We start from the raw sequence: 44,639 nt of genomic DNA on the forward strand, positions 1-44,639 counted from the left end.
CTGCAGCAACAACGAGCGCGAGAGCAACGGCGCCACCACGGAAAAGGAGGGGTTTTCCGTGGTCGCGGCGACGAGCAACACGGTGCGATTTTCCACTGCCGCGAGCAACGCGTCCTGCTGGGTCTTGGAAAAGCGATGCACCTCGTCGATAAAAAGCACGGTGCGGCGGCCATGGATGAGTTCTTGGCGCGCCCGGGTGATGACCTCGCGCACCTGCTTGACTCCCGAATCCAAGGCGGATAGGCCCACGAAGTTTTGGCCAATCGACTTTGCGATCAGCGAGGCGATGGTGGTCTTGCCAGTACCGGGAGGGCCATACAAGATGACAGAAGCCTCGCCGGAGCCTTCGATCAGCCGGCGCAGGGGCTTCCCTTCTTCAAGTAGGTGGCCTTGACCTACAACCTCATCGAGGCTCTGTGGGCGCATCCGGGCCGCCAATGGCGAGCCGGAATGGGTGGCAAAGATTTCTTGGCCAGGCAGCGGCGCGGATGCCTCTGCCCCGCCGGGTGCTGGGCCAAACAGAAAATCCTGGCTCATGGCCTAGCCTTCACGCAGACGGCTGGCTACGGTCTGGCCAAACTGCGCAACCGGTTCGCATGCGGCGGAATCGCACTTGGCGGAGTACCGCGCCAACGCCTCGAAGGTCTCGTACAAGTCGCGGCGGATGAGAATTTCCTCCTCGCTAAATGGACCCTGGTCTGCAGGACGCAGCAAGGAATGGCGTGCGTCGTGCTCGATGCCTGCGGAGCCTTCCGAAAGGGCCACAACGCCCTCGATACCGCCGGCGTACATCGTGGTCACGCTGGACAAAGCCCAGCCGATGAGCGAGGCGACGATGAGCTCGTGAAGCTCGCTATCGTCAGCGAGACGCGGCCACACCTGCACCACGCGGCGTTGCCAGGCGGAGATGAAAATCTCGGCCTCTTCATCCGAGATCGGACGCGCGAAAAGGAACTGCGGGAAGCCGGCGATGACACAGGCGACGTCGAAGCCGACGTTGCGATAACCCGCCCACTCATAATCCAAAAAGGCTAGGTTTTGGGAAACGATGACGTTATCGGGTGACAAATCAAAAGGCGTAAATGCGCGCTCGCGACCGATGGACAGCGCGCTTGCCGCCTGTTGCGCAAGCTCCACAAAGTCTGCGGGCGCTGGCAGGCCAGCATCGGCCAGGATGTCTGCGCCAATCAAAATCGAGCGCTGCAGGGATTCATCGCGCAGCGACTGATGCTCGGCGTATTCCGGGTGCTGGCGCAGCATGCGGTTAAGCAGCGTCTCGTAGTCCTGCTCGCGGTCTGCGGTACCCGCATGCATCTGGCCCAAAGAACGTCCCAGAGAACGCAGGATCTCCTTGCGGTCCTCGTCCTGTGCCTGGATGAGAACGTCGGCCAAGGTGTCGCCCTCACCGACGTCGGAAAGCACCAAAATGCGACGATCCAGATCATGAGCAAAAAGCACCGGGCCCGGGCGCACGTCCTCGCTCAAAGCGGTGGTGAACTGGTAGGCCACGACCTCGCGGAGAAGCGCGGCGTCATCAATAGCATGCCCGGTAGAAGGGTTGTATTTGATGACCACGGAGCGGTGCGGCAAAAATGCCGTCGGAGTCATCCGCGCGCGCAAGACGGTGGCGTTGCCCGAACCGCCTAGATCAGTTACCTGCGTAAACTCGGCAACCCCGCCGTAACGGCGCGAAAGCAACTCGGCGGCCATCTCGACGACCTCGTCTTGGGTATAGGCCGTGTCAGTAACGCCCGTATTCTCCGTGGTCACTTCATCTTCCTTTACTTGATCGCTGAGCTCTATGTCAGCCGCGCTCGCAGCAAAAGCGGGGCACCGCCTCATGCGGTGTGGTGAAACACTTTCCCGCAGCTTCGGCCCTGCCCCGCTTTAAAAGCAAGCTTTAGCGCTTACTTCGCTGCAGCCTTTTCTTCTGACTTCTTTTCCGGCTTGAAGTCGACGCCAGTCTCCTTGCGCTGTGCGGCAGGGATCGGTGCCGGGGCGTCGGTTAGCGGATCGACGCCGCCGCCGGACTTCGGGAAAGCAATGACGTCGCGGATGGAGTCAAAGCCGCCGAGCAGGGACACGATGCGGTCCCAGCCGAATGCGATGCCGCCGTGTGGCGGTGCGCCGTACTGGAATGCGTCGAGCAGGAAGCCGAACTTCTCCTGTGCTTCTTCCTCGCCGATGCCCATGACGTCGAAGACACGCTTTTGCACATCCTGCTGGTGGATACGGATGGAACCGCCGCCGATCTCGTTGCCGTTGCAGACGATGTCATAAGCGTAAGCGGTTGCCTCGCCCGGGTTCTGGTCGAAGGTGTCGAGGTACTCCGGCTTCGGGGAGGTAAAGGCGTGGTGCACGGCCGTCCACTTGGAGTGGCCCAAGGCAACGTCACCGGATGCGGTGGCGTCGGCAGCTGGCTCGAACAGTGGTGCGTCGACGACCCAGGTAAAGGCCCAGTCGCCTTCCTTGATGAGGTCGAGCTTGCGCGCGATCTCGCCACGGGCTGCGCCGAGCAGAGCGCGGGAAGACTTGGTGTCGCCTGCGGCAAAGAAGATGGCGTCGCCAGGCTTTGCGCCCACGTGAGCGGCGATGCCCTCGCGCTCGGCGTCGGTGATGTTTTTGGCCACTGGGCCGCCCAGGGTGCCGTCCTCAGCAATGGTGATGTAGGCAAGGCCCTTAGCGCCGCGCTGCTTTGCCCACTCCTGCCAAGCGTCGAACTGGCGGCGCGGCTGGGATGCGCCGCCTTCCATGACGACGGCTCCGACGTACTCGTTCTGGAATACGCGGAAGGAGGTGTCCTTGAAGAACTCGGTGCACTCGACGATCTTGATGTCAAAGCGCAGGTCCGGCTTATCGGAGCCGTAGTACTTCATGGCATCGGCGTAGGTCATACGCGGGATCGGAGTGGTGATTTCGTAGCCGATGAGCTTCCACAGCTCGGAGACGATCTCCTCGGCCAGTGCGATGACGTCGTCCTGGTCCACGAAGGACATCTCGACGTCGAGCTGGGTGAACTCCGGCTGGCGGTCAGCGCGGAAATCCTCGTCGCGGTAGCAGCGCGCGATCTGGTAGTAGCGTTCCATACCGGCGACCATAAGCAGCTGCTTGAACAGCTGCGGCGACTGCGGCAGGGCGTACCAGGAGCCTGGCTTCAGGCGTGCTGGGACCAGGAAGTCACGGGCGCCTTCTGGGGTGGAGCGGGTCAGGGTTGGGGTCTCGATCTCGGTGAAATCGTGAGCGTCGAGCACCTTGCGGGCTGCACGATTTGCCGCAGAGCGCAGACGCAGCGCGTCACCCTGGGTCTTACGGCGCAGATCCAGGTAGCGGTACTTCAGGCGCGCTTCCTCGCCGACCTCTCCAGAGGTGGATGGGTCATCGATCTGGAAAGGCAGTGCTGCGGACTTGTTGAGGACCTCCAGCTCGGTGACGTTGACCTCGATCTCGCCGGAAGGCAGGTTCGGGTTCTCGGAGCCTTCTGGACGCGGCTCGACGACGCCGGTTACCTTCACGCAGTACTCAGAGCGCAGGTCGTGTGCGTGCTCTGCAACTTCGGATTCGCGGAAGACAACCTGGGCGATGCCGGATCGGTCACGCAGGTCAATGAAGATAACTCCACCGTGGTCGCGACGGCGGGAAACCCAACCGGTGAGAGTAACGGTCTCGCCTGCGATGTCCTTGCGGAGCTCGCCGGCCAAATGAGTGCGCAGCACTAGTGTTCAGTCCCTTCTATTTCGATTTTTCACCCTCTCCCGCCACGCGTAGACAGCACGCGCCGGAGAATGGCAAAACTTGAACGCGCCCAAGTCTACAACCCCGCCTAGTATTTCGTTTCGATGAGGCAGCTACAGAAAGTATCTATATTTTCTGGCGGCACAATGCGCTGGACATATGGCATTATCAATGGCATGACATTTCGTTCGGATGCAGAATTCAACAACACCCGCGCCCGCTCTGGTGGCGGCGGGCGCCGCGGCGGCACCATTGCGGCAGGGGGCGGCCTGGGCACTCTCGTCCTCATCGGTTTGTTCCTGATCATGGGCGGAAACCCATCCGATCTTGATCAGTACTTCGGCACCGAGAATGACCAGGGCCAAATAGCGCAGGAAGAAAACGGCACAGACGCAAACGGCACCCCCACCGGAGAGCTTGCCCACTGCCAGACCGCTGAGGACGGCAACAAATACGACGACTGCCGCATCATGTACGCCGCCCAGTCCATCGACCGCGTTTGGGCGGACCAACTTCCAAAGCAGGCCGGGCTGGAATACACCGAACCCGGAATGGTCATCTTTCACGGCGCCACCACGTCCGGCTGCGGCCAAGCATCGGCCGCCACCGGCCCGTTCTACTGCCCGAGTGATCAGACGGCCTATTTCGATACCGCCTTTTTCGATCAACTCACCCAATTCGGCGCCGAGAACGCACCCCTGACGCAAATGTATATCGTGGCCCACGAGTTTGGTCACCACATTCAAAACCTCGAGGGAACGCTGGGTCTTTCCAATTACAACCAGCCGGGCGAGGATTCCAACGCCGTCAAGATTGAGCTGCAGGCAGACTGCTACGCAGGCATCTGGGCAAACTATGCCGATGACAATACGAACATGGGCTTGCAAGAGATTTCGCAGCAGCAGCTCGAGAACGCAGTGACCGCCGCTGCCGCTGTTGGCGATGACAACATCCAGCAGCGCTCCGGCGGCCAGGTCCGCCCCGATCAGTGGACACACGGTTCTTCCGAAATGCGCTCCAAAGCCTTCTTAGCCGGCTACCAATCAGGCGAGATGGCGCGGTGCGACTACCTCGAGCGCAATGCTTATAACGGCTAAACGCTTATAGCGCCTAAAGTCTAGTTCCCGCTTAAAAATGACAGGGGTGCGTGGAATTTCCCACGCACCCCTGTTGTTGACATGTCATATACACTAAAGTTCTAAGCCACACTCAAGGGAGCAGCATGCAATTCGGAATCTTTAGCATCGGCGATGTCACCGCGGACCCAACCAACGGCATCATCCCCAGCGAGGCCGAGCGCATCCGCAATATGACCGAGATTGCGCTCAAGGCCGAGGAGGTTGGCCTCGACGTCTTTGCCACCGGCGAGCACCACAACCCACCCTTCGTGCCCTCCTCACCGACTACCCACCTGGCATATATCGCCGCACAGACAAAGAACCTGCAGCTATCCACCTCCACGACGCTTATCACCACCAATGACCCGGTAAAGATCGCCGAGGACTATGCCTTCCTGCAGCACCTTTCCGGCGGCCGCGTAGATCTCATGATGGGCCGCGGCAACACGGGCCCGGTTTATCCGTGGTTTGGCAAGGATATCCGCGAAGGCATCCCACTGGCGGTGGAGAACTATCACTTACTGCGCCGGCTGTGGCGCGAGCCGGTGGTTAATTGGACGGGCAAGTACCGCACGCCTCTACAGGGGTATACGTCTACCCCGGCGCCCCTTGACGGCGTACCGCCTTTTGTCTGGCACGGCTCCATCCGCTCGGTGCAGATTGCCGAGCAGGCCGCCTTCTACGGCGATGGCTTCTTCCACAACAACATCTTCTGGAACAAGGAGCACACCGCGAAGATGGTGGACATTTACCGCCGCCGCTTCGAGTCCTACGGTCACGGCCGAGCGGATCAGGCCATCGTGGGCTTGGGCGGCCAGGTCTTCATCGGCGAGACCGAAGCCGAGGCGAAGAAGTTCTTCCGCCCCTACTTCGATAACGCACCGGTGTACGGCCACGGTCCTTCCCTGGAGGAGTTCACCGCGCGGACGCCGCTGACTGTAGGCACGGTGGAGCAGGTCATCGAGCGCACCATGCAGTTTGCCGATTGGGTGGGCGATTACCAGCGCCAGCTTTTCCTCATCGATCACGCGGGCCTGCCGCAGGAGGTAGTGCTGAAACAGATTGAAATCTTAGGCACCCAGGTGGTTCCGGAGCTGCGCCGCCGCATGGAGGCCCGCCGCCCGGAGCATGTGCCTTCAAATCCGCCTACCCACGCAAGTCTGAAGGCCAACCCCGCCGCACCCCATTTCAAGGTCAACCCCGGAGAGGAGAACTAGATGCGTTCACTGGTCGTTGTTACCGCAGGGCTATCCACGCCGTCATCAACGCGCGCGCTTGCCGACGCCCTCTCCCAGGCCGTGTGCTCCCAGGTCGGCGCCCGAGGCGAAGGCGTGGAGACCACCATGATTGAACTCCGTGAGCTTGCCACCGAGCTCGCCGAGGCCATGACGAACTGGGGCTCCACCACTCCCCGCCTAGATGAGGCAAAGCGCGCACTATCGACGGCGAGCGCACTGATTGCGGTGACCCCGATTTTCCAGGGCAGCTACTCGGGCCTTTTCAAGCTCTTCTTCGACACACTCGATCCGCACGCCTTGGAGCACCTGCCCACAGCGATTGCAGCCACGGGCGGGTCTTCGCGGCATGCGTTGGTGCTCGACTATGCATTGCGTCCGCTGTTTAACTACCTGCATGCCACAGTGATCCCCACCGGCGTCTTCCAAGCCACCGAAGACTTCGGCACCGCAGAAGGTACACGCAACGCCCAGCGCATCGAGCGCGCGGCCAAGGAGCTTGCCGATCTCATCGTGGCTCCCACCGACCGCGTCGCAGGACTAGCCGCCCCGAACGTGGCAGAGCCTTCCCCACGTCCCACCGGATTGGACGTGGAAGAAGAGTTCACGCCGTTTAGCGCGCTGCTGAAAGGCCACGACGGCACCGCCTAGCCACAGCGTCATCTAGCAGCACCGCGCACCGGGGTTGGCATCCTGCTCGGCGTAGCGGGCACGCCAATATTCGCGCTCGGTTGGAATCACGGCGTCGGGATGATGCGCTTTAAGGTGAGCGCAGTACTTCGCGTAGGCGTGATCGCCCATGAGCTCGCCGACGTACCAGGTGATTTTCTTGAGCGCGCTAATCACTAATGCCCTCCAGTTTCTTCGAAGCTCATGTTGTACTGCGCGGCTACTTCCTTCTCCCGCTTGGTCGGCATCATTCCACGAGGCAGGAACAGCGTGGACGGGATGTCCTCGGTCTCCGAATCCACTGGCTCGATACCGGCTACGCGCTGCTTGACCGCCTTGATACACGACATCACTGCCGCACCAATAACGGCTAGGACAAGCACGGCGAAGAGGATAGATAGACAGCCTTGGATGAAGGTATTACGCACCACTGCGTCAATTTCTTCGACGGACTTTGCAGACCCGAACTCGCTAAGCCCCTGAGCCGCGGCGTCTTTGAAACGCGCGTGGTTAGCCCAATAGCCGATGGTCGGATCGGAGCTGAAGATCTTCTGCCAGGACGCGGTCATGGTCACGATGAGGTCCCAGGCCAGCGGGATAAGCGGAATCCAGACCCACTTATAAAGACCCTTCTTGACCACCACGACCACGACGAGTGCGAGCGCCATCGCAGCTAACAGCTGGTTCGCGATGCCGAAGAGCGGGAAGAGCACGTTGATGCCGCCTAGCGGATCGGTAACGCCCATGATGAGGATGGCGCCCCACAGCACACAGACGATGAAAGTAGAAAGGTAGGTGCCGAGCTTCCAGCTTTGGTCGCGGAACTTGCCCAGGCCCGGGATGCCGCCCAAGGAGTCGGGCATCATAAAGCGTGCCACGCGGGTGCCAGCGTCCACCGTGGTGAGGATAAACAGCGCCTCGAACATGATGGCAAAGTGGTACCAGAAAGCCTGCATGGCTGGATTGCCCAGCATCTGCGTCATGATTTCGGACATGCCATAAGCCAGCGTTGGCGCGCCGCCGGTACGGGAAACGATGGACTCCTCGCCCACTGCCTGGGCTGCGGCGGTTAGCTGCTCGGCGGTGATGCCAGCGCCGGGCAGGTTGAGGGTGCCTACGAAGTCGGCCGCACCTTCCGCAGTGCCCTGTGTCTTCGGCGCTGGAGAGTTCATGGCGAAGTACATGTGGCGGTCAATGATGACCGCGGAGATAAGCGCCATGACCGCGACGAAGGACTCCATGATCATGCCGCCGTAACCGATGGCACGCATGTGGGATTCCTTCTCAATGAGCTTTGGCGTGGTACCCGAGGAGATCAGCGCGTGGAAGCCAGAAAGTGCGCCGCACGCAATGGTGATAAACAGGAACGGAAAGAGGTTGCCGGAGAAGACTGGGCCATTTCCGTCCGTGGCGAAGCTGGTCACTGCCGGCATGTGCACGGACGGGCGCTCAATCACGATGGCGATGGCAAGCAGCGCGATGACGCCAATCTTCATGAAGGTAGACAGGTAGTCACGCGGGGCAAGCAGCAGCCAGACCGGCAGGATAGCTGCCACGATGCCATAGCCAATGATGGCAAAGGCTAAGGTCTCCTTGGACCAGGTAAACATGCTGGCACCGAGCTCAGTATCGGAGACCCAACCGCCGCCGATGATGGCGGCAAGCAGCAGGATGACGCCAATGACGGAGACCTCAGAGACCTTGCCAGGGCGGATGTAGCGCAGGTAGAGGCCCATGAACAAAGCGATGGGGATGGTCATCGTGATGGAGAAGACGCCCCACGGCGAATCCGCCAAAGCGTTGACCACGATGAGCGCCAGCACTGCGATGATGATGATCATGATGGCGACGGTGGCGATGATGCCCGCGATGCCTCCAATTTTACCCATCTCATCGTTGATCATTTGGCCCAGCGAGCGGCCCTTGCGCCGCGTGGAAACCCACAACACCAGGTAATCCTGTACCGCGCCCGCAAAGACGACGCCGAGGACGATCCATAGTGTGCCCGGGAGATAGCCCATCTGCGCCGCCATGACCGGGCCGACCAGCGGGCCCGCGCCGGCAATAGCGGCGAAGTGATGGCCAAAGAGCACGCGGCGATCGGTAGGCAGGAAGTCCTTACCGTCATTGGCGTACTCGGCAGGAGTCGCACGACTATTGCGCGGCTTTACCACCTTGTACTCAATAAGGCGAGCGTACAGGGTATATCCGATAATGTAGGAGCCAACGGCGGCCAGGACCAACCACACGGAGTTGATGGTCTCACCGCGGTGGAGAGCGAGCACTCCCCAACCGGCAGCCGCAGCGATAGCGGCAATCAAAATGACGATCTTCTCAACGTTGCCGATGACCTTTTCCGGCTTTACGTCGATGGGCTGTGCCTGGCCGTCGACTTCAACAAATTCGATGTCGGACCGCGGTTCGGGTCCGGTCTTGATACTCACGATAATCTCCCGAGGAATCAGACAGAGCAGATGAAAGAACTTTTATCCAGCCACAGTTGTTAGGCACGCTGAATTGCTTAACTATTGTGAACCGAGATACTAATCAGTATTCATTGTGTGCAAAGGTCACACAATAAAATTCAATAATTTCTATCGGCTTATCCCCAAAAATCGCTTGACCTTGGTCACACCCACCCCGAGGGGTTAACAACGCTGCCTCCACGTAGTGAACTACTGCCAAAGCGGTAACATGGAGAAACTGTATGCGCGGCCTTCCGGAAAAAGTCCTCGTCACAGAGAATTTCGGCCGCAGCAAGATCGCAATTAACACGGGTTTAGCCACAGCCTGCCCCCTAGAAATACTCCCCCCACCTACCCCCAATTTAATTTCCAAACTCACAAAGCAAACTCACAAAGGAGGCACCGCCCAGCATGGCAATCAGCGTCACCGACATTTTCTCCATCGGCATTGGCCCATCTTCCTCGCACACCGTCGGCCCAATGCGCGCGGCCCTTGCGTTCCTGAAAACGCTGCCGGAGCATCCAGCCAAGGTGCACACCGAGCTGCGGGGCTCGCTTTCGCTGACTGGCCGCGGCCACGGCACCGACCGCGCGGTGATTCTGGGCTTGGCCGGCTGGGATCCGCTGACCGTCCCGGTTGACGCTGAACCGCGTTCCGATCAGCCCATTCCGAGCAAAGGCATGACCGACGGCCCGCTGGGCGCGATGGAATATTCCATCGAGTTCAACAACGAGCCGGTCCCCGAGCACCCGAATTGCCTCATCTTCGATGCCTGGGATGCAGAGGGCAACCTACTGGCCGAGCACGCCGAGTACTTCTCCGTCGGCGGCGGATTCATTCTCTCCCGCGCGGAACTCGACGCCGAGGTCGCAGCCTCCGCCGAGGTACCTGCCGGCATGGCAGCGGCCGAATCCACCGACGATGTTCCTTACCCATTCACCACGGGCGAGCAATTGCTGGCGCTGTGCGAAAAGCACGATTTGAAGATCTGGGAGATTGTCGCCGCCAACCAGGAAGCGCTCCATAAAGAAGACGGCGGCCTCGAATACGTCTACGCGCACCTGGATTTGGTGTGGGACATCATGCGCGAGTGCGTCACCGACGGCATCTCTACCTCCGGCATCTTGCCGGGCGGCCTGCAGGTCCCACGCCGCGCGCCGGGCATGTACAAGCAGCTGATGGAAGGCCACGACGATAAGACCTGCGGTTTTTCTGCTATGGAGTGGGTCAACCTGTTTGCGCTCGCCGTCAACGAGCAAAATGCCGCCGGTGGCCGCGTCATCACGGCCCCAACGAACGGCGCCTGCGGCATCATCCCAGCGGTGTTGCACTATGCCCGCGACTTCAAGCCGAACTTCACCCGCGATTCCGCCCGCCGCTACTTGCTTACCGCGGGTGCCATCGGCATGATCATCAAGCACAACGCCTCGATTTCGGGCGCCGAGGTGGGCTGTCAAGGCGAGGTAGGCTCGGCGTCGTCAATGGCGGCGGCCGGCATGGCTGAACTGCTAGGCGCAACGCCGGCGCAGATCGAAAATGCCGCCGAGATTGCGCTGGAGCACAACCTCGGCCTTACCTGCGACCCAGTCGGCGGCCTCGTGCAGATTCCGTGCATCGAGCGCAACGCCATCGGCGCGGTCAAGTCCATCAACGCCGCGCGCCTGGCGCGCATGGGCCAAGGCACGCACCACGTTTCTCTCGACGCCGCCGTGCAGACGATGGCCGATACCGGCCGCGACATGCTGGCGAAGTACAAGGAGACCTCCATTGGTGGACTCGCAAAGACCCTGGGCTTCGCCGTCACGCAGGTGGAGTGCTAGTGCAAAAAGGCTTGCGTGGCAAAAGGTAGTCTTATCGCTAACACACAGACTCTAACCTAGAAAGCGATATCTACCTCCATGCGAGCCGATGCGTTACGCCGCCGAATAGCCATCATCGAGGCGGCATGCGCCATGTTTAAACGCCATGGCAACTCGGTCTCCCTTGAAAAGATTGCCCAGGAAGCAGGCGTGGGCGTCGCCACGCTCTACCGCAACTTCCCGGACCGTGAAGGGTTGATTCACGCGTGCGCGGAACACATGAGCGATGATTTTCTGGTCTTCCAAAGTCGCTTGATTAAAGGCTTCGAATCCGATCCTTCGGACGCGGAAAACTTCGTCCTGGACTATGCTCTCGAGCTCACGGACATGGGTTTGACCAGCCTCATCCCCTCCTTCGTGCCGGAGGACTTAGATACCCTGCCGGAAGATTTGAAGTTGAAGCGCGACGCGTTGCAGGAAAACGGCGAAAGATTCATCGAGCTCGGAAAGCAGCACGGAGTAATTGGCCCCGGCGTGGGGCACCTCGACTTCGTGGTGGGAATCTTAACGCTGGTGCGCCCCAGGAAGGTGCACGTGGAGAACTACGTGCCCGATATCCAAAAACGTATGCTGCGCATCTACTTGGCAGGCATCAAAAGCGGCATGGCGAACGCATAGTAGCAAAACAAAAGGCGCCTTCACTCCCCAACCGATATGTGGGAAGGAAAGCGCCTTTGGCATCTCAGCGAGATGCCCTTTGACGTCGTTGGCTTAATTCAGCTGGCCGCGCAGGTGCTCAACGAGCGCGTCAATGGCGACGTCGCTTTGCTCATGCGCGGCAAGGTCCTTGACCGCCACGACGCCGTTTTCAAGCTCCTGCTCGCCCAGAACAAGCGCGAAACGAGCGCCGGCACGATCCGCGCCCTTCATAGCGCCCTTAAGACCGCGGTCTCCGAAGGACATGTCAGCGGAGATGCCGGCGTTGCGCAGGTCGTTGACAATGCCTGCCATGCGGCGCTTAGCATCGGCGCCCAGTGCCACGCCGAAGACCTCAACGCGCTGGTCGACGCCGTCGAGCTGGATGCCCTCAGCCTCCAGAGCCAAGACGGTGCGGTCGACGCCGAGGCCGTAGCCGATGCCGGAAAGCTCCTGGCCTCCCAGCTGAGACATCAGGCCGTCGTAGCGACCGCCGCCACCGATGCCGGACTGCGCGCCAAGCAGCGGGTGCACGAACTCGAAACAGGTTTTGGTGTAGTAATCCAAGCCACGAACCATGCGCGGATTGATGGTGTACTCGATGCCCATGTCATCGAGGAGGCCGGTGACCGTCTCGAAGTGCTCACGGCACTCGTCGTTTAGGTGATCGAGCATCAGCGGGGCGTCGGAAAGCTGCTCCTGGACCTCAGGACGCTTGTCATCGAGGACACGCAGCGGGTTGATCTCCGCACGCTTGCGGGTTTCCTCATCCAAGTCGAGCTTGAACAGGAACTCCTGCAGCTTCTCGCGGTAAGCCGGGCGGCAGTTCTGGTCACCCAAGCTGGTCAGCTCGAGACGGAATTGGCTCAACCCGAGGGAACGGAAGGAGCGATCTGCCAGGGCGATGACCTCGGCGTCGAGCGCGGGATCGTCAACGCCGATGGCCTCGACGCCGACCTGCTGAAGCTGGCGGTAGCGGCCAGCCTGCGGGCGCTCGTAGCGGAAGAAAGGTCCGAAGTAGTTGAGCTTGACCGGCAGTTGGCCGCGGTCAAGGTTGTGCTCGATGACAGAACGCATAACGCCTGCGGTACCTTCTGGGCGCAGGGTTACCGAGCGGTCGCCGCGGTCTGCGAAGGTGTACATCTCCTTGGAGACCACATCGGTGGATTCACCAACACCACGCGCGAAAAGCGTGGTGTCTTCGAAGATCGGAAGCTCGATGTGCTGGAAGCCGGAGAGATGAGCCTGATGGACCAGGTTCTCACGCACCTTGTAGAAGGTCGCCGATTGCGGCGGAATGTAGTCCGGGACTCCCTTGGGAGCGGACAGGGCCTTAAACTGCTTCTTATCACTCACGCGTATCAGAGTACATCCCGTAGCGTGGCCAAGAATGGATTAGTTGCCCTTTCGGCGCCCATCGTGGTGGTTGCGCCGTGTCCGGGCAGGACAGCGAGCTTGTCATCAAGCCTCCAGACAGGCCCGGCAAGCGAGAGCTGCATCGCGCTTGGGTCAGAGTGCTCCAAGTCGGTGCGCCCGATGGAGCCTTTAAAGAGGACGTCGCCGGAAAGCACGAATTCCTCGGCAATAATAAGGACGGAGCCCGGCGAATGCCCCGGGGCATGCTCGATCCGGAACTCATAGCCGATGAGTTCCAAGGGCTTGCCGCCGTGGAGCTCGCGAAGATCGTCGATGGCGAGCATATTCGCGGCGTCGAAAAGCAGCTGCGATTCCGGTGAGACCCCGGAACCGTCAACAAGCATGAACGCGTCCTTGGGGTGGATGTACACCGGAAGGTTGAGCTGCTTGGCAAGGTCACCTGCCTCGCGGGTGTGGTCGAGGTGGCCATGGGTCAAGACGATAGCTTCGAAGTTAAGGCCATGCTCTTTACCCAAGTCGAGAACACGTTGCATCGCGTGCATGCCTGGGTCAACCACGAAAGCACGGGAGCCATTGGCCACCACATAGGTATTGGTCTTGTAGGGCCCAGCTGCGAAACCTAAAACGCTCAAAGTCATAAAACGCAGTCTAGCGCCCGCCCCAATGCAGTGGGGCCAGGCGCTAGATGAGATTTAGTGAGCTTTTACTCGCCGAATTACTTGCCCAATGCCTCGATCGCGGCGTCGTAGTTCGGCTCGGTGGTGACTTCATCAACGAGCTCGGTGTAGATGACCTTGTGCTCTTCATCGGTGACAACAACGGAGCGAGCCAGCAGGCCCTTCAGTGGGGAGCCCTGCAGGGTAATGCCCAGCTTCTCGCCGAAGTCAGAGCGGAAATCGGAAGCGCTAACGACGTTCTCGATGCCCTCTGCTGCACAGAAGCGCTCCTGCGCGAATGGCAGGTCACGGGACACGGACAACACGACGGTGTTGTCTAGGCCGGCAGCCTTCTCGTTGAAGGAACGCAGCTGCGCTGCACACACGCCGGTGTCTACGGAAGGGAACAAGGAGATAACCAGGCGCTTGCCCTCGAAGTCCTGGTTGGTTACCTCGGAAAGATCGGTGCCGACGAGCGTGAACTCTGGCAGCTTCTGCCCTACCTCAGGTAGGTTTCCGGCGATTTCGGTTTCGTTTCCATTGAATTTAACGTGAGCCATGGCGCCCCACCCTACTGAAGGATCTCCCGTCGTGCCACGACGGGCAAATACGATCCGTTGGACCAGACGGGCTAGACTCTGTCAGGTATAGCTCGAGCCCACTGGCTTAGAAGCTAGCGTTTAACTCGAAATCCATCGCCAAAGGACCATTAAATGCCCAACAACAAACAGCGTGGCGAAGAAGCGCTAAACCAGCTCGACCGTGAGCTCAAGGCCCGTGACCGCAAGGAAAAGACCCGCCCTCTGGGCGTCGTCGCGGCCTCGCTCGTAGTTATCCTCGCCTTGGTCGGCGGCATCTACTTCTTCGCCACCCGCGATAATTCCGATGAGAAGGTCGTGGCCGAAGAATCCAGCGCCGCAGAGACCACTGCTCAGGACACCCCGGATGCCAAGCCACTGTCCGGCAAGCGTGCTGAGGCACTGCCTGCGAGCGTGCAGTGCACCTACGAAAAGGACGGCCAGGATGCCAACGGTGCGAAGGTTCCGGACGGCAAGGATGTCTCCACCAAGGGAACGGTGAAGGTTAACTTCGCTACCAACAAGGGCGACATCGAAATGGAGCTCGACCGCGCTAAGGCTCCGTGTGCCGTCAACGCAATTTCGGACCTGGCGGATCAGGGCTACTATGACGACACCATCTGCCACCGCATGACCTCCGGCGTCTTGAGCGTCCTGCAGTGCGGTGACCCAACCGGCACCGGCTCCGGCGGCCCTGGTTTTAGATTCGCCAACGAGTACCCAACCGACGAGACTGATGAAGCTGACACCAAGAACCCGGTGACCTACCCGAAAGGCTCCATCGCCCTGGCCAACTCCGGCGTGGACACCAATGGCTCCCAGTTCTTCGTCAACTACGCCGACTCCATGCTCACGCCTGAGTACACCTACTTCGGCGACCTGACCGACAAGGGCCAGGAGACCATGGACAAGATCGCCAAGATCGGCGTCGAAGGCGGTGCCTCCGACGGCAAGCCGGCCGAGGAAATCAAGATCAAGAAGGCGTCTGTCGAAGCCTAAGCGCCGACAAATAGATGTCCTTTCGTCTCCCCCTGGGCACCCCTGATGGGTATGCCCAGGGGGCTTCGTCTTACATGCACCTTTTTCAGAGGTAGCTGAGATTTTCTTATGCGTGCGCAGGCCTTTTCACAAAATAGGCTCTATCATCTAGTGCATTTTTCCTATTTCTCCTGCACACAACATACCTACAGATACTTCACAGGATGAACTTTTTCGCTTTTTCGGTTGCATATCTTCAGGGCCGGAACTAACATTCGTGGGGTCTTTGAAATTCCCAAACTCTTAAGGATTGAACACATGAAGTTCTTCTCCCGCAAGGCACTGGTTGCAGCTGCTGCAGCCGCTACCATCTCCTTCGGCGGCGCTGGCGCTGCTATGGCTGCAACCCCAGCCGCAACTACTTCCACTACCACAACGGCTGCTCCTACTACTACTCAAACCCCTACGGAGACCAAGACCCCTGAAAAGGAAGGTTCCTCTTCCTCTTCCTCCGACGATTTCACGGCAAAGGACGTCAAGGAGTGGATCGGCGTTGCCACCGCAGTCATCACCGCCCTCGGCGCACTGTTCGGCTTCGTCAACAAGTACTTCAAGATCTTCTAAACTCGATCCGAAGATCTAGAACAACCGCTCACCATTTGGTGGGCGGTTTTCTTATGCCTGACCTGCTGTGGTTTCAGTGATGCACCGGACGGTTTCAGCTAAGCACCGATGCCAGAGAACGCATCACGCGCAAAACTAAACCCTCGATGCAAACAACGGCATCGAGGGAATTCCTATTTGAGTGCTCCTCAATAAAGCTCTGCTAGCGCACAATTCGTCGAATACCGAACACGCCCAAGACTTTCTCCCACCAGGGAAGGTTACGTGGCTCATTCAAACGCTGCATGTATGCCTTCATGAAGAAATGTGCCTCTTCCAGCGCTTCAAACTCTTCGTCAGAAATCGCCTGAGAATTCTGAGCAGACCTATCTGCAATCGTCATGGCACGTCCCTCCTCTTTCGGTGCCCTTAACCTTACATCGCTGATACAGCGTAATCCACCCTTTTTCCTGGGTAAAGATTGAGGCGTTTACGCTTCCTCACTAGATTCCGTCGTCGAGTGCTCACGCTCTACACCATTCTCATAATTCTCCTTGATGTATTCCGATATTGCTTGGACAAACGTCTCGTCTTCATCGGAGCGATCAGACATTGTCACGAGCGTTGGCAACAACTGCCATCCTGCTCGACGTTTTCTTTCGTCGCTATCAAGAGTTAGATTCATTGCCCACTCGATTCTGTTGTAGTAGGCATCGCGCCTATCTGAACTTTGTTTTTGCTTGAACGAACGCCAGGCGATTACGAGACCTACAACAGCAACAATTGCGTTCGGAATCGCCCCACGGTAATTCACGAGCTTTAAAATTACATCTTTCCACTCGTCACCCGTAAGCCACCAAGTCAGAAGGAATGCTGCAGCAACTCCGATGATAACAATGACGAGCAATATGCAAAGTGCGCCAGGCAAGGAAACAGACCACCCTATAAGCCTGTCTCGAGTCTTCAGCGATCGATCCTGACTCTTCGGTGTCATTGGCTCCGCCATCTGCGTGTTAGGGGGTTCTTCCTCATTAGTGTCGCTCATCAGAAGAAAGAATATTCGAAAAAGATTAAGTTGTCAGAAGTCCGGAGCTTTTATCAGAGCTTTCCAGGTAGCTTGGCATTACGAACAGCCCAATGCACAGCTACTTCTCCCCTGGTTTGTCGTCCATGCCCTCGATGAGCTCAGCGCCGAGGATGTCGCGGAAGAGGTCCGGGTCAACGAATTGGCCGATTTTGATGACGGAAATTTGGCCGGTGGGTTCGAGGATCATCATCTGAATGTCGCCGCGGCGGCCGAGTCCGGCTTTGCGGGTTGCGGAATTTACGTCGCTGACGGTGATGTGGGCAAAGTGCATGTTGTCTTCGAGCAGCTCGCCGTTATAGACCAACAGCACGGGACGGCGGTCTAGGTAGCGGGACCAGCCGATGTAGCGGCGGATGGTGCCGAAGGCAGCCTCTAAAACCATGAGCGTTAGAAGGCCGATGACGCCGGCGGCAAGGGTAGGTGGATTACCCACGATGACACGGCCGGCCACGGCACCGAACATAATGATGATGACCGCATCGGAGGCAGTCATCGACGTCAGCACGCGGGTGCCAAAGAGCTTGACCAGAATCATAAAGGCCAAGTAGATACCGATGGTGGCAAGTAAGACCACGGGGATTCGGTGTGGCTCAATGCCTAATTGATATACCGACTCACGCCCGATCAAATCCACAATATCCACGTCAAACTACTCTACTACCACGCTTTTCCTTCACGGAGCTTGGATAGACAAAGGCACCGTGGAGAAGATTCCACGGTGCCTTGCTTTAGACTGCAGTGCTTATATGTTGAACTGCTTGCGCAGGTTCTCAATGAAAGCACGCACCGGCGCCGGCAGCATGTGCATGTTCATGCCCACCACACCGATGATGCCCACGATGGCAGCGATGACGCCCGCGGCAATGCCCAGGCCCTTGGAAGAACCGGAGTCCAGGGAGGACAGGGAGCTCAGCGAGGAGCTGTCGGTAGTATCGCCCTTGCCCGGCTCGGCGCTGCAGGTGGCGTCGTCAAGCGGCAGCGTTGCCTCAGTGCCAGCGTCGGTGGTGATTTCGAGCGGGGTATCGCAAGTGAAGTCCGCCGGCACGTTAAGCTTCAGCGTCGCGCGGCCGCGCTCACCGAACTGGTCGTCACCGTCCTGCTTCGCGTTGTCGATATCCGCAGTGGCGGTCTCATCCCCCAGCTTGACCGTGGCGGTCTTTGCCATCGGCTCGCCCTCAGAGGTGTAGTTGAGGGAGGACAGCTCCACGGTGATCTCATTGCCCGGCTTAACCTCGCCGGTGATGTGAGCGCCAATCTGGCCCTGACCCTCACGAGCGGCTGGCTTGCCAGCCTTGATGTAATCAATCATGGCCTGAGTGTCCATGTAGCCCAAGTCCACAACATCCTTGATGGCGCCCTCAGCGAAGTAGCCGTCGCCGCCGCCGATGAGGAAGGTGGACAGCGCGATGGTGTAGTCCTTGCTCGGGTCGACCTGCTCACCGTCGATGGTCACGGACTTAATGCGGCTACCGTGCTCACCGGTCTGGTCATAAACCACTTGCACGTTATCGGAAAGGCCCATGGCCAGGCGCGGACGAGATGCGCCTTCCTGCCACTGGTTCTCCAGAGCCTTGATGAGGTCAGCGCCGGAAACCTTGCCGTAAGCCACGGCGTTGCCGAATGGCTGCACCGTGAAGACATCCTTGTAGGTGACCTCGCCTGCAGGCAGGTCCGCGCGCACACCACCGGCGTTCATGACGCCCAGGTCGATCTCCTTGCCCACGGCCTTCGCCACAGATTTGCGCTGTGCCTGCGCGATGAAGTTGTTCAGGGTGGATTCCACGCCGCGGTTGGAGCCCGAACCCTTGCCCTCATCGGAGCCACGGAAGAGCGCCTCTGGCATGGTGCCCACGACGTCAGCACCGAGCTCCTCCGCCTTGGCCGCAGCTTCATCGACGATCGCGGCGATTTCGGCATCCTCGCTAAGCGAAGCCGCGTCCGTCGCGTCGTACTGCTTCATTTTGATGTCGGTGACCTTCTTCGCCTTGGTGTCGAAGGTGATATCCAGGTCGTTGAGCAGCTTGCCGTACTCGTGGCCCTGCGCCCACTGCAGCGGCAGGGCGCCCTCGCGGGCGACCTCGCCCTGGGTCTTCACGTGGGTATCACCGCCGAAGAGCGCATCAACGTCGGTGCTGAATCCGTCGGCGAACTGCTGGGCGTCCTCGTGGAAGAGCGCGATGACGACGTCAGCCTCGCCGGATTCCTTCAGGTGCTTTGCCTCTTTATTGGTGGCCTCAACTGGGTCGGTGAAGGTCACGCCTGGAATCATTGCCGGGGCAACCTTGAACTCGGTGTTCTGGGTAACGGTGCCAACAAAACCCACCTTGACGCCGCCGATTTCCTGGACGATGGAAGCATCGAGAATCGGCTTGCCATTCTGCAGGACGTTTGCGCCCAGGATCGGGAATTCGGAGTGCGGCTGGATACGGTCCCGCAAGTCATCGACGCCCTTATCAAACTCGTGGTTGCCCACTGCGGTAGCATCGAGGCCCATCGCGTTGAGAACGTCCATGGTGTACTCATCCTCAGAGATGGCGGAGATATATGCAGAACCGCCCACGTTATCGCCAGAGGAAGTCAGCGCATATTCTTGGCCTTCGTTGACCTTCTTAATCAGCGACTGCAGCAGAGCCGCGCCCATCTCATCGCCGGGCTTTACGGTCTTGTCCTTGGGCAGGCCATTTTCCAAATGACCGTGGATGTCAGTGATGTTGCTGACGGAGATAGTCACGGTGTTGTCCTGCGCGAAGGCAGGGGCTCCGCTGAGAGCGACGGCAGTAACGGTAGAGGCAGCGAGCAGCTGGCCAAAGCGACGAAATTTCACGAGTTCTCCTGTTTCATGAGAGAGGTACGAACGTCTTGTTTATAGTCGCTTTAAGGCACCTTCGCAGCCCACATAAATGCTTTTACCTGGCGTTTTACCGGGCATGCCCGGAAAGTTCACCTGCCCGCAAACCGCCAGCTATATGGCATTAAGAAACCCTCACCCTAGGTTGGGTGAGGGTGACGGCGTCCCGCCGTCACGGTCTGGGCTTTACCTTCTAGGCCGTTACGCGGTAGACGTCGAAGACGCCCTCGGTGTTGCGCAGCGTGGTCATAAGCTGGCCCAGCTGCTTGGTATCCGAGATGGAGAAGGTAAAGCGCATCGTGGCGATGTGGTCATCACCGCGATTGGAGCTCATGGACAACACGTTGAGCTTCTGCTCACTGAACACGCCGGTCAGCTCAGCCAGCAGGCCCTGGCGGTCGATGGCCTCGAGCTGGACGCTCGCAGCAAACTCGCCGGCGGCGCCCTTGCCGGAGGACCACTCCACCTTCATCATGCGCTCTGGTTCCTGCTTGAGCTTTTCGGCATTGGTGCAATCTGCACGGTGAACCGAAACGCCGCCGCCACGGGTGACGAATCCGAAGATGGCGTCACCAGGCACGGGCTGGCAGCAGCGCGCCAGCTTAGCCATGACGTCGGGGCTACCCTCCACTAGGATGCCGGTTCCCTTCTCGGAATCGGTGGTGCGTTGAGTACGGGAGTTCTCCAACTCCGTGAGCGAAGTACGTGACGCCAGTGCCTCAGCGGCATCGTCTTGGTCGCCGAAGAGCGACATCAACTGGTTAGCCACGTGCTGGGCCGAGACGTGGCCCGCGCCGATTGCCGTGTAGAGCGAATCGACGTCGTCAAAGTGCAACTGCTCTGCCACTTGGCGCATCGAGGATGCGGTGAACAGGCGGTGCATCGGCAAGCCTCCGCGCTGGATTTCCGCGGCCAAAGCGTCGCGGCCGGCCTCTAGGTGCTCTTCGCGGCGCTCCTTGGCAAACCACTGGCGCACCTTCGCCTTCGCGCGCGGCGATACTAGGAACTCCTGCCAATCACGCGAAGGACCGGCATTCTGATCCTTCGAGGTAAAGATCTCTACCTTGTCGCCGGACTTTAGCTGGGATTCCAACGCCACCAGCTTGCCGTTGACCTTCGCACCGATGCAGCGGTGCCCCACCTCAGTGTGGACGGCATAGGCAAAGTCCACCGGCGTGGACCCCGCTGGCAGAGTCACCACATCGCCCTTGGGCGTGAAAGCAAAGATCTGCTTGGTGGTCAGGTCATAGCGCAGCGAGTCTAAGAACTCGTTCGGGTCTGCAGCTTCCTTCTGCCAATCCAGCAGCTGGCGCATCCACGCCATCTGGTCGACTTCGGCATCGCCGGCGCCGTTCTTGCCCTTTTTCTCCTTGTAACGCCAGTGCGCGGCCACACCGAACTCGGCGTTGTAATGCATCTCGTGCGTACGCACCTGAGCTTCCAGGGTGGAGCCGCCTTCTGCAATCACCGTGGTGTGCAGCGACTGGTAGACGCCGAAGCGCGGGGAGGAAATATAGTCCTTAAACCGGCCCGGCAGCGCTTGGTAGAGCGCGTGGACCACGCCGATGGCGGCGTAGCACGAGTTGACGTCATCGACCAAGATGCGGATGCCCAGGAGGTCGAAGATCTCCGCAAAGTCGCGGCCACGGACCATCATCTTCTGATAAATGGACCAATAGTGCTTCGGGCGGCCCATGACCTCGGCCTGAATGCCGTTTTCACGCAGCGCCGCACCAACCTGCTTCTGGATCTCCTTAAGGGCGCGATCGCGCGAAGGCGCGCGATCTGCCACCATGCGTACAATCTCGTCGTACTTCTTCGGGTACAAGATGGCAAAGGAAAGGTCTTCCAGCTCCCACTTCACGTTCGCCATGCCGAGGCGGTGCGCCAGCGGCGCGATGACGTCTAGGGTCTGGCGCGCCTTCTTTGCCTGCTTCTCTGGCGGCAAAAAGCGCATGGTGCGCATATTGTGCAGGCGGTCGGCGACCTTGATAACCAGCACGCGCGGGTCAGTAGCCATGGCCACGATCATCTTGCGGATCGTCTCCGCCTCCGCGGCGGCGCCCAAGGCGACCTTGTCCAGCTTCGTCACGCCGTCGACAAGCCGGGCAACCTCCGGGCCGAAGTCGCGCGTGAGGTCATCCAACGAGTAGTCGGTATCTTCCACCGTGTCATGCAGCAGCGCCGCAACGATGGTGGTGGTGTCCATGCCGATCTCCGCGGCAATCGTGGCCACCGCCAGCGGATGCGTAATGTACGGCTCCCCCGACTTACGGAACACCCCCTCGTGGAGGCGCTCAGCAGTGTCATAAGCGTTGTTGAGCACTTCTGCATCGGCCTTGGGGTGAAACTGCCGGTGAATGGACATAAGTGGGTCCAAAACCGGGTTGATCCTTACCCTTCCGCCGGTCAAAGACCGCGCTAAACGGGCGGACATGCTGCGCATGCCGCCATTAGGGCGCTTTGTCGACTTCTCAGTGGTCACGGCGTCGCCCTCCTCATAGGTCATGGGGGTGATGTGTTTGGCCTAGTATGGCCCTAGTATGGCCTTAGCCACATCATTCTAGCCGGTCGCGCCCGCCTGATTGAGCACTACCAGCGGAACATCTGCCAATCGCTCGCGGCCGGCTAAGCCATTGACCTCTAGCACCACGACGTTTCCGGCAACTTCCGCACCCGCGGACTCCAAAAGCAACTTCGCGCCGTAGAGGGTGCCACCGGTTGCCAGCACGTCGTCGACAAGCACGACACGTTTGCCCTTGATGTCCACGCCATCGGCCGGAATCTCCAGCGCCGCGGAGCCGTACTCTAGGGTGTATTCCTGGGTCAGTACTGGTGGCGGCAGCTTGCCTTTCTTGCGGATGGCCAGAATTCCCAGGCCCAGCTTATAGGCCACGGCTGACCCCAGCAGGAATCCGCGGGCATCCAGGCCGCCGATCATGTCGGCGCCCAGGTCCTTACAAGCCTGCGCAAGGCCATCGACGACGGCTTGGAAAGCATCGGCGTCGGCTAGCACGGGCGTGAGATCCTCAAAGAGGATGCCCTCCTCCGGGAAGTCCTTCACTAGGCGGACTTTTTCCGCCAGTGCACGTGCAGCGTCTGAATAAACTTCACTCACGGTCTAAAAATCCTTATTAAAAATCAGTGTTAAGTGGAAAGGTCTGCGCACTAGCTCGCGGAAGCGCTCACGGCCCAGCGGTCCATGTTCCAGCCAATGCCCGCGCTGCCAGTGTAAGGCACTACTCCCTTGACGTTGCGATCCACGATGAACACGCGCGGCTGTGCTGCCACCGGAATGGAAGGCACATCCTCCCAGAGCTTTTCCTCCGCGCCTCGAATCTCCTTCAGATTCGAGATATCGGCATCGGGCGTGGTGTACTCGCTCATTGGATCGACAGGACCCAAGAAGACGTCGATGGTAGGCGTCCATGTAACCGGATCCATCTCGAGGTAATGCTGGGACATGTACTCGGCGGACTGGTCCTCGATGGTGATGCCGGCCGGCTCGCACATGGACTTAATTTCCTCCACCATCGCGGCATAGCGCTCATCGGGGCCTAAGTAGCCAATCTTGATGGTATTGCCCGAAAGTTCCGAGGCCTTGGTCATGTCCGCCTTCTTGTGCGCATCCGCGATATCGCTAAGGTGTGTGCCTACCGGGTCGGAGTGACGCAGGGTGCGTGTGTAGACCGGCGGCACGTCCACGCCGGAGATGTCCGAACTGACCTTGGCCAGGCGGGACTGGTCGATGCAGGCCGCGAAGGCTTGACGCGCCCACGGCTCCTGAAAAACGCCAGCCTGCGACAGCGTCAACGCATCGGTCAACCCGCCGACGGTGGGCTCAACCTCATAGGGGCTTTCCTCGTCGGCGGCCGGCAGCCACTTCGGCTTAGCGGAGCCTGCGTCGACGACGCGCAGGTTACCAGACTCCCGCAGCGCCTTAGCATCTGCGGTATTTGGCCACACCACAACCCTGTCAGTAGAGGGCTGATCACCAAAGTATTCCTCATTGGCGCGCAGGATGACCTCGCCGGACTCCCCGACCTTATCCACGACGAAGGGGCCAAAGGAAACCTGCAGCGCGGGATCAAAGTCCTCGGCTGTCGTGGAGAAACCGTAGCGCCAGGTCTCGGCGACCTGTTGTAAGGACGCAGGATCCTGCGTGGACAGCGCCGCGTTGAGCTCTTCTAGGTTCATCCCGGCCTTCTTAGCCACGGCATGCGCCGGCATGACGGTGCCCGGGCCAAAGAGGTAACGCCACCTATCGCCTTGGTCCTTGTTGAAGGTGATGGTGAACTTCTTCGCGTTGGGTGCGCAATCAAAATGCGCGATCTCGCTAGTAAGCGGCATGTGCGAACCAAACTCGGCTGGCATGACGCCAGCGGTATATGCCAACAGGTAGTCATCGCAGGTCACCGGAACGCCGTCGGAGAAGGTTGCCTGCTCCGACAAGGTGAAATTGACCTGCTTATATGGGTTCTCCGGGCTGGCCGGTATCTCCTCGGTCTGCACCAAGTCCGAGTTTGGAATCATCTGCCCCGATGGGCCCGGCATGTAGATGCCTGGGTATAGGCGGCTCGACAGCTGGGCCGCATTCGCAGCGTTGCCAAAGGACGTTCCCGCATTGGTGGTGGCCAGACGGGTGTTGACCATGTAACCGAAATAGTCCGTGGAGTGAGAGCCAGAATCCTTGGCTTGCCCAGCGGAATCCTCGCCTGCCCCATTCGAACACGCCGTTGCGCTTAGCCCGACAACGGCGAGGAGCGCCATCGCAGCTCGCTTGCTCCAATGACGCTCGTTCTGTGGTGTGTTTACCACGGTAGTACTCGCTCCTTTTCGCCCCGTTGTGCTTAACGGCCCGGGCGCCAGCTTGCGCCAGCGCTGCCCGGCGTATCCAGGTTACGTGGGGTGCCATTCTCGCCAGTGCTTGGCGACGCCGCCTTCTCGCCTGTTGCCGCACGCTGCGGCGAAGCCACGGTTCGCGAACCCTTGGCTGCCTCTGTTGTGTCTTCTTCGGTGGCATCCTCGCCGTGCTCGGCGCGGAAGGCCTTGACGGCAGCATTGTGCTTCTTTACTGCCTTGCGGCGGTTAGCCAAGGTAACCAGCAATGGAGTAGCAAGGAAGAGCGAGGAGAAAATGCCCTCGATAACGCCGATCAGCTGGATAAGCGCGAGATCGCGCAGAGTGCCGATGCCCATGAGCCAGACCGCGATAACAAACAGCGCGATGATTGGCAGCACGGAGATGATCGAGGTGGAAATCGAACGCATGACGGTCTGGTTCGTAGCCAAGTTGGCCAGCTCGCCGTAGGTGCGCTTGCGCTGCCCCTCGAAGCCTTCGGTGTTCTCGTTGACCTTGTCGAAGACGATGACAGAGTCATAGATGGAGAAGGTCAGAACGGTCAGCAGACCAATGATGACGGCCGGGGAAACCTCCAAGCCGAACAAGGCGTAAATGCCGGCGATGATCACGCCGTCGAGAATCAGCGCCAAAATGGCGGCGAAAGCCATGTCGCGCTGCAAGCGCACTGCCACGTAGATGGTGGCGGCGACCAAGAATACGAGCATGGCCAGCAACATGCGCTCGGTGATGGAAGAACCCCAGGACTCAGAGACCGTGGAGGAGCCAATCGCATCCGGAGTGGCCTCGCCGGACTCATCCTTCGGCTCGTACTTTTCAAAGATGGCCTGGCGAGCGGTGTCGACCTGCTCCTGGGATAGGCGCTCGGTGGTGATCTCCAAGGTGCGGGAATCGCCAGCACCGACGATCTGCACCATCTCCGGCTCGATGCCGGTTGCTTCCTCGAAGGTGTCTCCTACCTGCTCGGCCACGAGGTCGCCTGCAGGCATGTTGAGCTTGGTACCGCCCTCGAAGTCGAGGGAAAGGCTAAAGCCGCGGATGGCAATCGCCAGGATGGCAGCAACCACGAGGGCTGCGGTGATGGCGTACCAGGTCTTGGAACGGCCAATGAAATCGAATCCGCCCTCGTCCTCGTAGAGGCGGTCCAGCTTGGAAATTTTGTGGGACTTAACGCTAGAGGTCATGCTTACTTCTCCTCCTCGGACAGGCGGGACGCATCGGATTTTCCTGCCGCCGGGGTCTTTGCGTAGTAGCCGCGGGCGCGGCGCTCCTCGACGAGCGCGTAGATGCCGCCGAGACCATTCATTGCGGGCTTCGCAGCCGCAGGCTTGCCGCCGATGAGCTGCATGAGCGGCGCCATGACAAGGAAGGAAACAACCAAGTCGAAGGCAGTGGTAAGGCCCATGGTGAAGGCGAAGCCCTTAACCTCACCGATGGAGAGGAAGTAGACGATGACGGCGCCGATGAGCGTCACGGCGTTACCTGTGACGATGGTGGCACGCGAGCGCTCCCAGGCCTTGGTGGCGGCGGAACGGAAGGAGCGGCCCTCGAGCAGCTCATCCTTGATGCGTTCGTAGTAGACCACGAAGGAGTCAGCCGTGGCACCCACACCGATGACCAGACCAGCGATGCCGGAAAGATCCAGGGAGTAACCAATCCAGCGGCCCAGCAGAACCAGGGCGCCGTAGGTCAGGATGCCGGAGGCAACCAGGGTGATAAGGGAAACGCCAGCAAGTGCGCGGAAGTAGTACAGGGAGTATGCAGCCACGAGGAGGAAGCCGACGATGCCGGCGATAAGGCCCGCCTTCAAAGCTGCCTTGCCCAGTGATGGCGGAACAGTCTCGACGGTGCCGCCAGGCTCGCCGTTGGAACCGGTAAAGGAAAGCGGCAGTGCGCCGTACTTCAGGTTATTAGCCAGGCTACTTGCTTCTTCCTGGGAGAAGTCACCGGTGATGGAGGTAGCAGAACCAACCGGGGTTGCTCCCTGGATGACAGGTGCGGAGATAACCGCGGAGTCAAGGGTGATGGCAACCTGCTTCTGCAGGTTCTCCTGGGTCAGCTTGGACCATGTCTCGGAGCCGTTCGGGCCATCGCCGTCCTTGAACGCGAAGCTGATTTCCATCTGGCCGGTCTGTGAGTTCAGGCCACCGTCGATCGGCTTGTTGGTGTCGATCTCGTTACCGGTCAGGCGAGTGCCGTTTGGATCCTTAATGCCCTCGAGAAGCGGGGACGGCGCCAGAATGTACGGCGTCTTATCAGCAAAGTCACAAGCCACGAACTGCTTGGCTGGATCGTCGGTGCCGGCGAGCGGATCGGTATCGGCGTCGCAACGCATCAGTGCGGAAGCCGCGGAGATAGTCGTGGCGTCTTCAGACTGGCGGTCCTTGAGCAGCATCTTAGTCATCTCATCGCGGAAGTCTGCCTTTTCAAGCGAGTTGGAAGGCTCTTCCTTTGGCTTAGCGGTGACCTTCGGTGCCTCGGATTTCTTAGCATCCTTGTTGCCAGCCTGCTCTGCGCCCTGCTGGATTGCATCGTTGACCTTCTTCAGGGATTCATTGGCCTGCTCAGGGGTGATAACGCGGTATTCCACCCAGCGGTTAGCCATATCCTGCAAGGTGTCTTCCAGCTTGGACATATCCGGCATCGTCTGCTGCGCAACAGGGCGGAACAGAAGCTGGGAGGTCTGGCCCACTGCCTGTGCCTGGGAGGCGTCCTCGCCAGGGACGGTGATAACGAGGGTGGATCCGTTAATAACCACCTCGGAGCCAGAAACGCCCATACCGTTGACGCGCTGTTCAAGGATGTCGCGTGCCTGCTTGAGCTGATCCGGCGTCGGTTCCTCTCCCTGCGGCACGAGGGTCACGCGGGTACCGCCCTGCAAGTCGATGCCGAGCTTCGTCGAAGCCTCGCGCGGGCCGGTTAGGAAAATAAGGGCGTAAATAGCAACGACGATTAGCGCAAACAAGGCCATGGCGCGCTTGGGCCATTGCCTGTTTTTGTTGCGCAATGCGCCACGATTTTTTGCGGACAAGAAGTTCTCCTGTGCAACTAGAAACAGGGTTTAACAAATTAAAAGTGAATAATTCGTGCGGCCAATGTTTTACTGGCGCACGAGCACGATCCCTCATGATACGTCATGGACGGGCCATTAACTCAACGGGATCTCAGCTGTAGCACTGAGTGTGACCAGTGCTACACCAGCAGCTAACGCTGCGAATCCTCAGCAGACTCAACTGACTCAACAGGCTCAGCGGTCCCATCCGCAACGCGTGCATTGTCGACGTCGCGGGCCTCGCCAGGCTGCTCGGCTTCAACGGTGCGCACGATGGCCATCTTGTCGAAGGTTGCGACAACGCCTTGGGCAATCTGTAGCTGCACATCGCCTTCGGTGGTGGCAACCACGGTGCCGTGCATGCCGCCCGCAGTAATAACTTCCTGCCCCGGGGCCAGGTTCTCCTGGAGGTTGCGCAGCTTGTTCTGGTGCTCCTTCTGCTTCCGCATAGTCATGAAGCTAGGCAGGATAATAAGGAGGGCGATAACGAGTAGAAATGCGTATTCCATAACAGGACAGTGTGCCAGAAACCCACATCTAGCGGCTGCCAAAACGCCGCGACGCGGCTTCTAAAACAGCGTCTCGCCCAACGTACCCTCGGGCGGTTCCAATCCAATATGGCGCCAGGCGGCTGCGGTAGCCACGCGGCCCCGGCCAGTGCGGGCAACCATGCCGGCGCGCACGAGGTACGGCTCGCAGACTTCCTCCACCGTGGAAGGCTCCTCACCCACCGCTACTGCGAGGGTGTTGACACCAACCGGGCCGCCGCCGTGGCCCTTGATGAGTGCTTCCAGCACCGCGCGGTCGAGGCGGTCCAGACCTTTTTCATCGACGTCGAAGACGGCCAGCGCGCCCTGCGCTGCGGCGAGGTCAATGTGGCCGTCACCGTTGACCTCGGCAAAGTCACGCACGCGGCGCAGCAGGCGATTCGCAATACGCGGCGTACCGCGCGAGCGAGAACCGATCTCTACGGCAGCATCTTCATCGATGGAAACGTCCAAAATCTTTGCCGCACGGGTGATTACTCGTGTCAGATCAGCAGTGTCGTAGTACTCCATCTGCGCAGTGAAACCAAAGCGGTCACGCAACGGGCCGGTTAGCATGCCGGCGCGGGTGGTAGCGCCCACCAAGGTAAAAGGCGGAATCTCTAACGGGATGGAAGTAGCACCAGGGCCCTTGCCCACAATGACATCGATGCGGAAATCCTCCATCGCCATGTACAGCATTTCTTCTGCCGGACGTGCGATGCGGTGGATCTCATCGATGAATAGGACGTCACCCTCCATCAGATTAGACAGCATGGCAGCCAGGTCACCGGCACGCTCTAGCGCTGGGCCGGAGGTCATGCGCAATGACGTGCCGAGTTCCTGCGCAATGATCATCGCCATGGTGGTCTTACCCAGGCCAGGCGGGCCCGAGAGCAACACGTGGTCTGGAGTTACCCCACGGTTCTTAGCACCCTTCAACACCAGTGAGAGCTGTTCGCGCACTTTGGGCTGGCCGATGAATTCCTCAATGGACTTCGGACGCAAGGAACGCTCAATGTCGTGCTCACCCACCTGCTCGCTCGCGTCAACGTCGAGGTTGCGCTGCGGCACGCTCGGGTCAGCTAGCCCCTCAGGGAGCTGAAACTCAGTGCGTTCTACATCGGACATGCATTCTCACTTAATTTAGATAGTCGGGCGGGGGTTCAGGCTCAAAGTGAATATGAACTGCGAAAGTTACTTCTTGCGTCCCAATTGTGCCAGTGCGCCGCGCAGGACGGTGGAAGTCTCTGCTGCCGGATCTGTCTCCACAATAGATTCCACGACGGGCCGCGCCGCCTTATCGCTAAAGCCCAGTCCAACGAGCGCTTCCACGACCTGCTCGACTACCGGTGCATTGGCCACAGCGGAAGTACCCGTTGTAGCTTCGCCGGCCCCTGCTTGCGGGGCAAAGACGCTGACCTTGTCCTTCAGCTCTAGCGCTAGGCGTTCTGCCATGCGCTTGCCCACTCCAGGAATAGACTGCAATGTCTTTGCATCACCGCTAGAGATTGCCGCTGCCAACTGCCCCGCTCCCATCACGGACAGCGCCGCTACCGCCAGCTTTGGCCCCAAGCCGGAGACGGACTGCAGCACGTGGAACATCTCGCGGTCTTCATCGTTGCCGAAACCGTACAAAGTCATGGAGTCTTCCTTGACCACCATGGAGGTAAGCACGGTGGCTTCCTCCCCGCGGCGCAGGCTTCCGAGAGTTACTGGGGTGGCGAGAAACTTATACCCCACGCCCGCGCATTCGATGACAGCGTGGTCGAGGCCGATGGTCAACACGGTTCCGCGTAGCGAGGCAATCATGTGGGTGGGGCTCCTTTATTTGACGGGATGAAATCTAAAGCGAAGAAACAGTAAGTAAAGCAGTGCGAGTCTAGATAGCGTCATGCTGGCCAGCGCCGCGGCTAAGTACCAGACGATGTCCGCGGCTTATTGGCCCGGCCCTTCACGCCGCTGGTTTTAGGCCAAGAGCCGGTGCTCTCCCCCACGCGGGCCAAAGCGGGTGCACGCCAACAGTGACAAACGGCAAGCGCTAGGGCATCGGCGGCGTCGGCAGGCTTGGGTGCTTCACTCAAGCCAAGGATACGGGTAATCATTACCGTCATCTGCTTCTTATCGGCGCGGCCATTGCCGGAGATGGCTTTCTTTACCTCAGACGGGGTGTACATGTGCACTGGGATGTTGCGCTCAGCAGCAGCAAGCACCACTACGCCAACCACATGGGCGGTCTGCATGACGGTGGAGACCTCGCCGCGTTCGAAGACGCGCTCGATAGCGACCACATCGGGACGGTAATCATCCATCCACTCTTTAACTGCCACCGAAAGACGCAGCAGACGCTCGGTTAGCTCTTTATCGCTCGGCGTACGTGCCACACCGACTGCCACGGGAATCACCGCGCGGCCGCGCCCAGCCTGGACCACCGAAAGGCCACAGCGGGTAAGACCTGGGTCAATGCCCATGACGCGCAAGCCTTCAAGGTTCACGGCAAGCCTTTCTGTGGGTAGTTGAATTTGGAATCCGAGCGAAGTTCAAGAAAAAGATCCAACCACATCATACACACACATGTTCTAAAAATGGAGCGGGGCCAAAACGAGCAACCGCGCCTTTTCTCCTTATCGCCTAAGCAGGGCGGAGAATAAAGCGCGGTGCGAAGTAGCAGAGCCTGACTAAATGCTAGTCCTGCTCGAGCTCAGCCAGAACCTCTTCAGAAAGATCCATGTTGGTGTAGACGTTCTGCACGTCATCAGATTCTTCCAGTGCGTCGATGAGGCGGAAGATCTTGCGAGCGTCAGCGGCACCCAGCGGAACCTCAACGGATGCGCGGAAGTCGGTGTCATTGTCGTCGACCTCGATGCCAGCCTCAACCAGGGCTTCCTTAACTGCCGGGATATCGCCCGGCTGGCAGACAACCTCGAACTTCTCGCCCAGGTCGTTGACCTCTTCAGCGCCTGCTTCCAGAACTGCCATCAGGACGTCATCCTCGCTCAGCTCGCCCTTGTTGACCAAAACAATGCCGGTGCGGGAGAACATGTAGGCAACGGAACCGGACTCGCCGAGGTTGCCGCCGTTCTTGGACATTGCGGTGCGAACATCGGTGGCTGCACGGTTGCGGTTATCGGTAAGGCACTCGATGAGCATTGCCACACCGTTCGGGCCGTAGCCCTCGTACATGATGGTCTCCCAGTCGGCACCGCCGGCCTCTTCGCCGGAGCCGCGCTTACGGGCGCGCTCGATGTTATCGTTCGGCACGGAGGCCTTCTTGGCCTTCTTGATCATGTCATCGAGAGTCGGGTTAGCAGCCGGATCGCCACCACCGGTGCGGGCCGCGACCTCGATGTTCTTAATCAGCTTGGCAAATTCCTTGCCACGCTTGGCATCGTTAGCAGCCTTCTTGTGCTTGGTAGTAGCCCATTTGGAGTGTCCGGACATTTCATCCCTTTCATTGTGGCTCTATGAAACTGCCTGCAATTATACGGACGGGCGTAGAGCAGTTGAAAACAGCCCCCACCGTTTTCCGGCGTTTGAGTGAATATTTTTCTAGACGTTTTGCCAATTGCCGTTGTGCGAGCCTACCTGCATGCCCTCGCGCACCGTTCGGGTAAGCCCTTCCTGGACCACCACGGCAACCAAATCCCCGCCTTGGTTAAAGATCTTTCCGGTGGCCAGACCTGTCGCATTCTGCGCGGATGGTGATTCCTGCACATACAGCAACCACTCATTAACACGCACTGGACGCAGGAACCAGATCGAGTGATCCAGGCTGGCAAGCTGTACTTGCTCGCCTTGGTGTGGCAGCAGCGAAGCACGGATTAAGGTCATGTCAGACATATAGGCAAGTGCCGCACGGTGGGCATCCTGGCTGCTTTCTGACGCCGCAAATTCTTGCGAGGTATTGCGGAACCACACGTAGCGGAACCCAGCGCCTGTGGCTTCGGCAAGTTCAGGGTCACGGCTTTCCTGCGGGACCAAACGGATATCCCAGTCTTCCCACTCGCGCAGGATGATGCGTGTGGAATAAGGAGCACCACCACCGCCGGCGGCGGCAGCCTCCTCCGGGCCCATAACCTCCGGCATGGCGTCCTGGTGCTCAGGACCAAAGTCATCGGCGATGTGGAAACCCGCGTTGAGCATGAAAATCAGGCGATCGTCTTGGAAAATGCGCACCTGACGGGTAGCAAAGGAACGGCCGTCCCGCACGCGCTCTACCTCGGCACGCGCAGGCGCGGCGGCATCACCCGGGCCCACGAAGTAGCCATGCAAGGAATGCACGAGCTTTCCTTCAACGGTGTGCTGGGCTGCAGCGAGCGCCTGGGCCACCACCTGCCCGCCAAAGGTGCGCGCAATCTGGGACGGAACCATGGGCACGGAAAAGACATCACCCTGAGCCTTTTCGTGCAGCGGCGCTACATCAATAACCTCGCACACCTTAGCCATTACCTACGCGGGACTCCCCTCTTTGCTCAACGCGCAATCTTAACGTGCGCTCTTCACACGCAACCCTGCCAACTTTACCTGTGCGCCGGGCTAGCGCGTAGGATATGCCGCATGTCTTTTTTACGCCCTGCTCGCCTGCACCGCGTCGTTGCCTACCTGGAGATGTTCACGTGGGCATTTCTTATTTTTTCTATGGTTCTGAAGTACTCCGGTGTGACGGAGGCTCTAACTCCTATCGCTGGCGGTATCCACGGTTTTGGTTTCCTCTGCTTCATCGTCGTGGGCGTCATGGTGTGGATCAATAACAAGTGGTCCTTTGGCCTGGGCATGTTGGGGCTTATCGTTTCGGTCATACCTTTTGCCGCGCTCCCGTTTGCGCTATGGGCGGACAAGCACGATAAGTTCCTGCCGCATTGGCGCTTTAGCGATTCTGAGCAGCCACACGGCCTTGCCGAGCAGCTTTTGGCCCAGGTAGTGCGCTTCCCAGTGCGCACTCTGAGCGTGTTCGTCGTAATCATTGCGCTGGTCTTTGGCGTTCTGCTGATGCTCGGCCCACCCGTCGATGTCGAATCCACTATCGAGTCGAACATCTAATAGCATTATTTAGGTGAAAATTTTTCGTTCCGTTCCAGCAGTGTGGACTGGCTGGATTTGTTTCCGGCTTATCCTCATCGGACTGCTGCAATGGGATAACGTCCCGCTAGGAGATATCTCCTATTACTTCTCCGGGCGTTTTGGGGCGAACTCCTCGGATATGACCGAGTACCCGCACCCTGGCACGTGGCCTTCGATTCTCGTCGGCTGGTTGAGCGGCCCGAATCAGACCAGCTTTACCGTTATTTTTACAGGACTGTGCCTGCTTGTCGACGCCGCTTTCCTCATGGTCTTGCTTCACGGCTGGCGCCGCAAGCCGCAGGCCTTCGTCGCCGCATGGTTTTGGGTCATCTTTGGAACCGCAGTGGGCCAGGTCTTTGTCTGGCGCCTCGATATTTTTCCGGCTCTGGCAGTTGCTGCCGCAGGAATGCTTCTTGGCCGCAACTCGCGGCTTGCAGCAGCCTTGCTTGGCCTTGCCACCACGATGAAGCTGTGGCCCGGCGTGCTCGCCGCAGGCCTGGTTGGCCGCTTCAATGCCCGTGCGACTTGGCAGCGCCTTAGCGCGTTCTTCGCTTCCATCGTGGGCATCTGCCTGCTCGTCCTCGCCTTCAATGACGTCGAGCGCCTCATCTCCCCACTGCGCTACCAGGGAGTACGGGGACTGCAGGTGGAATCGATACCCGCAACACTTCCGGTATTTGCCTCGCATCTTTTCCCGGACACTTGGTCCATCGGCTACGCTACCTCCAAGAGTTTTGAAATCACCGGCCCTTGGGTGAGCGCGCTCTTAGTTCTTAGCAACGTTTTAACCTTGGCGATGCTGTTTTTCGCCATCGGCTTCGCACTCATGCGCTTCCGCAACGGCAACTGGGGTGCACGCAGCACGCTGGCCTTTTTCATCACGATGATCTGCCTGCTTTTTATCAGCAACAAGGTCTTTTCCACCCAGTACATCACCTGGCTCGGCCCGATCTTGGCGATAGCGCTCAAGGATGCCTGGCCGCATGCCGCATCGGGTGCGCATCAACATATCGACAAAAAAGTAGGCAAAGTGCTGCGCAACCTCGCACTGTGCACGCTTGCTGCGGCGGCACTGGGCACACTGGTCTACCCGTTCAACTATGACGCGGTGCTCTACGCGGGCCGCGACGGCCTCTTCCCTGCTCTCTTGTTGCTGGCGCGCAACGTGCTCGTCCTCGTGTTGACAGGCCTTGCTTTTACTTGGCTGCGCTTGGAGCTCAAGCGCGAAAACACGAGCTCTACCAAGCAAGCAGCTCAGTAGCAGGAACTACTCAGTAATCCGCAGCTGGCTGAGCTCGAAGAACTCTGGCAGCGGTGCCGTGCCGCCCAGGCGGAACATGCGCACAAGGGGGCGTAGGCGTAGCGAGCGGGTATCGCTGACCGCTTCGTTGTAGAAGCGATGAGCAAGGTGGATGCGCCCCTCGGCGTCGGCAAGCAATGCGGGACGCTCGGCAAAGCGCTCGTTGACCGCGATAGACAGCTCCCGCTCGTGGGCCGAACGCGTCTCAAAATGGCCCTGGGTAAGCTCGCTCGACTCCGCGCGGGAGGCAACCTCCTCCAGCTCCGGCGCTAGTGCTGCCACGACGGCGGCGCGGCGATCAAGGGTGGCCTCCAACTGCGCCAAAGCCGCATCCGTGCGGATGTGCAGGGAGTTCAACCGCTGCGCGGTGAAATAGGCCCACATCAAGATGAGCACGAGCGCGACGATCGCGACAACCAGTTCTACTGCCATAGTCTTTTCCTGCTCTTAAATCTGCTGTGGGTAAAGGGCGACACCGCCCGCTTCTACTTGGTGCGGACCTTAGTTCCGTCCTGCACAGTCTCATAAACCTGCATCACGGCAGCGGCCACATGGTCCCAATCGTAGGTGAGAGCGCGCTCGGTACCGGCTTCAATTAAAGCATTGCGCTTATCTTCGTCCTGCAGGACAAGGTTGAGCACCCGCGCGAGGTCGCGGGCATCCTCGTTGCGGAACAACGCACCGGCTGGGTTCTCAGAATCGGCGGCGCATACGGCGGCAAAGGCTTCAAGATCGGAAGCTACCACCGCGCAACCTGCGGCCATGGCCTCTACCAGGACGATGCCGAAGCTTTCGCCGCCGGTGTTAGGAGCGACATAGATATCAGCGCGGCCGAGGATCTCCGCCTTTTCCACATCGCTCACGCGGCCAACGAAGTCCACCCCCTCAACCTCACGCGGGCGGCCGCCGCCCATGACGGTGACCTTGACCTCCGTGTCCACCATCGTGAGGGCCTCCAGCAAAATATCCAGGCCCTTGCGTGGCTCGTCGAGACGCCCCAAGAACACAATCTCGGGCACCTTCTGCCCGGATTGCCCTGGCTGCCCTTCTTGGTCTGGTTGCGCAGCGACGCGCTTGCGGGCAGCCGCATACACGGAGGTATCCACGCCATTCGGAATAAGTACTGGGTCGCCGCCGAGTTGTTCCACCTGCCAGCGGCGGGCCATCTCTGAGACGGCAATGCCGCCGCGCACCTTCTCCAGGATTGGTGTGAGGAAAGGCTTGGCCAGCTTCAACACGAGCGAGCTAGAAGCCGAGGCGTGGTAGGTCGCCACGATGGGACCTTTGGCTTGTGCCAACGCAACCATGGAGTAGCTCGGCGAGTTCGGCTCATGGATGTGCAGCACGTCGAAGTTGCCGCGTTCGATAAACTTCTTGGCGTTGCGCTTTACCTGCGGGCCTACGGACAAGCGGGCCACGGAGCCGTTGTAGGTAATCGGAATGGCGCGCCCGCCTTTCATAACAAAGCTCGGCAGCTGTGTCTCCGGGGCTGCTGGGCCAAGGACCTCCACGTGATGGCCTTGCTCGATAAAGACGGTGGCCAAATCCAAGATGTGCGCCTGCACACCGCCTGGCTCATCAAAGGAATACGGGCATACGATTCCGATACGCACTACTGCCTACTTCCTTACTTTTTACCGTCAGCTTCGAGCTTTTCTTGGGACGTACGCTTGTCCTTGGCTGCGCGGCGTGCGGCGCGTTCGGCTGCGCGGCGTTTAACGTCTACATTCCACTGCGGCTGCAGCATATGCCAGTCCGCCGGGTGGGCCTTGATGTTCGCAGCGAAGCCATCGGCCAGGCGTTGGGTAGTCTCCTGCACATTGGTGACTTCCACCTGCGGACTGACGGAAAGGCCCCAGCCTTCATCCTCGAACCAGGAGTGGACCACGTGCAATGCCGCCCCGGTTTCCATGGCCAAGCGGGCCGGGCCGGCAGCCATGTTGGCTTCCTCGCCCATGAAGTCGACCGTGACGCCAGTGCGAGTGAGGTCGCGCTCGGCCACCAAGCAGACCACGCCACCTGCTTCCAAGACTTCCTTGAGCCGGCCAAACGGTGAGGTCTTCTCTCCTGTCAGGGCGATGACCTCAAAGCCTAGGGACTCGCGGAAGTCCACGAAGGCGTCGAAAAGCACCTCCGGCTTGAGCCTTTCTGCAACCGTTGTGAATTGGCCATAGTGGCCTACCAGAAACACCCCGGCCATGTCCCAGTTGCCAGTGTGCGGAAGCGCCAAGATGACGCCTTTGCCGCGGGCCATGGACTCGTCGAAGTTCTCTAAGCCCTGCAAACCGGAAAGCAGCTTGGCGTGCAGATCCGGGTCCTGATGGATCGATGGCAGGCAGAATGCCTCCCGCCAGTAGCGCATATAGGAACGCATGGAATTGCGCACCAACTCGCGTGTGACGTTTTCTGGGCCCACCACGCGCGCCAAGTTTCGGCGCAGTTGCTCCATGCCGCGGCCATCATCGCTGGCGCGGTCTGCGCCCCAGTCAAAAAGGCGCTTGGCCCACTTCTCCGGCAACAAACGCACCAGCCGCCACCCTGCTAAGTAGCCGGCGGCAGACAGCTGCTCACGGTCTAATCCAGGAAGAAGGGCCATAGGCATTAATCCTTAAAGGTCTGGGGTGAAACGGGCCTTCGTGTCCTGGCGGGCAGCCTGGACCATGCGCTGAATGACGGTAAAGATGGAACCGAATACAAGGATCCACAGGGCGATCTCGATGGCGTCGGGAACGCCCAGGCCCTCCAAGCCGATGCCGCCGAGGCCGATGATGAGGCGCTCTGGGCGCTCGATCAGGCCGCCGACCATCTTGAAGCCAGAAGCCTCGCCGCGGGCCTTGATATAGGAAATGACCTGCGAAAAAACCAGCACGATGAGGCAGGCCACCACGTGGATGGGGCGAGCGTTATCGACGTAGACTAGCCAGTACAAGATGGCAGAAAACAGGGCGCCGTCGGTGATGCGATCACAGGAGGCGTCGAGAGTCGCGCCAAACTTGGACCCGCCCGTGGTCATGCGGGCCATCGTGCCGTCGAGCATGTCAAAGGCCGCAAAGAGACCAGAGAGCACCGCTGCCGCGAACAGGTGATCCAGAGGAATGCAGATGACTGCGATAGCAATGGTGACAAGAGTGCCGACGATGGTGACCACGTTGGGGGTCAGCCCCATCTTCAGAAACAGCTTTGCCACGGGTTCCACGACGACTGCCGCTGGCTTTCGCCCGTGAACGCTAAGCATTGGAATCCTCCTCATCGATCTCCCGCCAGCCTTGGGCCAAAAGGGCGCGAGTCTCTTGTAATAACTGAGGCAACACTTTAGTGCCCTCCAAGACAGTCATAAAGTTGCTGTCACCGGCCCACCGGGGAACCACATGCAAATGTAAGTGATCTCCCACGGAACCGCCAGACGCCTTGCCCAGGTTGAAGCCCACGTTGATTGCTTCCGGCTTGGACACACGCTTTAGAACACGTACCGCCTTCTGGGCGAAGGCCATCAGCTCGTGGGATTCCTCTAGAGTCAAGTTCTCCAGCTGGGATTCCTTGCGATAAGGCACCACCATTAAATGTCCCGAGTTATAGGGAAAAAGGTTCAGCAAAGCGTAGACATACTCACCGCGGGCAATGATCAGCCCGTCCTCATCGCTGCCCTTGGGAGCCTCAACGAAGGGGTCCTTCGAACGCTTCGAGATATACGCCATCCGGTAGGGAGCCCACAGCCGCTCAAGGCGGTCTGGTTCCCCTGCCCCGGAATCGACGTATTGCTCGTTAGCGTCGTGCACTGATCAACTCTTCGTTCGGCTGCTCGTTGATGCGCTCAGCAACCCATGCGGCGATGAGCTCGATAGCCTCATCCACCGGCACGCCGTTGACCTGCGAACCGTCCAAGAAGCGGAAAGAGACAGCATTTGCGTCGACGTCGCGCTCGCCGGCGAGCAGCATGAAAGGCACCTTGCCGGTGGTGTGATTGCGGATCTTCTTCTGCATGCGGTCGTCAGAGGTATCTACATCGGCACGGATGCCGCGCTTGCGCAGCTTCGCAGCGATCTCCTCCAAGTGCGGGGAAAACTCGTCTGCAACCGGGATGCCAACTACCTGGTGCGGAGCCAGCCATGCCGGGAATGCGCCGGCGTAGTGCTCCAGCAGCACGCCGAAGAAGCGCTCGATGGAGCCGAACAGCGCGCGGTGAATCATGATCGGGCGCTGCTTGGTACCGTCGGACGCGGTGTACTCGAGCTCGAAGCGCTCCGGCAGGTTGAAGTCCAGCTGCACGGTAGACATCTGCCAGGTACGGCCGATGGCATCGCGTGCCTGCACGGAGATCTTCGGGCCGTAGAAAGCAGCACCTGCAGGATCCGGAACCAGGTCCAGGCCAGATTTTTCAGCCACCGACTGCAGGATGGAAGTAGAACGCTCCCAGATCTCGTCGGTACCGACATACTTGTTCGGATCCTTGGTGGAAAGCTCCAGGTAGAAGTCATCCAGGCCGTAGTCCTTCAACAAGGAAATGATGAAGTCCAAAACCTTGGTCAGCTCTTCTTCCAGCTGCTCCGGGGTGCAGTAGATGTGGGAGTCATCCTGGGTAAAGCCGCGAGCGCGGGTCAGGCCGTGGATAACGCCGGACTTCTCGTAGCGGTAGACAGTACCGAACTCGAACAGGCGCAGCGGCAGCTCGCGGTAAGAACGGCCACGGGAAGCGAAGATGAGGTTGTGCATCGGGCAGTTCATCGGCTTCGCGTAGTAATCCTGCGGCTGCTTGGTGCAGTTACCGTCCTCGTCATACTCGCCGTCCAAAGCCATGGCCGGGAACATGCCGTCCGCGTAGAAGTCCAGGTGGCCAGACTTCTTGAACAAGTCACCCTTGGTCAGGTGCGGGGTGGAGACGAAGGAGTATCCATCCTCAATGTGACGGCGGCGGGAGTGCTCTTCCATCTCCATACGCACGATGGCGCCGTTCGGGTGGAAGACCGGGAAGCCGGAGCCAATCTCATCCGGGAAGGAGAAAAGGTCAAGCTCCTGGCCCAGACGGCGGTGGTCACGCTTTTCTGCCTCCGCAATCATGTGCTGGTAGGCCTCGAGGGCCTCCTTGGACTCGAAAGCGGTGCCGTAGATGCGCTGCAGACCAGCCTTGGACTGGTCACCGCGCCAATAAGCAGCCGAGGAACGGGTCAAGGTAAACGCCGGAATGTACTTGGTGGTTGGCAGGTGCGGACCACGGCAGAGATCGAACCACTCCACCTCGCCGGTGCGCGGGTTGATATTGTCGTAGTGCGTCAGATCGCCTGCGCCAACCTCTGCTGCCTCATCGGAGTCTGGGTCAACGTTGCCCTTGTCCTGGATGAGCTCCAGCTTGAATGGCTCTTCAGTAAGTGCCGCCTCTGCTTCCTCGTTGGAGGAGTACACGCGGCGTTCAAAGCGCTGACCAGTCTTGATGATCTTCTTCATGCGCTTTTCGATCTTCTTCAGATCCTCCGGCGTGAAAGGCTCGGCGGTCTGGAAGTCGAAGTAGAAGCCGTTTTCAATGGCCGGACCGATACCCAGCTTGGTACCCGGGAACTCAGCCTGAACTGCCTGTGCCATCACGTGTGCAGTGGAGTGACGGATGACAGCGCGGCCGTCCTCCTCGCTTGCTGCAACTGGGGTGAATTCGGCGTCGGCAGTCGGCGTATGCGAGAGATCGTAGAGAGCTCCATCAGCGCCGCGTACGACGACGACTGCCTCTGGGCCCTTATTTGGAAGCTCGAGCTCCCGCATCGCTGCGCCTACGGCAGTGCCTGCTGGCACCTTAAAAGGCTCGTAGTTCACTGGTACAGCTGGAATCATTTCCGCCATTTAGACTTGCGCTCCTTATGCGCTCACGCTTCGATCGACATACCTGGCCGACCAAAGCTAATCGTAGAGTTACAGCGAAAGATTCTACCCCGCTTAACCCTCAAGAAGCGATTCGCCCCAATAGGAGTTAGAGGTGGTACCGGCCGGTACAAAGTACATGGCTGAGCCGATGTGGGTAATCCACGTATTGAGCAAATCTTGCTCATCAAGGCGGGCTTGAATGGGCTCAAATTGCTTACTCGGATCCTTTTGATAACAGATGAAAATCTGCCCTGCATTAGACAGCTCACCTGGGTTTTCCGCACTCGGCGGGAGGTTGTAGTTGAACGGCCGGCGCAGAATCTTCTGCTCCGGATGGTCCTTCGGCGGATGGGCGCGCGCCACGTGGGATGCCGGGTCAATTGCCTTCAATCCGAACTTATCGCGCGCGTTGAGGTCCACGGCATCGAATTCCTCGGTGCCGTGCATCGGCGCACCGGAGTCCAGCTTGCGGCCAGTGGCGTTTTCCCTGGAAGCGCGGTCAAGCTCTTCCCACGTGTCCAGATTCATGTGGATTCGGCGCACCACCATGGCGCTGCCGCCGGCGAATTTTCCTTTATCGATCCAGACCTGCTCCCGGAATTCCTCTGGAGTGTGCGGATTGACAGTGCCATCCTTTTGCCCGAAGAGATTGCGCGCGGTCTCACCCTTCTTGGCGGCGCCGTTGGCATGACCAAAGCCCTGCTGTACCCACTTGGTGTCCACGTAGCTCGCACCCGCACGGGTCATGTGCCGCATCACGTGCGCCGCCGTTAGCGGATCATCGCTGCAAATCTGCAGCACCACATCGCTTTGGCCCCATTCCGGGCGCAACTTATCGCGCTTGTACGCGCGCACATCCCGGAGCCACTCCGGCTTGGCGACGCCCGTCCGGGCAAAGAAGCCTTCTCCCCAACCGCAGGTCACGGTAAGGCTAGCCGGGGTTTGCGCCAGCTCCGGCTCCAGGCTGCCCAAGGGGTTTTCTGCGGTGCACAGTCGGCGTGCGTCCTCAGTCCACAACCGCATCAGTGCCTTGGCACCGCGCTTGGTGGTGGAATCTTTTAAGTCAAAGCCCACGAGCGCCACGTGTGCCTGCGGCGGGGTCTCGATTCCGGCTTGATGCTCGCCATCGAATGCGACGATATTATCGCCCATGATCTCGGCTGCTTCATCCTGCGCTGGCTGCCCAGCAGCAGCTGCCGCACCAGACCCAGAGTCAGAATCGTCGCGAGAAGGCGAAGCACAGCTGGCCACCGCCACCGCGCTGGCCGCGACGGCGCCGCCAACCAGCAGGCCGCGTCGGCTCAAAAACTCCGTGGTCTCACGCGCGGAGGAAGATGCAGATTTTAAGGACTCATCCATATTCTTTTCCCTACTACTCATTCCAATGCTGGCGCGTGAGTAATCCACCCGCGCGTCGGCTTTAGCCTTTAGTGGTGCGAGTGCTCGCCGTGCTCCATCGAACCGTGATCCATGCCCGACATGTCGCCGTGGTCCATAGAGCCATGATCCATGCCAGACATGTCGCCGTAGTTCTCATCGCCGGCGCCGATTTCGCGCACCGGCACCTCACCGGCCTCGACCTTGGAACCGTCCTCAAGCAAGAGGGTGACCTTGACCGTCTCGCCCGCCATGACTGGTTCCTTCACACCCATCAGCATGAAGTGCTCGCCGCCTGGCTTGAGTTCTGCGGTGCCACCGGCCGGAATCTTCAGGCCGCCCTTCTTTTCCTGCATTACACCGTCAACAACCTCGTGCACCTGGTTCATCTCGGCGTCGATGGAGGAGCTAAAGCCAGTGACGGTGATGTCCTTGTCGGAATCGTTATGGATGGTGCCGAAGATGGCAGTCATCTCCGCATCCTCAGCCATGGCGCGAACCACGCCGTCCTCGATGGTGACATCGCCTGCCTGCTTATCGGAGGCGCTTGCGCTTGCCGGAGCCGCGCTGGTTGCAGCTTCCTTTTCGGCACCGGAATCCTGCTCGCTGTTGGAGCAGCCAGCCAGCCAGAGTGCGCTGACGGCAACGGCAGAAACAACGATATTACGCATCTTCATCATTAGATGTCTTTCTTGTCCAAGCTTTAAGGCGCGAAGGCACTCGTTTTATTTGTGCCTTGCCTGCGTCTTAAAAGGGGTGGTTTTTAAGAGTCCAGGTCATTTGCCCGGCGCATCTTTGCACCGGCCATGATGACCACGGCGACGATAGCCAGAACACCGACGATGCCCAGCGCCCACAGTGCGGCGGGCGGCAGGCCCTCGGAGTTGGTTTCATCTTGTTTAGCAGCAGCGTCATTCGCGTCATCGCCGTCTGCGGCATCGCCCGCTGCGCCGTCGGCAGAGCCGGCAACGCTAAACGGAACGGAACCACGGGTTGCATGCCCGTCCGAGGAGGTGATCTGGAAGCCCACCTGGTACTCGCCAGGTCCCGGCTTTACATCGTCCGGAACCTCGATGGTGAGCTCACGCTGTTTGATTTCGGGCTCGGCGTCGAAAAGCACCTCGCCCGTCTTAGTGTCGGTGACGGCGAAGGTGTTGAAGTCGTCCCTAGGTACTGCGGAAAACTCCAGAGTGATCTCCTCCGGAAACTCCTGCAGCGGAGAATCACTGACCACATTGCCGCCGATCACAGAGTCGTGTGCCAAGGCTGCAGGCGCGGACATGGCGAGCATGGACGCGGCAGCACCGAGCGCAAACAGACTGGTGGAGCGACGAAAGTGCATAGTTTTCTCCTCGAATTGCATGGCTTGCGAATGGGTAAATACATGCTATAACCGCACCCGAAACAATGGCCAATAACCTAAGCCTTGCTTAAAGCAAATCAGGATACCAACAAACTGAACGAGCAGCGGTTGCCTTAGTAGTCGCTGCCCCATTCGACTTAGTTCCCAGTGTCATAGGAAATGTGTTAATGCACACTATTTTCGGTAAATGGTTAACGCCTCCAGGTGGAAATTGACGCACCCGCCAATCGACGCCACACCCGGTGGGTATGGCTGCCTGTACGAGATAGGACCTTCTAGATCAATTCAACGCAATCATCATTAATCAGCAGCGCCTGCCCATCACGCAAAAGCACCAGGTTCCAGTCTTTTCCGTACTTTTGAACCGTTTCACTAATAACCGAAATTGTGTATGGGCCAGTAGTTCCCTGTGCGTGAGGAACTACAACATAGGGAGTAAGTGATAGAGCCGTACGATCATGCAATTCGGGAACAGCACCTGGATCATCCATAACGGAAATCGGTTCGACCGATGGCCCGGCAAGGACCGCCCCCGCCGAGCTGCCAGCATATGGCAAACCGCCGCGAACCGCTTCAGAAAGCAGTTCGAAGGCACCAGACTTCTTTAACTCATACAGTACGCGGTAAGCATTACCGCTTGCGACGTAGACACAATCCGCCTTCTTTACTTGAGTCTCAAACTCTTCAAGCGTGGTATTCGCAACGGTCAGTGAAACAAAGTCGGATGAAATAGAAGCCACTTCTTCCCGCTCCTTCTGTGCAAACGGCACTTCTTCCATCCCCACAGCAGCGTCATCGATGTACAAGATTTTGCCGTGTAAGAATTCGCGCAGCTGCGGATGAAGGTAGGACGCAAGAAACAGTTTCATGGTGCCAGTATGCATGAGCGCTCCAAGCGACGCAGCAATAAGCTCTGCAGGAGCTGCATTCTTCGCCACTGGAATACAGCTCATCCGCATCAAGGTAATGCCAAAAGGGCTAAAGAGTCATAAGTGCTCTTGAAACTTTCAAAGTGCACGACAAAACGCTCCTGTCCGGAATCCCGAACAGGAGCGTTCTTATTTGAGCGGATGACGAGACTCGAACTCGCGACCCTCACCTTGGCAAGGTGATGCGCTACCAACTGCGCTACATCCGCATTCGGGATTCTTATCGAACCCCACTAGGTGCTTTAAGCACCTAGTGCGCGATACTGGGATTGAACCAGTGACCTCTTCCGTGTCAGGGAAGCGCTCTCCCACTGAGCTAATCGCGCTCGACACGCCAAAGCGTGTCAAAGTTGAGGTGGAAACGGGAATCGAACCCGTGTGCACGGTTTTGCAGACCGTTGCCTCACCACTCGGCCATTCCACCGTGGCGATACCGCCTCACACACAAGTGTGCTGGAGCGGATGACGAGACTCGAACTCGCGA

At 59.3% G+C, this 44,639-nt stretch carries 42 protein-coding genes and 3 tRNA genes (1 of these 45 only partly in view); 9 read left to right on the forward strand and 36 right to left on the reverse strand.

Annotated elements, in window-relative coordinates; all coding sequences use genetic code 11:
* From HMPREF2888_RS10705 to aspS, 3 genes are all read right to left on the reverse strand, one after another.
* Positions 1-537, reverse strand: the beginning of a protein-coding gene (locus HMPREF2888_RS10705; protein ID WP_070518770.1) for a replication-associated recombination protein A. Its footprint begins 828 nt before the window's first position; only the first 537 of its 1,365 coding nucleotides appear in the window; it begins with the start codon at positions 535-537; its stop codon lies beyond the left edge, outside the window.
* A 3-nt stretch (positions 538-540) separates the two neighbouring features.
* Entirely contained in the window at positions 541-1,710 is a 1,170-nt protein-coding gene (locus HMPREF2888_RS10710; RefSeq protein WP_061923594.1) for a phosphotransferase, read from the reverse strand.
* 197 nt (positions 1,711-1,907) lie between these two features.
* Complete coding sequence (aspS, locus tag HMPREF2888_RS10715) at positions 1,908-3,713, reverse strand: aspartate--tRNA ligase (RefSeq protein ID WP_061922759.1); 1,806 nt, start codon at positions 3,711-3,713, stop codon at positions 1,908-1,910.
* 195 nt (positions 3,714-3,908) lie between these two features.
* Here aspS and HMPREF2888_RS10720 point away from each other — a divergent pair, with 195 nt between their 5' ends.
* From HMPREF2888_RS10720 to HMPREF2888_RS10730, 3 genes are all read left to right on the forward strand, one after another.
* A complete protein-coding gene (locus HMPREF2888_RS10720; protein WP_070518858.1) occupies positions 3,909-4,829 on the forward strand; it encodes a KPN_02809 family neutral zinc metallopeptidase in 921 nt (306 codons plus the stop codon).
* Between the two features lie 125 nt (positions 4,830-4,954).
* Entirely contained in the window at positions 4,955-6,067 is a 1,113-nt protein-coding gene (locus HMPREF2888_RS10725; protein ID WP_070518771.1) for an LLM class flavin-dependent oxidoreductase, read from the forward strand.
* The gene (locus HMPREF2888_RS10730) at positions 6,068-6,736 is read left to right on the forward strand and encodes an FMN reductase (protein ID WP_070518772.1); all 669 of its coding nucleotides are present in this window, start codon (positions 6,068-6,070) and stop codon (positions 6,734-6,736) included. It begins immediately after the preceding gene.
* Positions 6,737-6,748: 12 nt separating this feature from the next.
* Here the strand turns inward: HMPREF2888_RS10730 and HMPREF2888_RS10735 are convergent, their stop codons facing one another.
* Both HMPREF2888_RS10735 and HMPREF2888_RS10740 read right to left on the reverse strand, forming a co-directional pair.
* Positions 6,749-6,931: a YbdD/YjiX family protein gene (locus tag HMPREF2888_RS10735; RefSeq protein ID WP_371326209.1), complete on the reverse strand. Its 183-nt coding sequence runs from the start codon at positions 6,929-6,931 to the stop codon at positions 6,749-6,751.
* Positions 6,931-9,198 carry a carbon starvation CstA family protein gene (locus HMPREF2888_RS10740; protein ID WP_070518773.1) on the reverse strand — a complete coding sequence of 756 codons (2,268 nt, stop codon included), beginning with the start codon at positions 9,196-9,198 and terminating at the stop codon, positions 6,931-6,933. The genes HMPREF2888_RS10735 and HMPREF2888_RS10740 overlap by 1 nt, the downstream gene beginning before the upstream one ends.
* Before the next feature lie 432 nt (positions 9,199-9,630).
* On the opposite strand from HMPREF2888_RS10740, the gene HMPREF2888_RS10745 reads away from it, so the two are divergent.
* Together HMPREF2888_RS10745 and HMPREF2888_RS10750 are read left to right on the forward strand one after the other, a co-directional pair.
* Positions 9,631-11,040 (forward strand): L-serine ammonia-lyase, encoded by a 1,410-nt coding sequence (locus tag HMPREF2888_RS10745; RefSeq protein WP_061922766.1) that lies wholly within the window; start codon positions 9,631-9,633, stop codon positions 11,038-11,040.
* Between the two features lie 78 nt (positions 11,041-11,118).
* Positions 11,119-11,697 carry a TetR/AcrR family transcriptional regulator gene (locus tag HMPREF2888_RS10750; protein ID WP_070518774.1) on the forward strand — a complete coding sequence of 193 codons (579 nt, stop codon included), beginning with the start codon at positions 11,119-11,121 and terminating at the stop codon, positions 11,695-11,697.
* A gap of 93 nt (positions 11,698-11,790) precedes the next feature.
* On the opposite strand, the gene hisS is transcribed toward HMPREF2888_RS10750, so the two are convergent.
* The 3 genes from hisS to tpx all read right to left on the reverse strand — a co-directional run bounded on the left by hisS (position 11,791) and on the right by tpx (position 14,308).
* Positions 11,791-13,071: a histidine--tRNA ligase gene (gene hisS, locus HMPREF2888_RS10755; RefSeq protein ID WP_070518775.1), complete on the reverse strand. Its 1,281-nt coding sequence runs from the start codon at positions 13,069-13,071 to the stop codon at positions 11,791-11,793.
* A gap of 5 nt (positions 13,072-13,076) precedes the next feature.
* Positions 13,077-13,730: an MBL fold metallo-hydrolase gene (locus HMPREF2888_RS10760; protein WP_070518776.1), complete on the reverse strand. Its 654-nt coding sequence runs from the start codon at positions 13,728-13,730 to the stop codon at positions 13,077-13,079.
* Between the two features lie 77 nt (positions 13,731-13,807).
* Positions 13,808-14,308: a thiol peroxidase gene (gene tpx, locus HMPREF2888_RS10765; protein ID WP_061922775.1), complete on the reverse strand. Its 501-nt coding sequence runs from the start codon at positions 14,306-14,308 to the stop codon at positions 13,808-13,810.
* Positions 14,309-14,461: 153 nt separating this feature from the next.
* On the opposite strand from tpx, the gene HMPREF2888_RS10770 reads away from it, so the two are divergent.
* The gene (locus HMPREF2888_RS10770; protein WP_070456568.1) at positions 14,462-15,325 is read left to right on the forward strand and encodes a peptidylprolyl isomerase; all 864 of its coding nucleotides are present in this window, start codon (positions 14,462-14,464) and stop codon (positions 15,323-15,325) included.
* A gap of 297 nt (positions 15,326-15,622) precedes the next feature.
* A complete protein-coding gene (locus tag HMPREF2888_RS10775) occupies positions 15,623-15,928 on the forward strand; it encodes a hypothetical protein (RefSeq protein WP_061922779.1) in 306 nt (101 codons plus the stop codon).
* Between the two features lie 202 nt (positions 15,929-16,130).
* Here the strand turns inward: HMPREF2888_RS10775 and HMPREF2888_RS10780 are convergent, their stop codons facing one another.
* The 15 genes from HMPREF2888_RS10780 to HMPREF2888_RS10850 form a co-directional block, all read right to left on the reverse strand.
* Entirely contained in the window at positions 16,131-16,310 is a 180-nt protein-coding gene (locus HMPREF2888_RS10780) for a hypothetical protein (RefSeq protein WP_061922781.1), read from the reverse strand.
* Positions 16,311-16,397: 87 nt separating this feature from the next.
* Positions 16,398-16,952: a hypothetical protein gene (locus HMPREF2888_RS10785; protein WP_141741049.1), complete on the reverse strand. Its 555-nt coding sequence runs from the start codon at positions 16,950-16,952 to the stop codon at positions 16,398-16,400.
* Positions 16,953-17,052: 100 nt separating this feature from the next.
* Complete coding sequence (locus HMPREF2888_RS10790; RefSeq protein WP_070518777.1) at positions 17,053-17,637, reverse strand: DUF421 domain-containing protein; 585 nt, start codon at positions 17,635-17,637, stop codon at positions 17,053-17,055.
* A gap of 99 nt (positions 17,638-17,736) precedes the next feature.
* Entirely contained in the window at positions 17,737-19,818 is a 2,082-nt protein-coding gene (locus HMPREF2888_RS10795; protein ID WP_070518778.1) for a bifunctional metallophosphatase/5'-nucleotidase, read from the reverse strand.
* A gap of 217 nt (positions 19,819-20,035) precedes the next feature.
* Entirely contained in the window at positions 20,036-22,351 is a 2,316-nt protein-coding gene (locus HMPREF2888_RS10800) for a RelA/SpoT family protein (protein ID WP_371326273.1), read from the reverse strand.
* Positions 22,352-22,405: 54 nt separating this feature from the next.
* Entirely contained in the window at positions 22,406-22,960 is a 555-nt protein-coding gene (locus tag HMPREF2888_RS10805; RefSeq protein ID WP_062038815.1) for an adenine phosphoribosyltransferase, read from the reverse strand.
* 50 nt (positions 22,961-23,010) lie between these two features.
* The gene (locus HMPREF2888_RS10810; protein ID WP_246815070.1) at positions 23,011-24,660 is read right to left on the reverse strand and encodes an ABC transporter substrate-binding protein; all 1,650 of its coding nucleotides are present in this window, start codon (positions 24,658-24,660) and stop codon (positions 23,011-23,013) included.
* 32 nt (positions 24,661-24,692) lie between these two features.
* The gene (gene secF, locus HMPREF2888_RS10815) at positions 24,693-25,886 is read right to left on the reverse strand and encodes a protein translocase subunit SecF (protein ID WP_061922797.1); all 1,194 of its coding nucleotides are present in this window, start codon (positions 25,884-25,886) and stop codon (positions 24,693-24,695) included.
* 2 nt (positions 25,887-25,888) lie between these two features.
* Complete coding sequence (gene secD, locus HMPREF2888_RS10820) at positions 25,889-27,673, reverse strand: protein translocase subunit SecD (protein ID WP_201040720.1); 1,785 nt, start codon at positions 27,671-27,673, stop codon at positions 25,889-25,891.
* 233 nt (positions 27,674-27,906) lie between these two features.
* Positions 27,907-28,263, reverse strand: coding sequence for a preprotein translocase subunit YajC (gene yajC / locus HMPREF2888_RS10825; protein ID WP_070433166.1), 357 nt, complete (start codon positions 28,261-28,263; stop codon positions 27,907-27,909).
* Positions 28,264-28,323: 60 nt separating this feature from the next.
* The gene (gene ruvB / locus HMPREF2888_RS10830) at positions 28,324-29,409 is read right to left on the reverse strand and encodes a Holliday junction branch migration DNA helicase RuvB (protein ID WP_061922803.1); all 1,086 of its coding nucleotides are present in this window, start codon (positions 29,407-29,409) and stop codon (positions 28,324-28,326) included.
* A 66-nt stretch (positions 29,410-29,475) separates the two neighbouring features.
* Positions 29,476-30,090, reverse strand: coding sequence for a Holliday junction branch migration protein RuvA (gene ruvA / locus HMPREF2888_RS10835; RefSeq protein WP_061922806.1), 615 nt, complete (start codon positions 30,088-30,090; stop codon positions 29,476-29,478).
* Between the two features lie 101 nt (positions 30,091-30,191).
* A complete protein-coding gene (gene ruvC / locus HMPREF2888_RS10840; protein ID WP_061922809.1) occupies positions 30,192-30,773 on the reverse strand; it encodes a crossover junction endodeoxyribonuclease RuvC in 582 nt (193 codons plus the stop codon).
* A gap of 190 nt (positions 30,774-30,963) precedes the next feature.
* Positions 30,964-31,719 carry a YebC/PmpR family DNA-binding transcriptional regulator gene (locus HMPREF2888_RS10845; RefSeq protein ID WP_061922812.1) on the reverse strand — a complete coding sequence of 252 codons (756 nt, stop codon included), beginning with the start codon at positions 31,717-31,719 and terminating at the stop codon, positions 30,964-30,966.
* A 108-nt stretch (positions 31,720-31,827) separates the two neighbouring features.
* Entirely contained in the window at positions 31,828-32,724 is an 897-nt protein-coding gene (locus HMPREF2888_RS10850) for an acyl-CoA thioesterase (protein WP_070518779.1), read from the reverse strand.
* Positions 32,725-32,835: 111 nt separating this feature from the next.
* Here HMPREF2888_RS10850 and HMPREF2888_RS10855 point away from each other — a divergent pair, with 111 nt between their 5' ends.
* Together HMPREF2888_RS10855 and HMPREF2888_RS10860 are read left to right on the forward strand one after the other, a co-directional pair.
* On the forward strand, positions 32,836-33,318 hold the full coding sequence (locus HMPREF2888_RS10855; RefSeq protein WP_062038794.1) for a DUF3817 domain-containing protein: 483 nt from the start codon (positions 32,836-32,838) through the stop codon (positions 33,316-33,318).
* A gap of 13 nt (positions 33,319-33,331) precedes the next feature.
* A complete protein-coding gene (locus HMPREF2888_RS10860; protein WP_070433161.1) occupies positions 33,332-34,600 on the forward strand; it encodes a DUF2029 domain-containing protein in 1,269 nt (422 codons plus the stop codon).
* 6 nt (positions 34,601-34,606) lie between these two features.
* Here the strand turns inward: HMPREF2888_RS10860 and HMPREF2888_RS10865 are convergent, their stop codons facing one another.
* From HMPREF2888_RS10865 to HMPREF2888_RS10925, 13 genes are all read right to left on the reverse strand, one after another.
* On the reverse strand, positions 34,607-35,071 hold the full coding sequence (locus HMPREF2888_RS10865) for a hypothetical protein (RefSeq protein ID WP_062040486.1): 465 nt from the start codon (positions 35,069-35,071) through the stop codon (positions 34,607-34,609).
* A gap of 53 nt (positions 35,072-35,124) precedes the next feature.
* Positions 35,125-36,252 carry a glycosyltransferase family 4 protein gene (locus HMPREF2888_RS10870; protein ID WP_070433160.1) on the reverse strand — a complete coding sequence of 376 codons (1,128 nt, stop codon included), beginning with the start codon at positions 36,250-36,252 and terminating at the stop codon, positions 35,125-35,127.
* A 14-nt stretch (positions 36,253-36,266) separates the two neighbouring features.
* Positions 36,267-37,235: a phosphatidylinositol mannoside acyltransferase gene (locus tag HMPREF2888_RS10875; protein WP_070433159.1), complete on the reverse strand. Its 969-nt coding sequence runs from the start codon at positions 37,233-37,235 to the stop codon at positions 36,267-36,269.
* Positions 37,236-37,247: 12 nt separating this feature from the next.
* Positions 37,248-37,874 carry a phosphatidylinositol phosphate synthase gene (pgsA, locus tag HMPREF2888_RS10880; RefSeq protein WP_070518780.1) on the reverse strand — a complete coding sequence of 209 codons (627 nt, stop codon included), beginning with the start codon at positions 37,872-37,874 and terminating at the stop codon, positions 37,248-37,250.
* Positions 37,867-38,415, reverse strand: a complete 549-nt coding sequence (locus HMPREF2888_RS10885; RefSeq protein ID WP_061922834.1) for an HIT family protein — start codon at positions 38,413-38,415, stop codon at positions 37,867-37,869. The genes pgsA and HMPREF2888_RS10885 overlap by 8 nt, the downstream gene beginning before the upstream one ends.
* Positions 38,402-40,465 carry a threonine--tRNA ligase gene (thrS, locus tag HMPREF2888_RS10890; RefSeq protein ID WP_061922837.1) on the reverse strand — a complete coding sequence of 688 codons (2,064 nt, stop codon included), beginning with the start codon at positions 40,463-40,465 and terminating at the stop codon, positions 38,402-38,404. The genes HMPREF2888_RS10885 and thrS overlap by 14 nt, the downstream gene beginning before the upstream one ends.
* Before the next feature lie 93 nt (positions 40,466-40,558).
* A complete protein-coding gene (locus tag HMPREF2888_RS10895; protein WP_062040470.1) occupies positions 40,559-41,845 on the reverse strand; it encodes a Dyp-type peroxidase in 1,287 nt (428 codons plus the stop codon).
* A gap of 68 nt (positions 41,846-41,913) precedes the next feature.
* The gene (locus HMPREF2888_RS10900; RefSeq protein ID WP_141744867.1) at positions 41,914-42,540 is read right to left on the reverse strand and encodes a copper chaperone PCu(A)C; all 627 of its coding nucleotides are present in this window, start codon (positions 42,538-42,540) and stop codon (positions 41,914-41,916) included.
* An 86-nt stretch (positions 42,541-42,626) separates the two neighbouring features.
* Complete coding sequence (locus tag HMPREF2888_RS10905) at positions 42,627-43,205, reverse strand: copper resistance CopC family protein (RefSeq protein WP_070456535.1); 579 nt, start codon at positions 43,203-43,205, stop codon at positions 42,627-42,629.
* A 296-nt stretch (positions 43,206-43,501) separates the two neighbouring features.
* Positions 43,502-44,179, reverse strand: a complete 678-nt coding sequence (locus tag HMPREF2888_RS10910; RefSeq protein WP_246815071.1) for a Type 1 glutamine amidotransferase-like domain-containing protein — start codon at positions 44,177-44,179, stop codon at positions 43,502-43,504.
* Positions 44,180-44,291: 112 nt separating this feature from the next.
* Positions 44,292-44,364, reverse strand: a tRNA-Gly gene (locus tag HMPREF2888_RS10915).
* A 45-nt stretch (positions 44,365-44,409) separates the two neighbouring features.
* Positions 44,410-44,481, reverse strand: a tRNA-Val gene (locus HMPREF2888_RS10920).
* 27 nt (positions 44,482-44,508) lie between these two features.
* Positions 44,509-44,579, reverse strand: a tRNA-Cys gene (locus HMPREF2888_RS10925).
* Between the last annotated feature and the right edge of the window lie 60 nt (positions 44,580-44,639).

This window comes from Corynebacterium sp. HMSC077D03 (assembly GCF_001808545.1).
Taxonomy (GTDB): Bacteria; Actinomycetota; Actinomycetes; order Mycobacteriales; family Mycobacteriaceae; genus Corynebacterium; species Corynebacterium simulans.

What these genes read in the sequence shown, in the direction of transcription:
- secD (WP_201040720.1), bottom strand. Translation starts at nt 27,673, where the DNA reads ATGGCCTTGTTTGCGCTAATCGTCGTTGCTATTTACGCCCTTATTTTC.
- yajC (WP_070433166.1), bottom strand. Translation starts at nt 28,263, where the DNA reads ATGGAATACGCATTTCTACTCGTTATCGCCCTCCTTATTATCCTGCCT.
- HMPREF2888_RS10800 (WP_371326273.1), bottom strand. Translation starts at nt 22,351, where the DNA reads ATGACCTATGAGGAGGGCGACGCCGTGACCACTGAGAAGTCGACAAAG.
- secF (WP_061922797.1), bottom strand. Translation starts at nt 25,886, where the DNA reads ATGACCTCTAGCGTTAAGTCCCACAAAATTTCCAAGCTGGACCGCCTC.
- HMPREF2888_RS10850 (WP_070518779.1), bottom strand. Translation starts at nt 32,724, where the DNA reads ATGGCTAAGGTGTGCGAGGTTATTGATGTAGCGCCGCTGCACGAAAAG.
- HMPREF2888_RS10730 (WP_070518772.1), top strand. Translation starts at nt 6,068, where the DNA reads ATGCGTTCACTGGTCGTTGTTACCGCAGGGCTATCCACGCCGTCATCA.
- HMPREF2888_RS10905 (WP_070456535.1), bottom strand. Translation starts at nt 43,205, where the DNA reads ATGCACTTTCGTCGCTCCACCAGTCTGTTTGCGCTCGGTGCTGCCGCG.
- HMPREF2888_RS10770 (WP_070456568.1), top strand. Translation starts at nt 14,462, where the DNA reads ATGCCCAACAACAAACAGCGTGGCGAAGAAGCGCTAAACCAGCTCGAC.
- HMPREF2888_RS10900 (WP_141744867.1), bottom strand. Translation starts at nt 42,540, where the DNA reads ATGAAGATGCGTAATATCGTTGTTTCTGCCGTTGCCGTCAGCGCACTC.
- ruvB (WP_061922803.1), bottom strand. Translation starts at nt 29,409, where the DNA reads ATGTCCGATGTAGAACGCACTGAGTTTCAGCTCCCTGAGGGGCTAGCT.
- pgsA (WP_070518780.1), bottom strand. Translation starts at nt 37,874, where the DNA reads ATGCTTAGCGTTCACGGGCGAAAGCCAGCGGCAGTCGTCGTGGAACCC.
- HMPREF2888_RS10875 (WP_070433159.1), bottom strand. Translation starts at nt 37,235, where the DNA reads ATGGCCCTTCTTCCTGGATTAGACCGTGAGCAGCTGTCTGCCGCCGGC.
- HMPREF2888_RS10895 (WP_062040470.1), bottom strand. Translation starts at nt 41,845, where the DNA reads ATGGATGAGTCCTTAAAATCTGCATCTTCCTCCGCGCGTGAGACCACG.
- HMPREF2888_RS10780 (WP_061922781.1), bottom strand. Translation starts at nt 16,310, where the DNA reads ATGACGATTGCAGATAGGTCTGCTCAGAATTCTCAGGCGATTTCTGAC.
- thrS (WP_061922837.1), bottom strand. Translation starts at nt 40,465, where the DNA reads ATGGCGGAAATGATTCCAGCTGTACCAGTGAACTACGAGCCTTTTAAG.
- tpx (WP_061922775.1), bottom strand. Translation starts at nt 14,308, where the DNA reads ATGGCTCACGTTAAATTCAATGGAAACGAAACCGAAATCGCCGGAAAC.
- HMPREF2888_RS10855 (WP_062038794.1), top strand. Translation starts at nt 32,836, where the DNA reads ATGTCTTTTTTACGCCCTGCTCGCCTGCACCGCGTCGTTGCCTACCTG.
- HMPREF2888_RS10775 (WP_061922779.1), top strand. Translation starts at nt 15,623, where the DNA reads ATGAAGTTCTTCTCCCGCAAGGCACTGGTTGCAGCTGCTGCAGCCGCT.
- HMPREF2888_RS10720 (WP_070518858.1), top strand. Translation starts at nt 3,909, where the DNA reads ATGACATTTCGTTCGGATGCAGAATTCAACAACACCCGCGCCCGCTCT.
- HMPREF2888_RS10710 (WP_061923594.1), bottom strand. Translation starts at nt 1,710, where the DNA reads ATGGCCGCCGAGTTGCTTTCGCGCCGTTACGGCGGGGTTGCCGAGTTT.
- HMPREF2888_RS10750 (WP_070518774.1), top strand. Translation starts at nt 11,119, where the DNA reads ATGCGAGCCGATGCGTTACGCCGCCGAATAGCCATCATCGAGGCGGCA.
- HMPREF2888_RS10745 (WP_061922766.1), top strand. Translation starts at nt 9,631, where the DNA reads ATGGCAATCAGCGTCACCGACATTTTCTCCATCGGCATTGGCCCATCT.
- ruvA (WP_061922806.1), bottom strand. Translation starts at nt 30,090, where the DNA reads ATGATTGCCTCGCTACGCGGAACCGTGTTGACCATCGGCCTCGACCAC.
- HMPREF2888_RS10725 (WP_070518771.1), top strand. Translation starts at nt 4,955, where the DNA reads ATGCAATTCGGAATCTTTAGCATCGGCGATGTCACCGCGGACCCAACC.
- HMPREF2888_RS10910 (WP_246815071.1), bottom strand. Translation starts at nt 44,179, where the DNA reads ATGAGCTGTATTCCAGTGGCGAAGAATGCAGCTCCTGCAGAGCTTATT.
- HMPREF2888_RS10865 (WP_062040486.1), bottom strand. Translation starts at nt 35,071, where the DNA reads ATGGCAGTAGAACTGGTTGTCGCGATCGTCGCGCTCGTGCTCATCTTG.
- HMPREF2888_RS10845 (WP_061922812.1), bottom strand. Translation starts at nt 31,719, where the DNA reads ATGTCCGGACACTCCAAATGGGCTACTACCAAGCACAAGAAGGCTGCT.
- HMPREF2888_RS10760 (WP_070518776.1), bottom strand. Translation starts at nt 13,730, where the DNA reads ATGACTTTGAGCGTTTTAGGTTTCGCAGCTGGGCCCTACAAGACCAAT.
- HMPREF2888_RS10785 (WP_141741049.1), bottom strand. Translation starts at nt 16,952, where the DNA reads ATGAGCGACACTAATGAGGAAGAACCCCCTAACACGCAGATGGCGGAG.